The organism is Nonomuraea sp. NPDC052129, assembly GCF_040680095.1.
Classification (GTDB): domain Bacteria; phylum Actinomycetota; class Actinomycetes; order Streptosporangiales; family Streptosporangiaceae; genus Nonomuraea.
Genome location: NZ_JBFAVX010000008.1, coordinates 111,986 through 169,656, shown reverse-complemented (window position 1 = coordinate 169,656; position 57,671 = coordinate 111,986). Strand labels below are relative to the sequence as shown.

47 protein-coding genes and 1 pseudogene are annotated in these 57,671 nt (G+C 69.5%); 25 read left to right on the top strand and 23 right to left on the bottom strand.

Annotation, left to right across the window (positions count from 1 at the left end; translation table 11 throughout):
* Nucleotides 1–950: 950 nt before the first annotated feature.
* The 8 genes from AB0L53_RS20520 (at nucleotide 951) to AB0L53_RS20485 (ending at nucleotide 8,661) form a co-directional block, all read left to right on the top strand.
* Nucleotides 951–1,796 carry a fumarylacetoacetate hydrolase family protein gene (locus AB0L53_RS20520; RefSeq protein WP_363995874.1) on the top strand — a complete coding sequence of 282 codons (846 nt, stop codon included), beginning with the start codon at nucleotides 951–953 and terminating at the stop codon, nucleotides 1,794–1,796.
* Entirely contained in the window at nucleotides 1,793–3,103 is a 1,311-nt protein-coding gene (locus AB0L53_RS20515) for an L-fuconate dehydratase (protein ID WP_363995871.1), read from the top strand. Before AB0L53_RS20520 ends, AB0L53_RS20515 begins: the two co-directional genes overlap by 4 nt.
* Nucleotides 3,100–3,834: an SDR family oxidoreductase gene (locus AB0L53_RS20510; RefSeq protein WP_357949902.1), complete on the top strand. Its 735-nt coding sequence runs from the start codon at nucleotides 3,100–3,102 to the stop codon at nucleotides 3,832–3,834. Before AB0L53_RS20515 ends, AB0L53_RS20510 begins: the two co-directional genes overlap by 4 nt.
* Nucleotides 3,835–3,907: 73 nt before the next feature.
* Nucleotides 3,908–4,933 (top strand): sugar ABC transporter substrate-binding protein, encoded by a 1,026-nt coding sequence (locus tag AB0L53_RS20505; RefSeq protein ID WP_357949905.1) that lies wholly within the window; start codon nucleotides 3,908–3,910, stop codon nucleotides 4,931–4,933.
* Between the two features lie 29 nt (nucleotides 4,934–4,962).
* Complete coding sequence (locus AB0L53_RS20500) at nucleotides 4,963–6,414, top strand: sugar ABC transporter ATP-binding protein (RefSeq protein ID WP_363995867.1); 1,452 nt, start codon at nucleotides 4,963–4,965, stop codon at nucleotides 6,412–6,414.
* A complete protein-coding gene (locus AB0L53_RS20495; RefSeq protein WP_363995864.1) occupies nucleotides 6,411–7,403 on the top strand; it encodes an ABC transporter permease in 993 nt (330 codons plus the stop codon). Before AB0L53_RS20500 ends, AB0L53_RS20495 begins: the two co-directional genes overlap by 4 nt.
* Complete coding sequence (locus tag AB0L53_RS20490) at nucleotides 7,403–7,708, top strand: L-rhamnose mutarotase (RefSeq protein ID WP_357949913.1); 306 nt, start codon at nucleotides 7,403–7,405, stop codon at nucleotides 7,706–7,708. Before AB0L53_RS20495 ends, AB0L53_RS20490 begins: the two co-directional genes overlap by 1 nt.
* Nucleotides 7,705–8,661 carry an aldo/keto reductase gene (locus tag AB0L53_RS20485; RefSeq protein WP_363995861.1) on the top strand — a complete coding sequence of 319 codons (957 nt, stop codon included), beginning with the start codon at nucleotides 7,705–7,707 and terminating at the stop codon, nucleotides 8,659–8,661. Before AB0L53_RS20490 ends, AB0L53_RS20485 begins: the two co-directional genes overlap by 4 nt.
* A gap of 124 nt (nucleotides 8,662–8,785) precedes the next feature.
* Here the strand turns inward: AB0L53_RS20485 and AB0L53_RS20480 are convergent, their stop codons facing one another.
* The 6 genes and pseudogenes from AB0L53_RS20480 to AB0L53_RS20455 all read right to left on the bottom strand — a co-directional run bounded on the left by AB0L53_RS20480 (nucleotide 8,786) and on the right by AB0L53_RS20455 (nucleotide 12,795).
* On the bottom strand, nucleotides 8,786–9,205 hold the full coding sequence (locus AB0L53_RS20480; RefSeq protein ID WP_363995858.1) for a GNAT family N-acetyltransferase: 420 nt from the start codon (nucleotides 9,203–9,205) through the stop codon (nucleotides 8,786–8,788).
* Between the two features lie 50 nt (nucleotides 9,206–9,255).
* The gene (locus AB0L53_RS20475; protein WP_363996260.1) at nucleotides 9,256–10,128 is read right to left on the bottom strand and encodes a DUF4143 domain-containing protein; all 873 of its coding nucleotides are present in this window, start codon (nucleotides 10,126–10,128) and stop codon (nucleotides 9,256–9,258) included.
* An 18-nt stretch (nucleotides 10,129–10,146) separates the two neighbouring features.
* Nucleotides 10,147–10,383, bottom strand: a pseudogene (locus tag AB0L53_RS20470) (AAA family ATPase); the annotation flags it as partial.
* A gap of 432 nt (nucleotides 10,384–10,815) precedes the next feature.
* Nucleotides 10,816–11,229 (bottom strand): hypothetical protein, encoded by a 414-nt coding sequence (locus AB0L53_RS20465; RefSeq protein WP_363995856.1) that lies wholly within the window; start codon nucleotides 11,227–11,229, stop codon nucleotides 10,816–10,818.
* A 161-nt stretch (nucleotides 11,230–11,390) separates the two neighbouring features.
* A complete protein-coding gene (locus AB0L53_RS20460) occupies nucleotides 11,391–12,137 on the bottom strand; it encodes a hypothetical protein (protein ID WP_363995853.1) in 747 nt (248 codons plus the stop codon).
* Nucleotides 12,138–12,147: 10 nt separating this feature from the next.
* Complete coding sequence (locus tag AB0L53_RS20455; RefSeq protein ID WP_363995850.1) at nucleotides 12,148–12,795, bottom strand: hypothetical protein; 648 nt, start codon at nucleotides 12,793–12,795, stop codon at nucleotides 12,148–12,150.
* Between the two features lie 702 nt (nucleotides 12,796–13,497).
* Between AB0L53_RS20455 and AB0L53_RS20450 the strand changes: the two genes are divergently transcribed.
* A complete protein-coding gene (locus AB0L53_RS20450; protein WP_363995847.1) occupies nucleotides 13,498–14,673 on the top strand; it encodes a C45 family peptidase in 1,176 nt (391 codons plus the stop codon).
* Between the two features lie 4 nt (nucleotides 14,674–14,677).
* Here the strand turns inward: AB0L53_RS20450 and AB0L53_RS20445 are convergent, their stop codons facing one another.
* From AB0L53_RS20445 to AB0L53_RS20420, 6 genes are all read right to left on the bottom strand, one after another.
* Nucleotides 14,678–15,631 (bottom strand): DNA polymerase ligase N-terminal domain-containing protein, encoded by a 954-nt coding sequence (locus AB0L53_RS20445; protein WP_363995844.1) that lies wholly within the window; start codon nucleotides 15,629–15,631, stop codon nucleotides 14,678–14,680.
* A gap of 16 nt (nucleotides 15,632–15,647) precedes the next feature.
* Complete coding sequence (locus tag AB0L53_RS20440) at nucleotides 15,648–16,322, bottom strand: FadR/GntR family transcriptional regulator (RefSeq protein WP_363995841.1); 675 nt, start codon at nucleotides 16,320–16,322, stop codon at nucleotides 15,648–15,650.
* 25 nt (nucleotides 16,323–16,347) lie between these two features.
* Nucleotides 16,348–17,373, bottom strand: coding sequence for an MBL fold metallo-hydrolase (locus tag AB0L53_RS20435; protein ID WP_363995838.1), 1,026 nt, complete (start codon nucleotides 17,371–17,373; stop codon nucleotides 16,348–16,350).
* 145 nt (nucleotides 17,374–17,518) lie between these two features.
* Complete coding sequence (locus AB0L53_RS20430) at nucleotides 17,519–18,637, bottom strand: steroid 3-ketoacyl-CoA thiolase (protein WP_363995835.1); 1,119 nt, start codon at nucleotides 18,635–18,637, stop codon at nucleotides 17,519–17,521.
* 43 nt (nucleotides 18,638–18,680) lie between these two features.
* Nucleotides 18,681–19,673 carry a sigma-70 family RNA polymerase sigma factor gene (locus tag AB0L53_RS20425; protein ID WP_363995832.1) on the bottom strand — a complete coding sequence of 331 codons (993 nt, stop codon included), beginning with the start codon at nucleotides 19,671–19,673 and terminating at the stop codon, nucleotides 18,681–18,683.
* A 41-nt stretch (nucleotides 19,674–19,714) separates the two neighbouring features.
* Nucleotides 19,715–20,653 carry an NADP-dependent oxidoreductase gene (locus AB0L53_RS20420; RefSeq protein ID WP_363996257.1) on the bottom strand — a complete coding sequence of 313 codons (939 nt, stop codon included), beginning with the start codon at nucleotides 20,651–20,653 and terminating at the stop codon, nucleotides 19,715–19,717.
* Nucleotides 20,654–20,731: 78 nt separating this feature from the next.
* Here AB0L53_RS20420 and AB0L53_RS20415 point away from each other — a divergent pair, with 78 nt between their 5' ends.
* On the top strand, nucleotides 20,732–21,694 hold the full coding sequence (locus AB0L53_RS20415) for a helix-turn-helix domain-containing protein (RefSeq protein ID WP_363995829.1): 963 nt from the start codon (nucleotides 20,732–20,734) through the stop codon (nucleotides 21,692–21,694).
* A gap of 6 nt (nucleotides 21,695–21,700) precedes the next feature.
* Here AB0L53_RS20415 and AB0L53_RS20410 read toward each other — a convergent pair whose 3' ends face one another.
* The gene (locus AB0L53_RS20410; RefSeq protein WP_357644750.1) at nucleotides 21,701–22,294 is read right to left on the bottom strand and encodes a TetR family transcriptional regulator; all 594 of its coding nucleotides are present in this window, start codon (nucleotides 22,292–22,294) and stop codon (nucleotides 21,701–21,703) included.
* Nucleotides 22,295–22,536: 242 nt separating this feature from the next.
* On the opposite strand from AB0L53_RS20410, the gene AB0L53_RS20405 reads away from it, so the two are divergent.
* From AB0L53_RS20405 to AB0L53_RS20375, 7 genes are all read left to right on the top strand, one after another.
* Nucleotides 22,537–24,219, top strand: coding sequence for an AMP-binding protein (locus AB0L53_RS20405; RefSeq protein WP_363995826.1), 1,683 nt, complete (start codon nucleotides 22,537–22,539; stop codon nucleotides 24,217–24,219).
* Nucleotides 24,219–25,259 carry an acyl-CoA dehydrogenase family protein gene (locus AB0L53_RS20400; protein ID WP_363995823.1) on the top strand — a complete coding sequence of 347 codons (1,041 nt, stop codon included), beginning with the start codon at nucleotides 24,219–24,221 and terminating at the stop codon, nucleotides 25,257–25,259. Before AB0L53_RS20405 ends, AB0L53_RS20400 begins: the two co-directional genes overlap by 1 nt.
* Nucleotides 25,259–26,413 (top strand): acyl-CoA dehydrogenase family protein, encoded by a 1,155-nt coding sequence (locus AB0L53_RS20395; RefSeq protein WP_363995820.1) that lies wholly within the window; start codon nucleotides 25,259–25,261, stop codon nucleotides 26,411–26,413. Before AB0L53_RS20400 ends, AB0L53_RS20395 begins: the two co-directional genes overlap by 1 nt.
* Nucleotides 26,410–27,420 (top strand): bifunctional MaoC family dehydratase N-terminal/OB-fold nucleic acid binding domain-containing protein, encoded by a 1,011-nt coding sequence (locus tag AB0L53_RS20390; RefSeq protein ID WP_363995817.1) that lies wholly within the window; start codon nucleotides 26,410–26,412, stop codon nucleotides 27,418–27,420. Before AB0L53_RS20395 ends, AB0L53_RS20390 begins: the two co-directional genes overlap by 4 nt.
* Nucleotides 27,420–27,833, top strand: coding sequence for a MaoC/PaaZ C-terminal domain-containing protein (locus AB0L53_RS20385; RefSeq protein WP_363995814.1), 414 nt, complete (start codon nucleotides 27,420–27,422; stop codon nucleotides 27,831–27,833). Before AB0L53_RS20390 ends, AB0L53_RS20385 begins: the two co-directional genes overlap by 1 nt.
* 69 nt (nucleotides 27,834–27,902) lie before the next feature.
* Nucleotides 27,903–29,069, top strand: coding sequence for a lipid-transfer protein (locus AB0L53_RS20380; protein ID WP_363995811.1), 1,167 nt, complete (start codon nucleotides 27,903–27,905; stop codon nucleotides 29,067–29,069).
* Nucleotides 29,070–29,141: 72 nt separating this feature from the next.
* A complete protein-coding gene (locus AB0L53_RS20375) occupies nucleotides 29,142–29,273 on the top strand; it encodes a hypothetical protein (protein ID WP_363995808.1) in 132 nt (43 codons plus the stop codon).
* On the opposite strand, the gene AB0L53_RS20370 is transcribed toward AB0L53_RS20375, so the two are convergent.
* Nucleotides 29,270–30,850, bottom strand: coding sequence for a hypothetical protein (locus tag AB0L53_RS20370; protein WP_363995805.1), 1,581 nt, complete (start codon nucleotides 30,848–30,850; stop codon nucleotides 29,270–29,272). The genes AB0L53_RS20375 and AB0L53_RS20370 overlap by 4 nt on opposite strands.
* A gap of 265 nt (nucleotides 30,851–31,115) precedes the next feature.
* On the opposite strand from AB0L53_RS20370, the gene AB0L53_RS20365 reads away from it, so the two are divergent.
* From AB0L53_RS20365 to AB0L53_RS20345, 5 genes are read left to right on the top strand one after another with little or no spacing between them, the layout of a single operon-like run.
* Nucleotides 31,116–32,174: an ATP-binding cassette domain-containing protein gene (locus AB0L53_RS20365; protein ID WP_358539183.1), complete on the top strand. Its 1,059-nt coding sequence runs from the start codon at nucleotides 31,116–31,118 to the stop codon at nucleotides 32,172–32,174.
* Nucleotides 32,175–32,196: 22 nt separating this feature from the next.
* Nucleotides 32,197–32,871 carry an ABC transporter permease gene (locus tag AB0L53_RS20360; RefSeq protein WP_363995802.1) on the top strand — a complete coding sequence of 225 codons (675 nt, stop codon included), beginning with the start codon at nucleotides 32,197–32,199 and terminating at the stop codon, nucleotides 32,869–32,871.
* Nucleotides 32,868–33,539: an ABC transporter permease subunit gene (locus tag AB0L53_RS20355; RefSeq protein ID WP_363995799.1), complete on the top strand. Its 672-nt coding sequence runs from the start codon at nucleotides 32,868–32,870 to the stop codon at nucleotides 33,537–33,539. The genes AB0L53_RS20360 and AB0L53_RS20355 overlap by 4 nt, the downstream gene beginning before the upstream one ends.
* Nucleotides 33,540–33,575: 36 nt before the next feature.
* Nucleotides 33,576–34,505 carry an ABC transporter substrate-binding protein gene (locus AB0L53_RS20350; protein ID WP_358539189.1) on the top strand — a complete coding sequence of 310 codons (930 nt, stop codon included), beginning with the start codon at nucleotides 33,576–33,578 and terminating at the stop codon, nucleotides 34,503–34,505.
* Nucleotides 34,506–34,545: 40 nt separating this feature from the next.
* Nucleotides 34,546–35,031, top strand: coding sequence for a flavin reductase family protein (locus AB0L53_RS20345; RefSeq protein ID WP_363995796.1), 486 nt, complete (start codon nucleotides 34,546–34,548; stop codon nucleotides 35,029–35,031).
* Nucleotides 35,032–35,094: 63 nt separating this feature from the next.
* Here the strand turns inward: AB0L53_RS20345 and sppA are convergent, their stop codons facing one another.
* From sppA to AB0L53_RS20320, 5 genes are all read right to left on the bottom strand, one after another.
* Nucleotides 35,095–36,792, bottom strand: a complete 1,698-nt coding sequence (sppA, locus tag AB0L53_RS20340; protein ID WP_363995793.1) for a signal peptide peptidase SppA — start codon at nucleotides 36,790–36,792, stop codon at nucleotides 35,095–35,097.
* A gap of 81 nt (nucleotides 36,793–36,873) precedes the next feature.
* A complete protein-coding gene (locus tag AB0L53_RS20335; protein WP_363995790.1) occupies nucleotides 36,874–38,271 on the bottom strand; it encodes a S8 family serine peptidase in 1,398 nt (465 codons plus the stop codon).
* A gap of 110 nt (nucleotides 38,272–38,381) precedes the next feature.
* A complete protein-coding gene (locus AB0L53_RS20330; protein ID WP_363995787.1) occupies nucleotides 38,382–40,268 on the bottom strand; it encodes a S8 family serine peptidase in 1,887 nt (628 codons plus the stop codon).
* Nucleotides 40,269–40,333: 65 nt separating this feature from the next.
* The gene (gene glgB, locus AB0L53_RS20325; RefSeq protein WP_363996254.1) at nucleotides 40,334–42,493 is read right to left on the bottom strand and encodes a 1,4-alpha-glucan branching protein GlgB; all 2,160 of its coding nucleotides are present in this window, start codon (nucleotides 42,491–42,493) and stop codon (nucleotides 40,334–40,336) included.
* Between the two features lie 183 nt (nucleotides 42,494–42,676).
* Complete coding sequence (locus tag AB0L53_RS20320) at nucleotides 42,677–45,766, bottom strand: BTAD domain-containing putative transcriptional regulator (protein WP_363995784.1); 3,090 nt, start codon at nucleotides 45,764–45,766, stop codon at nucleotides 42,677–42,679.
* 82 nt (nucleotides 45,767–45,848) lie between these two features.
* Here AB0L53_RS20320 and AB0L53_RS20315 point away from each other — a divergent pair, with 82 nt between their 5' ends.
* Nucleotides 45,849–46,688, top strand: coding sequence for an NAD(P)-binding domain-containing protein (locus AB0L53_RS20315; protein ID WP_363995781.1), 840 nt, complete (start codon nucleotides 45,849–45,851; stop codon nucleotides 46,686–46,688).
* Between the two features lie 7 nt (nucleotides 46,689–46,695).
* On the opposite strand, the gene AB0L53_RS20310 is transcribed toward AB0L53_RS20315, so the two are convergent.
* The 3 genes from AB0L53_RS20310 to AB0L53_RS20300 all read right to left on the bottom strand — a co-directional run bounded on the left by AB0L53_RS20310 (nucleotide 46,696) and on the right by AB0L53_RS20300 (nucleotide 51,952).
* Nucleotides 46,696–48,060, bottom strand: coding sequence for an aminoglycoside phosphotransferase (locus AB0L53_RS20310; RefSeq protein ID WP_363995778.1), 1,365 nt, complete (start codon nucleotides 48,058–48,060; stop codon nucleotides 46,696–46,698).
* Between the two features lie 3 nt (nucleotides 48,061–48,063).
* Nucleotides 48,064–49,764 (bottom strand): maltose alpha-D-glucosyltransferase, encoded by a 1,701-nt coding sequence (gene treS / locus AB0L53_RS20305; protein ID WP_363995775.1) that lies wholly within the window; start codon nucleotides 49,762–49,764, stop codon nucleotides 48,064–48,066.
* A 70-nt stretch (nucleotides 49,765–49,834) separates the two neighbouring features.
* On the bottom strand, nucleotides 49,835–51,952 hold the full coding sequence (locus AB0L53_RS20300; protein ID WP_363995772.1) for an alpha-1,4-glucan--maltose-1-phosphate maltosyltransferase: 2,118 nt from the start codon (nucleotides 51,950–51,952) through the stop codon (nucleotides 49,835–49,837).
* Between the two features lie 238 nt (nucleotides 51,953–52,190).
* Between AB0L53_RS20300 and glgP the strand changes: the two genes are divergently transcribed.
* Nucleotides 52,191–54,773: an alpha-glucan family phosphorylase gene (glgP, locus tag AB0L53_RS20295; RefSeq protein WP_363995769.1), complete on the top strand. Its 2,583-nt coding sequence runs from the start codon at nucleotides 52,191–52,193 to the stop codon at nucleotides 54,771–54,773.
* A 93-nt stretch (nucleotides 54,774–54,866) separates the two neighbouring features.
* Nucleotides 54,867–55,763 (top strand): MurR/RpiR family transcriptional regulator, encoded by an 897-nt coding sequence (locus AB0L53_RS20290; RefSeq protein ID WP_225292140.1) that lies wholly within the window; start codon nucleotides 54,867–54,869, stop codon nucleotides 55,761–55,763.
* Here the strand turns inward: AB0L53_RS20290 and AB0L53_RS20285 are convergent.
* Nucleotides 55,726–57,654: an N-acetylmuramoyl-L-alanine amidase gene (locus AB0L53_RS20285; protein WP_363995766.1), complete on the bottom strand. Its 1,929-nt coding sequence runs from the start codon at nucleotides 57,652–57,654 to the stop codon at nucleotides 55,726–55,728. The genes AB0L53_RS20290 and AB0L53_RS20285 overlap by 38 nt on opposite strands.
* Nucleotides 57,655–57,671 lie beyond the last annotated feature (17 nt).

Genomic DNA, 57,671 nt, shown 5'->3' with positions numbered 1-57,671 from the left:
CCCACCCCGCCATCATCCCGATCCCCGCCATCTCGGCTCGCTGACCATCCCGGCCCACCGACGCCCGCAAGCTGGCCCTGCCATGCCTGAGGCGGACTCATCTTGTCTGCTCGTCCATGATCATGCCAACCGGTCCACCCATCCGTCCAGCGGCCCAGCCCTTGCCCTCTCAGCTCTCTCTCAGCTCCTTCAGTTCTCCCCCCAAGGGCTCTCCCCAAGAAGGCCGGAGGGATGTCCTCTCCGGGCTGGGGAAGGAGCCGGTCCGTGGTGGTCGGGGTCTCCACGGAGGTGTGCTGCCGCAGGGGGAGTGGAGGAGCGGAAGTCCGGCGAACGTTCGTGGACACCGCATTGAGGTTTCGGGCGGCCACATCGCCCATTCGCCCCCGCCGTCTACGACCTACAACGTGCGCTGACGTTCCAACCGCTTGCCGGACGGCCCTCCATGTTGGGGTTGGTGTGGTTGGTGGCGTCGTTGGGTTGGGATGGCGGGCGCGGGAGTGGCGGAGGTCGGTTGTGAGAGCGGCCAGAGGGAGGCAGGGCCATCCCGTACGTGCGAGGTTGAGTAGATTCATCGGGTGTTTGGGGGCATTTGGCGGAGGTTTACCCGTTAAGTGGGGCTTGTGGTGGAGGCGGATGGGGAAGGCTGCGGGGTGGGTGAGCCTGGGTTCTGCCCAGCGATTTATGCTAGACCTCCGAGGATCTACCCGTTGCGCAGGTGAAAGGAGTCCGCCATGTGGAAAGGGTGCCATCCGATGTATGTGACTACTGCATGGCGAACCTTCGCGCAAAGGATGGCCCTTACCAGTCACTGCAACCGTTTGTAATGCGACTTCAGCGGCCACTCTCGGCCTCAATGGATCCGATGTATCGCGCGTGAAGGCTTGACAGGCCCCACCGAGGCCGACCAGCATCATGCTAGATACATCCGATGTATAACTTAAGGATGCGGTGTGAAGCTGCTGCGAGTAGGACCTGTCGGCCAGGAGCGTCCGGTGGTGATGGACGGCGCCGGTAACCTGCGCGACATCGGAGAGCCCGAGATCGATGGGGCTTTCCTCGCTTCCGGGGGAGTGGCGCGCGTCCGCGACGCGCTCGAGCGCGACGCGCTGCCCGTGATCGCGGCCGAGGGGCTGCGCGTGGGCGCTCCGGTCGCGCGACCAGGCAAGATCGTCTGTATCGGGCTGAACTACAGCGACCACGCGGCCGAGTCCGGCGCGGAGGTTCCGGCGGAGCCGGTCGTGTTCATGAAGGCCGCCAACACCATGGTGGGCCCCTACGACGAGGTGCTCGTACCGCGGAACAGTCTGAAGACCGACTGGGAGGTGGAGCTGGCCGTCATCATCGGTAAGCGGGCCCGCTACCTGGGCAGCCGGGAGGAGGCGCTCGACGTCATCGCGGGGTACGCGGTGGCCAACGATGTCTCTGAGCGGGAGTTCCAGCTGGAGCGGGGTGGCCAGTGGGACAAGGGCAAGTCGTGCGAGACGTTCAATCCGCTCGGGCCTTGGCTGGTGACCGCCGATGAGGTGGCCGACCCGCAGAACCTGACCATGCGGCTGTCGGTGAACGGCGAGGTGCGCCAGGACGGCGTCACCAAGAACATGATCTTCGATGTGGCGGAGATCGTCCGGTACCTGAGCCAGTTCATGGTGCTCGATCCGGGTGATGTGATCAACACCGGCACTCCGGCCGGGGTCGCCATGGGGATGCCCGGCCAGCCGTACCTGCGCGCGGGTGATGTGATGGAGCTGGAGATCGAGGGACTCGGTCGCCAGCGCCAGACGGTGGGCCAGGCATGACGACTCCCGACGGACAGAAGAGCAGCTACCGGATCGTGGAGTTGGAGACGCACGACATCCGCTTCCCCACCTCCCGGGAGCTGGACGGCTCCGACGCCATGAACCCCGACCCCGACTACTCCGCCGCCTACGTGGTTCTCAAGACCGATGACGGCTACGCCGGGCACGGGTTCGCGTTCACCATCGGGCGCGGCAACGACGTGCAGACCGCGGCGATCAGCGCCCTCGAGTCGTACGTGATCGGCAGGGACGTCGAGGATCTGGGCGCCCTCTACAAGGAGATGGTCTACGACTCGCAGCTGCGCTGGCTGGGCCCCGAGAAGGGCGTCATGCACATGGCGATCTCCGCCGTGGTCAACGCGCTGTGGGATCTGAAGGCGAAGCGGGCGGGCAAGCCGCTCTGGTTGCTGCTGTCCGAGATGACTCCCGAGGAGATCGTCGATCTCATCGACTTCCGGTACCTGAGCGATGCCCTGACGCCCGAACAGGCCCTAGAAATCCTGAAAAAGGCGGAAAAGGGGAAGGCGCAGCGGGTCGAGGACATCAAGCGCGAGGGGTACCCCGCCTACACCACCTCCCCGGGCTGGCTCGGCTACGACGACGACAAGCTGCGCCGGCTGTGCAAGGAGGCCCTCGACGCGGGCTTCGGCCAGATCAAGCTCAAGGTGGGCGCCGACCTCGACGACGACATCCGACGTTTCCGGGTGGCCCGCGAGGTGTGCGGGGCCGACTTCCCCATCGCGATCGACGCCAACCAGCGCTGGGACGTGGGCGCGGCCATCGACTGGGTGAACGCTCTCCAGCAGTTCAACCCGCACTGGGTGGAGGAGCCGACCAGCCCCGACGACGTGCTCGGCCACGCCGCCATCGCCGCGGGCATCAAGCCCATCCCGGTGGCCACCGGCGAGCACGTGCAGAACCGGATCGTGTTCAAGCAACTCCTGCAAGCGGGCGCGATCTCGTACCTGCAACTGGACTCTGCTCGGGTCGGTGGTGTTAACGAGAACATCGCGATCCTGCTGCTCGCGGCCAGGTTCGGCATCCCCGTCTGCCCGCACGCCGGCGGCGTGGGGCTGTGCGAGCTGGTACAGCACCTGTCGATGTTCGACTACGTGGCCGTGACCGGCACGATGGAGAACCGGGTGATCGAGTACGTCGATCACCTGCACGAGCATTTCGTCGACCCCGTGGTCATCGAAGGCGGCCGGTACGCCGCCCCCAGCGCGCCGGGCTTCAGCGCGGCGATGCACCCCGAATCGATCGCCGCCCACACTTTCCCCGGCGGCGAGGTCTGGAGGGACGCATGAGTCTTAAAGCGATTGTCACGGGCGGCGGAGCCGGTATCGGCCTCGCCACGGCCACGTTGCTCGCCGAGCGCGGCATGAAGGTCGCCTGTTTCGACATCAACCCGCCCGGTGATCCGTTCATCGGCATCAAGGTGGACGTCACGGACGACGCCGGCGTACGCGCGGCCGTGGCCGAGGCGGCCGAGCGGCTCGGCGGCATCGACATCGTGGTCAACAACGCGGGCATCGGGGCACAGGGTACGGTCGCCGACAACCCCGACAGCGAGTGGCAGAAGGCGTTCGACGTCAACGTGTTCGGCATGGTCCGGGTGACCCGGGCGGCGTTGCCGTACCTCAGGCAGTCGGAGCACGCGGCGGTGGTCAACACGTGCTCGATCGCGGCCACCGCGGGCCTGCCGAACCGGGCGCTGTACAGCGCGACCAAGGGTGCGGTCCTGTCGCTCACGCTGGCGATGGCGGCGGATCACGTACGGGAGGGCATCAGGGTCAACTGCGTCAATCCCGGCACAGCGGACACCCCGTGGGTGGGAAGGCTGCTCGACGCGGCCGACGACCCGGTGGCGGAGCGGCAGGCGCTGAACGCCAGGCAGCCCATGGGTCGCCTGGTCAGCGCGCAGGAGGTGGCCGCGGCGATCGCCTACCTGGCCGGGCCCGAGGCCGGCGCGACGACCGGCACCTCGCTCGCGGTCGACGGCGGCATGCAGGGACTACGGCTCCGGCCAGTCAACTGAACGAGTCGACGGACAGCCAAGCCCAGTCGAGGGCCGGTCAAGCAGAGGCATTCGAGGAAGGTAACCCCCCACCATGAAGTTCGGTCCTTTAGCCGCAGGTGCGGCCCTCCTCGCGGTCATCACCGCGTGCGGCTCCGGAGGTCAGACAGCAGCCGGAGGAGGCGGCGGCGGGAAGGTCGGCATCGACCACCCGCGCGCCGACTCCGACTTCTGGAACTCCTACATCAAGTACGTCCCGCAGATGGCCGGCGAGCTCAAGGTCGACCTGATGCCCGCGACGAACTCGCAGAACGACGTGACCAAGCTGGTCAACAACGTTCAGGCGTTGATCGGCCAAGGGGCCAAGGCGATCGTGATGGCTCCCCAGGACACCGGCGCGATCGCCACGACCCTCCAGACGCTGGCGAACAAGAAGATCCCCGTCGTGACCGTCGACACCCGGCCGGACAAGGGTCAGGTCTACATGGTCGTACGCGCTGACAACCGGGCGTACGGGACGAAAGCCTGCGAGTTCTTGGGCGAGAAGCTGGGCGGCAAGGGCAAGGTCGTCCAGCTGATGGGCTCCCTGAGCTCGATCAACGGGCGCGACCGGGCCGAGGCGTTCCGGGAGTGCATGAAGACGAAGTTCCCCGGGATCACGGTCTTCGAGGAGCCGACCGAGTGGGAGGGCAGCAAGGCCGCGTCCATGCTGCAGACCAGGCTGGAGCAGAACCCGGATATCAAGGGCATCTATATGCATGCCGGTGGCGTGCACCTGGCCCCGACACTGCAGGTGCTGAAGCAGAAGGGTCTGCTCGTCCCTCCGACCGATCCCAAGCACGTGTTCGTGGTGTCGAACGACGGCATCCCGCAGGAGTTCGAGGCGATCCGCAAGGGCGACATCGACGCCACGGTGTCGCAGCCCGCTGACCTGTACGCGAAGTACGCCCTCTTCTACGCCAAGGCGGCGATCGACGGCAAGACCTTCAAGCCAGGGCCGACCGACCACGACAGCACGATCATCCAGCTGCCGAACGGTCTGGAGGACCAGCTTCCCGCCCCGCTCGTCACCAAGGACAATGTGGACGACAAGAACCTCTGGGGCAACCAGGTCAAGTAATGAAAAATCATGTTGAAGCCCGAAATGTCGTGAAGCGCTTTGGCCCCACCACGGCGCTGAACGGCGCGGGCATCGCGATCGCCGAGGGGGAGACCCACGCGCTCGTCGGCAGGAACGGCGCGGGAAAGTCCACCCTGGTGTCGATTCTCACCGGGCTTCAGCGGCCGGACGAGGGCGAGGTGCGGTTCTCGGGAGAGGCGGCGCCCGCCCTCGCGGACCGCGACGCCTGGCGGCAGCGGGTCGCCTGCGTGTACCAGAAGTCGACGATCATCCCGGCGCTGACCGTCGCCGAGAACCTGTTCCTCAACCGCCAGACCACCGGCGGAATGATCAGCTGGCGGACACTCCGGGCGAAGGCCCGCGAACTGCTGGCCACGTACGAGGTGGAGGTGGACGCGGAGGCACTCGCCGGCGACCTGAACGTCGAACAGCGGCAGCTCGTGGAGATCGCCCGCGCGCTGTCGTTCGGCGCGCGGTTCATCATCCTCGACGAGCCGACCGCCCGGCTGGACGGCCCGGCCATCGAGCGGCTGTTCACCCGCATGCGGGCGCTGCGCGAGCAGGGCGTGACGATGATGTACATCTCCCACCATCTCGATGAGGTGTACGAGATCTGCCAGAGCGTCACCGTCTTCCGCGACGCCCGGCATGTCATGACCAGACCGGTCGCCGAGCTGCCGCACGACGAGCTGGTGGCGGCGATGACGGGCGAGGCCACGGCGGCGTACGAGGCCAGGACCCGCGGCGCCGCGAACGGCGACGTGGTCCTGTCGGCCGAGAGGCTGTCGCTGGCCGGCCGCTTCCAGGCCGTCGACCTGGCCGTCAGGAGCGGCGAGGTGGTCGGCCTGGCCGGATCCGGCAGCAGCGGCAAGGTCGGCCTGGCCGAGACCCTGGTCGGCCTGCGCAAACCCGACTCGGGCACGGTCACGGTCAACGGCACCCAGGTCAGGCCGGGCGACGTACCGGCCGCCCTGGGGGCGGGCCTCGGCTTCGTGCCGGAGGACCGCAACCGCGAGGGCTTCGTCCCGCTGCTCTCGGTGGGGGAGAACGGCACGCTGCCGATCGTCCGCAAGCTCGGCAGGTACGGCCTCATCTCACCGACGAGACGCCGGAACAAGGCCTTGCGACTGATCGAGGACCTGGACATCAAGACCGAAGGGCCCGACCAGCCCGTCGGTGACCTGTCTGGAGGAAACGCACAGAAGGTGGTGTTCGCGCGGGCGCTGGTCGACGACCCGTCCGCGTTGGTGGTGATCAACCCAACCGCCGGCGTCGACGTCAAGGCCAAACAGGCTCTGCTCGGCGCCGTCGAGGACGCGGTCGAGCGGGGAGCGGGGGCCGTACTGGTCTCCGACGAGCTCGACGACCTGCGCATCTGCGACCGGGTGCTGGTGATGTTCCACGGCAGGGTCGTGAAGGACGTGCCGCGTGGGTGGACCGACCATGAGCTCGTAGCCGTGATGGAAGGCATTGAAGAGTGACAACCACACTGTCTGCGCCGGCCCCCCGGGTGCGGCTCGCCAGGTTCCGGGACCTCACGCTGGTGCCGGTGATCCTGATCCTGCTCATCGTGGGCGCGTTCCTGGACCCGGTCTTCCTGACGGGTGGCAATTTGACCAACGTGCTCCAGCAGCAGGCGTCGATCTCGCTGCTGGTGCTGGCCGAGGCGATGATCCTGATCGCCGGCAAGTTCGACCTGTCGCTGGAGTCGACGGTCGGCATGGCCCCGGCGATCGCGGTGATGCTGGTGATCCCGGCGTCGGCCGGCGGGTTCGGGCTTGGCTTACCCGGGCCGCTGGTGATCCCGCTCTGCCTGCTGATCGGGGCGGCGATCGGGGCGTTCAACGGGTTCCTGATCATCAAGTTTCAGCTGTCGGCGTTCATCGTCACGCTGGCCATGCTGATCATCGTGCACGGCCTGCAGCTGGGCCCGACCGAGGGCAAGACGCTGTTCGAGCTGCCCGACTCCATCCTCTACCTGGGCAGCGCCATCTGGCTCGGCCTGCCGGCGGCGATCTGGATCGCGGCCGTACTGTTCGCGGCGGGCATCGTCGGACTCGGCTACTTCCGGCTCGGGCGCTCGCTCTACGCGATCGGCGGCAACGCCGACGCGGCGCGGGCGGCGGGCATCCGGGTGGACCGGGTGCTGTGGGGCGTGTTCATCCTCGGCGGTACGCTCGCGGCGCTCGCCGGCGTCCTGGAGACCGGGCGGCTCGGCGCCATCGGCTCCAACCAGGGCGTGGGCTGGATCTTCATGGTGTTCGCCGCGGCCGTCATCGGTGGCGTCAGCATGGACGGCGGCAAGGGCACGATCCTCGGCGCGCTCACCGGCGTGCTGGTGATCGGCCTGGTCCAGAACATCCTCACTCTCAAGGGCGTCTCCGGTTTCTGGCAGCCGGTCGTCTATGGGTGCATCATCCTGATCGCACTCATCATCAGCCGGATCGCCGGCGGAAAGGCCCAGGACTGATGGAACGCATCGCACTGCGTACCAGGCTCAAACCCGGTTACGAGGAGACCTACGACCGGGAGCACGCGAGCATCCCCGCCGAACTGGAGGCGGTCATGCGGGCCAACGGCGTGCACTCCTGGCGCATCTTCCGCGACGGACTCGACCTGTTCCACTTCGTCGAGGTCGACGACTACGCCGCGCTGCAAGCGGCGCTCAAGGATGATCCCGCCGACCAGGCGTGGCAGGTCCAGATGAACCGGCTGCTCGACGGCGACTTCGACAAGGGCGCCGGCGGGCTCGCGCTGGTCTGGGAAATGACGTGACGAATGCTGACCTGGAGAACGACATGATCGAACTGCCCCGCCACGGCTTCGGAGCGGCGCCGATCGCCGGCCTCTACGAGGCGGTCAGCGACGAGCAGGCGCGCGCGACCGTGGACGCCGCCTGGTCTCATGGCGTGCGGCTGTTCGACACGGCCCCGCACTACGGAGTCGGCCTGTCCGAACGCCGCCTCGGCGCCGCGCTCGCCGGCCGCGAGGGCTACGTGCTCTCGACCAAGGTCGGCCGCCTGCTGGTCCCCTCCGCCACGGGCGGTCGTGATGAGCAGGGCTTCGACGTACCGGCCGCTTTCGAGCGCGTCTGGGACTTCTCTGGCGACGGCGTACGGAGATCTCTGGAGGAGTCCCTGGCCCGGCTCGGCCTGGACCGCGTCGACATCGCCCTGATCCACGACCCGGACGCCCACGCCGACCAGGCCATCAGCGAGGCGTACCCGGCGCTGGCCGAGCTCCGCTCGCAGGGCGTGATCGGCGCGATCGGCGTCGGCATGAACCAGTGGCAGGTGCCGCTGCGGTTCGTCCAGGAGACCGACATCGACGTGGTCATGCTGGCCGGCCGCTACACGCTGATCGACCAGTCGGGGCTCCCGCTGCTCGACGCCTGCGCGGACAAGGGCGTACGGGTGCTCGCGGCGGGCGTCTTCAACAGCGGCCTGCTGGCCACCTCCACCCCGGGGGGCACGTACAACTACGAGCCCGCTCCCGCCGAGGTGCTCGACCGCGCCAGACGGATCGCCAAGGTCTGCGAGAGGTACGACGTGCCGCTCCCGCAGGCGGCCATGGCCTTTCCGCTCCGGCACCCGGCGGTGGCCTCCATCGTCATCGGGGCCCGGTCGCCGGAGGAGGTGGCGACCAACGCGGCGCTCTGGGAGCGTCCGGTCCCCGACAACCTGTGGTCGGAACTGGCGGCCGAGGGCCTCCTGCCGCGACCGGCTTAGCTCTCGCGACCGGCTTCACGTGGATCGCTGAACGTCCCGGCCACGTCGCTGGCAACCGCGGCAGGCGTGGCCGGCTCAGCCGGCCTGGCGGTAGCTGGTTCGGTCGCCGCGGGCGGTAGTTGGTTCAGCCGCCGTAGGCGTAGTTGGCGATCCACAGCCCCGGGATCACTTCCACCTCGTCGAGCCCCTCGAACCCCAGCCGCTCGTACAGCTTCCTGGCCGGTGCGTTGGCCCGGCCGGTGGACACCACGATCCTGCGGCTGCCCGCCCGGCTCATGACCTCCTCGACCAGCGTCCGCCCCACCCCTCGCCGGTGCGCCGCGGGATCGACCACCAGCCGGTCGATGTCCACCTCATCCACCGTCTCGCTCCACGCGACGGCCCCCACCAACAACTCGTCCTCGTCGAAGGCCCCCACCCACCGCAACGGCCGCGCCCGCAGCTCATCGAGCGTCTCACTCAACGGGGGAATCCGGTCATCCTCGATGATCTTCGCCTCGACCGCGTACGCGGCCTGCTGAACCGCCAGCAACCGAGGCCCCACCGACTCACTATCAGGCGATATTTCGGAAATCTGCATCCCCCGAGTATCTCCTAGCCGATCTCCCACAACGCGCTCACCGGCATCGCCCGCATCCGATCACCGAACGAGTAGGTCTGGTCGCCGGTATAGAGCACGAGACCCGCGACGAAGTCGTCCCCGAGCCGGTCGGCCAGATGCCTCAACCCCTTGAAATCCTCACTCCGTACGGTGGACGCGGCCTTCACCTCGATCGCGACCACCCGGCCCTGCCTGTTTTCGAGAACCGCGTCGACCTCGGTCTTGTCTTTGGTCCTGAAGTGGAACAGCTCCACTCTCTCCGCGGACCACGTCAATTGGCGAGCGAGCTCCATGAGGACGAACCCCTCCAACAAGGGTCCGAACAGGCTGCCCGGCCGGACCAGACTGCGCGCGTCGGCACCGACCAGGTTCGCGGCTATGCCGGAGTCGACACAGGCGACTTTGGGCGTTCCGACGGCCCGGTTGCTGATGTTCCTCGACCATGCGGGGATGCGTTTGATCAGGAACACCTCTTCCAACAGGGCCAGGTGGCGGCGGACCGTGTTGGCCGAGATGCCGAGCTCATTGCTCAGACCGGTGCCGACGAGGAGTTGTCCGGAACGGGCCGCGACCAGGCGAATCAGGGCCCGCATTTCGTCAGTCCGCTCAATCTCGGCCAGTTGGCTCACGTCGCGGGCGATCAGGTCGCCCACGTATGAGTCGAAGAAGTGTTGTCTACGCTTGGCAGTCGGCCGAGCGACAGCCTCGGGGAAACCGCCCCTGACAAGTCGTTCGGCGTAGTCACCTCGCGAGACCTTCGATGTGTGATGTAGCCCGGCGCCCTCGGCGAAAATGGCGTCCACGAAACCGTCCGGCGTGCCGTCGATCTCTCCCTGAGAGAAAGGCCAGAGCTCGATGGTCTCCATCCGTCCGGGAAGCGTGTCAGGCAGTCCTCGGAGACCGAGCACACGGGACGAGCCGGTCAAGAGATAGCGGCCCGGCCGTGGATCCCGGTCGACTTGGGACTTGATGGCGAGCAGCAGGTCGGGGACTCGCTGGATCTCGTCGATGACCATCAGGTCCGGGAACGCCACGAATCCTTCGGGATCGGTGGTGGCCGCCTGCCGGTTGATCACGGTGTCGAGGTCGCGCCATTCGGCGGTTCTGTCTTTGGCGACCACGCGTACCAACGTGGTCTTGCCGGACTGACGAGCTCCGTTGAGGAGGACAACTCGAGTGTCCGCCAGAGCCTCGGTCACAGCACGTTCGGCATGACGTGGAACAACCCTGTTCAATGCATTGCTGACCACGGCTTAAGCATCTCACCTACACCAGCTCATGGCGCTGTGGTCGCCATGATCGTGGCGTTTTGGTCGCGGAACTCATGGCGTTCTGGTCGTGACGATGGTGGCCTTGCCGTCCATGGCCAGGCCGGTGAGCTCGCTCCGGCCTGTGGGTGAAATGTTCGTGGTGGTGGGCGGTGAGCGCGGCTAGATAGCCGCACGGCGAGCAGGGGTAACGCCGGCAGCGGACCGGGCCGGTAGCGGTGTCCTCGGCGGCTGCGCGGATCGGGCAGCGCATCCAGGATCTCGGCCAGGGTGGGGTCGCGTTCGTCATTCGTGCCCGGGGGGGTGCCTCTCAACCGCCCGGCCGCGCCATGCGTCCACCAGCCGAGAACGCTTCGGCCCTGCCGCGCTCCCTTCGAACACCGGCGACGAGTCGTAGTGGAAGGCCAGATCTGTGGGACGGTATTCTCCGTCAATGGCGGCGTTGACCATCGACCGGTCCTCCGACTCCAGCTTGTATTCACCGCTGCTGTCCATGTAGAAATAGACCTCGCGATTGTCGGTCTGGCATGGCGAATTGCCCATGCCGGTCAGGCAGCTACTGCCGGTGCTTTCGGTCGGGAACATGTTGTCGGTGACGGCGGCCCAGGCCACCCCGACCGCCACCATCAACGGCACGAGAGCCATCGCGACCACACCGGTAACCCGTCGTCGAACGGGCACGCGACTGAATACTGACACTCTTCTCCTTCGGAAGTCATGAAACACGTACGGCGCCGCACAATGGGCGGCACCGTACGACTCAGGGGCCAGTCTTTATCGGCCTCGCCGATGGCCTGTTCCAACTGGTCCTCGGGGGAGGACTCTTTCCACAAGCCCTCGAGCAGAGGGCAACCCGATGCTCAGCCGCAGGTGGCCGTCGGAGGCGGTCCGAACTGCTGTCTTTCCCCAGGCTGGGTCGCCTTCAGTTTGGCGGCGAGGGCGTCCGCGCTGTTGCCTGCCATTTCCTCTTCCAGTCCGGTGTCCGGACCGGCGTCGGCCGCTAGTGTGCGTGCTTCGGCGGCGCTCTGCGCGTGGCCTTCCATCTCACCCTGGCCGATGGTGTCGCCGTCGAAGGGTAGCTCCGAACCTTCGCCGAGCCCCATCCACTTTGCGGGCTCCGGGGTGTCGCCCTCGGCACAGTGCCGCCCTTCCCAGGTGATGGCCAGGATGTACTGGTGCCCGGGTTCGATGCGCGGCCGATCGTATATGGCCGTCGCGGTCGGACTGTTCAGGTTTCCCTCGGTGAAGGTCCAACCGGACGCGTTGTACTCCCACTCCTTCGGGGCCGGTTGGGCCGCGTCCTCCCGCGACCACAGCACTTTCTTGACCTCCAGTTTCACCTTCCGCCCGATCAATCCTTCCCCTCGCTCGATCTCGATCTGGGCGGGCGGGATCGTCTCCTCGGAGGTGGCGCTGACGACGACCACATGGTCGGCGTACGTCACCCAGTCCGTCGCTGTGATGCTGGGCAGGCGGTCGTCTCCGTCGGCCATCACGACCCGGCGCGGCGCGGGCGCGCCGTCGGCGGCATTCACAGTGGCGAATCCCGCGACAGCGAGAGCCGCGGCGAGCCCGATACCGGTTGCGATATACGTGAGACGCTTCACCGCGGCCCTCCTAATAAGTGCCATCGATGTTCTCCCGGTTATTGTCGCCAAGATCGTTATGGCCTGTGGAAGGGGTCACCAGACAGCCGAGGCGGGAATCGGTCTTGCTGAGCATGGGTATGGCGTAGTCGCCGTGCTGCAGGCCGACAGCGTGTCCGGTCTCATGGCAAACTCTCGCGTAGGTGTAATCTCCGTTGCCTCGGATGCGAATGTACTGCTGGTCGCAGTTGTAAAGCGCGCCGCCGCGCGCATTGCACCACGCCCTACCGGCCACACTGTCCGGGAGGCCGGTCGAGCCCTCCTGGTAGATGATGTCGGTCTCCGCGCTCCCCTCGAACACCGGCGACGAGTCGTAGTGGAAGGCCAAATCCGTGGGACGGTACTCTCTGTCAATGGCGGCGTTTACCATCGACCGGTCCTCCGACTCCAGCTTGTATTCACCGCTGCTGTCCATGTAGAAATAGACCTCGCGATTGTCGGTCTGGCATGGCGAATTGCCCATGCCGGTCAGGCAGCTACTGCCGGTGCTTTCGGTCGGGAACATGTTGTCGGTGACGGCGGCCCAGGCCACCCCGACCGCCACCATCAACGGCACGAGAGCCATCGCGACCACACCGGTAACCCGTCGTCGAACGGGCACGCGACTGAATACTGACACTCTTCTCCTTCACAAAGTCATGGGCACTTGATGTACCGATTGATACATGTGCCACCTGGAACATGGGGATGAAACACGTACAGCGCCGCACTGATATCGTTCGCACACGCCGACGACCTGATGTTTCACATGCTTCAACTCATTGCGCAGAAGACATGGCTACGGTCCGGACAGAAGGACGCTATGACGCCGTTCTTCCATTCCGCTTCCGTTCCTCTTCCGTTGTAACGGCGCCGGCCGCGGCGTGTGATACAGGTAGAAAGCCAGGTCGCGGGGGTTGCCGAGCGAGCGGCGGATGAGCAGGCGGTGCGCGGGTCACATGGCTCCAAACGGTGTTGTCGAGCGCACAGTCGACCAACCCTGCCGTCTCGGGCTAAATGGGATGAAGTGCGCGTGCCCAGCAGGTCTTGTCGCGCAGCATCAGGCCGCAGGGCGCACGAGCAGCACAGGCGCAGGCGCACGCGACGGCCTGCTCGCCCTGGCTTACCCAGAGCCTGGGCGCCCGCATCGGTCGCCCGCTCATTGACCCCGCCAAGATCTCGACGGACGCTGCACAAGGCTCCGCTCCCTTCGGTGCGGTGCTTGTCCCGCTAAAGCGCAAACGGTTGCCGGCCGTATCTCCGTTATGGGCCGACCGGTAATGGGGCCGCTCAACCAGGGCAGCTTCTAGGTGCGCAGCGTTCTTCGACGACTGGAGGAAACATGATCGAGTACGGTCAACCCAACCCGGCGGCCGGCCCGCCGCTCGTCGCCGTCGAGGGGACGCCTCGTGAGATGGGGGCCGAGATCGGCCGCAGGACCAGTGAACTCGTCGAGCGGAGCCTGGAGACGTACCTGCGCAGGTTCCATGACGACGTGGGCCTGTCGGACGCCGACGTGCTGCGCTGGGGCGCCACCTATCTCGCCGTGGCCCGGGGTTACGACCGTACGATCGCGGAGATGCTGGAGGGCCTGGCCGAGGGCGCGGGCCGGCGGGTCGAGCACATCACGGCGCTCAACGCGCGTACCGAACTGCTCTACGGGACCGGCTACCACGACGAGGGCTGCACCTCGGTGGCGGTGTTGCCGCAGTACACGCGCGACGGCCACACCCTGCTCGCGCAGAACTGGGACTGGAACCCCGAGCAGGGACCCGTCACGTTCCTGCTGGCGACCCGCGACACCGAGGGCTTCTCGGTGCTCACGCTGGCCGAGGCGGGCATGCTGGCCAAGAGCGGGTTGAACTCCGCGGGCCTCGGGGTCTGCGCCAACCTGCTCGTCTCCGACCTGGACACCGGCGGCGAGGGCGTGCCTTACCACTATCTGCTGCGCGGGGTGCTGAACTCGCCGAGGATGAGCACCGCGTTGCGCAGGACGCTCAACGTGCCCCGCGTCTCCTCGGGGAACGTGCTCATCGCCGACGCCGGAGGTGAGGCGATCGACCTTGAGGTGGCGCCCGGTGTGTTCGGGCACCTGCTGCCGGAGGACGGCTTGCTGGCTCACTCCAACCACTTCCAGTGCCCGCTCCCGCTGCATGATGAGAAGGTGGCGGCCTCGGCTCTGACGCTGCTGCGGCCCGCGCGGATGCGGCATCTGCTGGAGGACGCGGCGCGCGTACGAGCGGTGACCGTCGAGGACATCGTGGCGGCGCTGCGCGACCACTTCTCCTTCCCTGACGGCATCTGCCGCCACCGCGATCCGGACGTCGCGGAGGCCGATCTGTCCACGACGGTGTACTCGATCGTGATGGATCTTGATGAGCGTGTGCTGTCCATCGCGAGCGGGCCGCCCTGCGAGAACCAGTACGCGCGCTGGCGCCTGGACGACGTCTTCACTCAGGGCGCCGTGCCCGCCTTGCACGCGATGCCGGAAGAGTCGGTCGGCGCTAGACGGGGATGAGGCGCTAGGCGGGGATGAAGAGCCAGGACTTCGACACGCCCGGCTCGTAGAGGGAGCCGAGGCGCTTGGCGACCACGCCGGGCAGCCCCTGCTCGCGGGCCGCCTGCCGTACCGGCTTGGCCTGCCCCGGCCACGCGGGGGCGGTCTGCCAGCGGGCGGAGGTTAGCTTGAGCGCTTCCAGGGCCGCGCGGCGGGCCGTGTACGGCAGCGCGACCAGGGAGTGGCCGTCGTCGTAAAGGAGGTCATAGCAGACCAGGACCTCCGTGCCCGCCATCGTGACCACCTCGCCGTCCAGCACCGCCGTGCGGCTGCCGAACGAGGCCGCGAGCGGGCGCAGCCAGGGATAGCGCCGCGCCGCCTCCGTACGCCCGCCGTCGATCGCCACCAGTACGCGCTCCCCGCCCCACGCGAACTCGAACGCGTAGTCGGCCACGTCGCGTGGCAGCCGGGTCCGTTCGACCGGGAGCATCGGGTCGAGCGGGGGCAGGGGGTCGCGGGAGGGTGGGTCCATGCGGTGGATCATCCAGTTCTTGCCGTTCGTCGGGAACAGCACGAACCGTCCTGCGGCTCGCGAGCCGTGCAGCACGACCTTGACCTCGCGGTCGGACCACTTCTCGGTCTCGTACGTGCCGTGGTCCCAGACCGTCATCGTGCCGCCGCCGTACTCGCCCTTGGGGATCTCGCCGTGGAAGTCGAGGTATTCCATCGGGTGGTCCTCGGTACGTACGGCCAGGTGATTGACGCGTGGGTCGGCGGGCAGGCCCTTGGGGATCGCCCAGGAGGCGAGCACACCGTCGCGCTCCAGCCGCAGGTCCCAGTGCAGGGCGCGGGCGTGATGCTCCTGGATCACGAACGCGGCGCCGTCGCCCTGCTCGGGTGACGGCGCCGCCTCGGGGACGGGCTCGGGGGTACGGCTGGCGTCGCGTTTACTGCGATATTTCTCCAGTTTGTCGGCCACGCCGGGGTATCTACCCTCAGTCGAGGGCCTTGCGCAGCCAGGATTCCACTCCCGCGATGTGCACCGTGGCCCACGAGCGGGCCACGTCGGGCTGACGGGTCGCGATGGCCTCGTAGATCGCGGTGTGCTGCTCCCGCGTCTTCTCCATCGCGCCCTCCTGGGTCAGCCCGCGCCAGATCCGCGCCCGGGTCGTCGGCCCGGACAGGCTCTCGATGAACGAGCAGAGCACGCTGTTGCCCGAACCCCGCGCGATCCGGTGGTGGAAGTCCAGGTCGTTGGCCACCAACTCCTCCACCGTGGGCGAGTTGGGCAGCGACTCCAGGATCACCCGGAGCTCGTCGATCTCCCCGTCGGTCATCTGCTCGGTCGCCATCGCCGTCGCCGCGGGCTCCAGGATGCGGCGTACCTCGAAGAACTGGATCACCGTGTCGTCGCGATGCAGGTCGAGCACGAACGACATGGTGTCGAGCAGCAGGCGCGGCTCCAGGCTGGTGACGTAGGTGCCGTCTCCCTGGCGTACGTCGAGGACGTTGATCAGCGCCAGCGCTCGTACGGCCTCGCGGAGCGAGTTGCGCGACAGGCCGAGGCGCTCGGCCAGGTCGGCCTCCTTCGGCAGCCTGTCCCCGGGCGTGAGCTCGCCCGAGAGGATCATCTGCTTGATTTTGTCGATGGCTGCGTCGGTGACCGCCACACTTTTCTCCCTAGACATCGGATGTCTAGGATTCTAGGGCCTGGAAGCGCACCGTATCGACTCCGGAGACGCGGCGAATCACGCCCCGCGCCTCCAGCGTGCGCAGATGCGCGGCCGCCTCTCCCGCGGCCATGCCGCGCAGGACGGGGGACAGGTCGTCCCAGGGCCGGTTCCAGGTCATCATCGCGGCGGTCTCCCAGATGGTCAGCGGTTGCGCGCGCTCGGCCAGGAGGGCGCCGAGTCGCTGGAGTTTCTCCTCGTGATGGTGGCGGATCTCGGCGGCGCGCGCGGCTACATCCGGAAATATCCATTCATGGGCGGGAAGCGCGTCCAAGGGGCCCAGCTCGCCGACGCGGTCCAGCGACTCCAGAAAATCCCCCAACGGATCAACATCGTCCCGGTCGTAGGGATAAATCCCGACGTGGGGGGTGATGTCGGGGAGGACATGGTCGCCGGTGAACAGGCGGTCGGCGTCCTCCAGATGCAGGCAGATGTGGCCGGGGGTGTGGCCTGGCGTGTGCACGGCCCGCAGCTTGCGGCCCGGCAGGTCCACCAGGTCGCCGTCACGCAGCTCGCGGTCGGGCAGAGCGGGCGTGTCCGGGCGGCCGGCGGTCGCGACCGCCACGTCCTCGTGCCCGGCCCCCGCCCGCCTGAGCATGTCGGCCTGGAAGTCGCGGTGTTCGCCGTCGGCGAGGCCGTGCATGAGCCTGACCAGCGCGGCGTCCGATTCGTGCATCGCGATCCAGGCGCCGGACTCCGCCCTGACCTGACCGGCCAGCCCGGCGTGGTCGGGGTGGAAGTGGGTGACGACCACACCTCTGACGGTGGTCACGTCAAGGCCGAGGGTCCGCAGGCCGCCGCTGAGGGCCGCCCAGGCGTCAGGGTGATTCCAGCCGGCGTCCACCAGCACGGGGCCCTTGGGGGAGTCGACGGCGTAGACGAGCGTGTAGCCGAGCGGGTTGCCGGGGATCGGCACGGGCACGCTCCACACCCCACCGCCGAGATCCTGCGGGCGCTGCTCGGTGTACGGCCTGCGCCGGGTCGTCTTCATGCCTGGGGCCCCCGTTGAGCGTGCTTGTACATGGTCGAGTGTGCGGGACGGAAACGTGAGATCGGTACGGGATTTTCCCGGACGCGGTCGCGCGGCGGGCCCGTGTGGTGTCGGACGTGATCGTGGGACGGCCGTCCCCTGTATGTCACGTGATGCGTTCGATGATCGTGGCCGTCGCCAGCGCCCCGCCCGCGCACATCGTGACCAGCGCGGTCGCCGAGTCGGAGCGCTCCAGCTCGTGCAGCGCCGTCGTGAGCAGCCGCGCCCCCGTGGCACCGACGGGGTGGCCGAGCGCGATCGCGCCGCCGTTGACGTTGACGCGGTCGAAGTCGGGCTCATGCACGCTCGCCCATGACAGCACGACCGACGCGAACGCCTCGTTCACCTCGAACCTGTCGATGTCGCCGATCGTCATCCCGGCCGTCGCGAGCACCTTCGCCGTCGCGTCCACCGGCCCGTCCAGGTGGTAGTAGGGCTCCGCGCCGACGAGGGCCTGGGCCAGGATCCGCGCCCGGGGCCGCAGGCCGTGCCGCAGGGCCGTCTCCTCGCTCATCACCAGCACCGCGGCGGCGCCGTCGGAGATCTGCGACGAGGTGCCCGCGGTGTGCCGGCCGCCCTCGCCCATCATCGGCTTGAGCGCGGCCAGCCCGTCGACGGTGGTCTCGCGTAAGCCCTGGTCCCTGCGTACCTGCCCGACGGGCACGATCTCCCGCTCGAACCGCCCGTCGGCCCACGCCTTGGCGGCCAGCTGCTGCGACCGCGCCCCGAACCAGTCGAGCCGCTCGCGGGTCAGCCCGCGGCGCTCCGCGATCCGCTCGGCCGCGGTGAACTGGTCGGGTAGGTCGATGTTCCAGTCGTCGGGCTTCGGCTTGGCCGGCAGGACGTTGCTGCCGAGCGGCGCCCGGCTCATCACCTCGACCCCGCACCCGACGCCCACGTCGATCACGCCGGCCCGGATCATCGCCGCCGCCAGGTGTACGGCCTGCTGCGACGATCCGCACTGTGCGTCGATCGTGGTCACTCCCGTTTGGTACGGCAGCCCCGCGTACAGCCAGGAGTGCCGCCCCACATGCCCGCCCTGCTCGCCCGCCTGGGTCACGCACCCGGCGAAGACCTGGCCGACGATCGCCGGGTCGATCCCGGAGCGCTCGATCAGGCCGTTGAGCGCGGTGGCCAGCACCTGCTGCGGTTTGAGCTCGGCCAGCCAGCCGCCACGCTTGCCGATGGGGGTGCGGACGGCCTCGACGATCACCGGTGTGCCCACAGTAGCCTCCAGAATGATGCTCTGGACGTGACTGTAACGGGTTCTAGTTTCCGGTGGAAGCCCCGCTCAGCGTGCGAGGCAACCCGAAGGTGTCGAAGAGGCCCAGGTCGAAGAACATCGCGACATGGCTGACCCGCGAGCCGGTGAACGTGAGCACCGGCAGCCCGAACGCGTCATAGACATCCCCGTGCCGCAGATACATCCCGAACGCCGGCTGCCCGTTCGCCTCGACCGGCACCAGCCGCAGGTCGCCGGGCTTCTTCGCCGGGCAGTTGGTCGCGATGAGCCGGCCGATCTCCTCGGCGCCCTGATACCAGCCGGTGAACGGCGGCATCTCCCAGACCGCGTCCTTCGTGAACAACTCCACGATGCCCGCCACGTCGTAATTCTCGAACGCCGCCACGTAGCGGTCGAGCTGCGCCCGCTGCTCGGCCGTCAGCGGCTCGATCGGGTCGTCGAGGCTCGGCGCCACCTCGTCGAGCTGGGCATGGGCGCGCTGCAGCGCGCTGTTGACCGCGACGGTCGTGGTGTCGAGCACCTCGGCCACCTCGGCGGCCCGCCACTTGAGCACGTCGCGCAGGATCAGCACCGCCCGCTGCCTGGGCGGCAGGTGCTGCAGCGCGGCGATGAGCGCGAGCCGGATGCTGTCGCGCGAGGTGACGATGGCGGCGGGGTCGTCGGCCCCGGCGCCGACCATCCCGGTGGGCACGGGCTCCAGCCACGGCACCTCGTTGCCCTCGACCAGAGGGCCGGTCGCCTCGGACGCGGGCGCGCCGAGCCCGGTCGGCAGTGGCCGCCGGCCCCGGCTGTCGAGCGCCGTCAGGCAGGCCGTCGTGGCGATGCGGTAGAGCCAGGTGCGCAGGGACGAACGCCCCTCGAACCCGTCATAGGCGCGCCACGCGCGCAGATAGGTCTCCTGGACGAGATCCTCGGCGTCGTGCACCGAACCCAGCATGCGGTAGCAGTGCGCCAGCAACTCGCGCCGCATCAGGTCGGTCTGCCGCAGGAACTCCTCGTTCGACGGCCGCTCAGTCATGCCTCCCTGTATAGCCCCCGCCACCGACAAATCGACGAGTCTCAGGGACGTACAGAGAGGACGATCTTCCCCGTCGTACGGCCGGACTCGCCGAGCTCGTGTGCCTTGGCCGCGTCCGCCAGCGGCAGCACGGCGGCCAGCTCGGCCCGCAGTTTCCCGGCCTTCGCCAGCGCGGCCAGCGCCCTCATCGCGGCGTGGTCGGGCTCGACGAGCATGGCCGCCGACCGGATGCCGCGCTCGGCGGCCCGCGCGTGCAGGCCCTCGTCCAGGAGGGAGAGGGCCAGCGAGACGATCGTGCCGCCCTCGCGCAGGGTGCGCAGCGAGCGCGGGCCGTAGTCGCCGCCCATGGTCTCGATCACCACGTCGACGTCGCGGACGACCTCGGCGAAATCCTGGTCGCGGTAGTCGACCAGTTCGTCGGCGCCGAGGTCGCGGAGCAGGTCGTGCTTGGCGGCGCTGGCCGTGCCGATCACGTGCGCGCCGCGTGCCTTGGCGATCTGCACGGCGAAGTGCCCCACGCCGCCCGCCGCGGCGTGCACGAGCACCCGCTGTCCCGCCGTCAGCCCGGCGGTGTCCACCAGCGCCTGCCAGGCGGTCAGCGCGGCGAGGGGGATCGCGGCCGCCTGGTTGTGGTCGAGGTTCGCGGGCTTGGGGGCGAAGTGGCGGGCCGGGGCGCTCACGTACTCGGCGTAGGCGCCGTGGCCGTACGGAAAGCGGAGCATGCCGAAGACCTCGTCACCGGGCCGGTAAATGGTCGTGCCCAGGCCCACCTGCTCGACGACGCCGGAGACGTCCCAGCCGAGCACGAACGGCGGCGTCCCCAGCTGACCGCCACTGGCTCGGGTCTTCCAGTCCGCGGGGTTGACCCCGGCCGCGTGCACCCGCACGAGCACCTCGGTCGGCCCCGGCGTGGGCCTGTCCATCTCGATCGTCTTCAGCACTTCTGGTCCGCCCAGGGCGTCCTGGCTGATCGCGCGCATCTTCATGCGGTCAAGCCTGCTGTGTCGGGGTATCGGGCGGCGAGTGGCCCGGAGGCCAAGATGTGTAAAGATCGGGCCATGCATCGTGTGGTCGTACTGGCGCTGCCGAACGTCATCCCGTTCGAGCTGAGCGTGCCGTCAAGGATCTTCTGCACGGCACGTGATCCGGGAGGCGAGCCGCTCTACGAGGTGATCACCTGCACGCTCGACGGTGGCCCCGTCGCCACGGCCGCCGACTACACGATCGCCGTCGAACACGACGCGGGCGCGCTGGCGAGCGCCGACACCGTCGTCATCCCCGCCGCCGCCGGCTTCGCGGACATCACCGGCGCGGAGTCGCTGCCTCCCGAGCTCTTCGACGCCCTCTCCCTGATACGGCCGGGCACCCGCGTCGTCTCGATCTGCATCGCCACCTTCGTCCTCGCGGCCGCGGGCCTCCTCGACGGCCGCCCGGCCACCACCCACTGGCGGCACGCCGAGCGCTTCGCCCGCCTCTTCCCCGACGTGCGGATGGACTCGGACGTGCTGTTCGTGGACGACGGGGACGTGCTCACCTCGGCGGGCGCGTCAGCGGGTGTGGACCTCTGCCTGCACCTGGTGCGGCGCGACCACGGCAGCGAGATCGCCAACCAGGTGGCCCGCCACTGCATCGTCCCCCCGTGGCGGGATGGCGGCCAAGCCCAGTACGTCGAACGCCCGGTCCCCGAACCGTCGGCCTCCGGCACCGCCCCCACCCGGGCCTGGGCCCTCCAGCACTTGTCCACCCCTCTCCAGCTGGCCGACCTGGCCGAACACGCGGGCATGAGCCGACGCACCTTCACCCGGCACTTCCGCCACGAGGTAGGCCAGAGCCCCGGCCAATGGCTGCTCCAGCAACGCGTGGAGCTGGCCAGACACCTCCTGGAGACCACGGACCTGCCGGTGGACCGGGTGGCGGAGCAGGCGGGGTTCGGCACGGCGGCCTCCATGAGGCAGCACCTGCACGCGTCACTGGGGGTGTCCCCGCACGCGTATCGCCGCACCTTCAGGGCCGTCGGCTGACGACGACTAGAGGTCGTTGACCAGCCGTGCGGCGGCGATCTCGATGCGGCGCTGGATCTGCTCATAGGTGCGGCGCCCGCGCAGCATCTCCAGCAGCTCCTGCACCCACACGCTGGACAGCGACCCCGCCAGGTCGAGCTGCACCTCGCTGGCCCGATCCCGCGTGAGGTCGGCCGACACGCGCAGCAGCAGCCCCGTCATCCGGTCGCCGAACGGCGTCTCCACCTCGGCCATGATCAGCGACCGGATCAGGGCGTCGGCCAGCTCCGGCTCACGCATGAGGCCGCGTGTGGCGCGCATCAGGACGTCGACCGCGCGGCCCGCCGGGGTGGAGGCGCTCGGCGGACGGCGCTGGATGCTGCTCTCCAGCAGGTCGATCTCCTCGCCGACGACCGCCACGACCAGGTCCATCTTCGACGGGAAGTAGCGGTAGAGGGTGCCGAGCGCGACTCCGGCCCGCTCGGCGACCGTACGCATCTGCATGGCCTCGACGCCGCCGCGCGAGGCCAGGGCGGCGGCGGCCTGGACGATGCGCTTGCGGCGCTGGTGCTGGCTACGCGTACGGACGCTGTGACCGCCGGACGTGGAATGGCTCTCCATGATCCCCTCGGTGTCGCTGGGGGGCGCGGCGGTGGTCGCCTGCGGGGTACGCATGAGAACACGTTATCTGATTTCTCGATAACTCGGCTTGTTACTCGCGAGTCACAAAGAGCCTGCATAGACGCATGTCTGCGGCGCTACAGGCATATATCCAGACTTGTTGTGATGTGTCGTGGCTGGACAGATATTAGAATCTGTTCTAGTTTGCGGAACTGTTGACCGAGCGCTTGCTGGGAGGGTCGATGGCCGCGGACACACTCGCCGCCCTGCTACTGGCCCGGGCCGATGATGACCGTCCGGGGCTGGTGTTCGAGGATCGCGTGTGGTCGTGGCGCTCGGTCGTGGCCGCCTGCCGTACCGCCGCCGCCTGGCTGAACGCCCGCTCCTTCGACGGGCCGCCGCACGTGGGAGTGCTCTGCGACAACGTTCCGGAGATGGTGTTCCTGCTGGGTGGGGCCGCGCTCTCCGGGCGGGTGCTGGTGGCGCTGAACCCGACCCGATCGGTGGCGGAGCTGACCCGCGACGCCCAGGCCACCGACGTCGGCCTCCTGCTGTGGGACGCGCCTTACGAGACGGTGGCGCGGTCCGTCGCCGAAGCCTCGGGTACGGTCTCGACGCCCGTCCCGGACTGGGGCTCGGGGGACACGCCGGACCTGCCTCTTCCGGGGCCGGACGCGAGCCCTGATCCCGACGCGCGCCTTGAGCCGGACGCGAGCCCTGATCCGGGCACGAGTCCGGCTGATCCGGGCGCGTTGGTCATGCTGATCTTCACTTCCGGGACGTCCGGACGGCCGAGGGCAGTGCGGATCACGCAGCGGAAGATCGCCGTCCCCGGCGTCTCGCTGGCCGCGATGCTGACCCCCGCCGACGCCGTCTACTGCGCGATGCCGCTCTTCCACTCCGGCGCCGTCATGGCCGCCTACGCCCCCGCCGTGGCGTCAGGGGCGGCGCTGGTGCTGCGCCGGAGGTTCTCCGCGTCGGGCCTGCTGCCGGACATCAGGCGATACGGCTGTACGTACCTCCACTACGTCGGCAAAGTGCTCTCCTATGTTCTGGCCACCCCGCGGCAGCCCGACGACGCCGACAACCCCCTGAGGCTCGCCTTCGGCAACGAGGGGAGTGCTACGGCGACCAGACGGTTCGGGGAGCGGTACGGCTGTCACGTGATCGACGCGTTCGGGTCGACAGAGACGGCCATCTCGCTCACCCCGGACCCCACGGGACCGCCCGGCTGCCTCGGCAGGCTGCCGGCGGGCATCGAGATCCGCAGCTGGCTGACCGGCCTGCCGTGCCCACCGGGCCGCGTCGAGGACGGGCGGCTGCTCAACCCCGATGAGGCGATCGGCGAGCTGGTGAACATCGGTGGCCTCGGCCTGTTCGACGGCTACTACAACGACCCGGAGGCCGACGCCGAGCGGATGCGGGAGGGCGCGTTCTGGTCGGGCGATCTGGCGTACGCGGACGCCGACGGCTACGTGTTCTTCGCCGGGCGAGGCACCGAGCGGCTCCGCGTGGACGGCGAGAACCTGGCGGTGGCCCCCATCGAGGCGGTCCTGCGGGAGTTCCCTGGCGTGATCGAGGCGGCCGCCTACCCGGTGCCGGACGCGGCGGCCGGAGACCAGGTCATGGCGGCGCTGGTCATGGAGGCGGCGTTCGACCCCGTCGCGTTCGCCGGGTTCCTCGCCGGGCGCCGCGATCTGGGTGCCAAGTCGTTCCCCCGGTACGTACGCATCTCCGACGGCCTGCCCCAGACCCCCTCGCACAAGGTCGTCAAGCGTGTCCTGGTGCAGGAGGGCTGGCGGACGGCCGACCCCGTCTGGTGGCGTCCTGCGGGCGCGGAGATCCGATTACTGGGCGGCGCGGACGTCGCGGCGATCGAGCGGGAGTTCGCCCGGCACGGCCGGCAACACCTTTTGGAGAAATAGTGGATTTCAACCTGGATGAGACCCAGCAGGACCTGCGTACCCTGACCGCCGACCTCCTGGCGAAGGAGGCGACCCCGGAGCGGCTGGAGGCGCACGAGAAGAGCGGCCGGCCGTATGACGAACGGCTCTGGCAGGCGCTGTGCCAGGCGGAGTTGATGAGCGTGTGCGTACCGGAGGACGCGGGTGGCGCCGGGCTCGGGTCCGTCGAGCTGGCCGTGGTGCTCCGCGAGTTCGGCGCGCGGGCCGCACCGGCGCCCGCGCTGGCGACGCTGGTGAGCACGCTCGCGCTGGCCCGCTACGGCACACCCGCGCAGCAGCGCCCGCCGGCCGACGGCGTCGGCACTGTGGCGCTGCGGGAGCCGGGCTGGGCGCCGGCGGCCCCGCCCGTGACCGCCGCTGAGAGGAATAGCGACGGGTGGGTGCTGACAGGCCGCAAGGTCGGGGTCCCGTACGGGGGCGAGGCGGCGTACATGCTGGTCACGGCCGCCGAGGGGGTGTTCCTGGTCGCCGGCGGATGGACGGCGCACCCGGAGTTCGCCGCCAACGGCGAGTCGCTGGCCACCATCGTGCTCGACCGGACCCCGGCCGAGCGGCTGGCCGGTCCGGAAGCGGTCTCCAGTCTGCGGCAGATCTTCACGGCGGCCGTCGCGGCCCAGGCGAGCGGCGTGCTGGCCGGAGCTCTCAAATTGACCACCGAGTACATCAAGAACAGGAAGCAGTTCGGCCGGGCCCTGGCCGAGTTCCAGGCGGTCACCGTACAGATCGCCGACGTCTACATCGCCACGCGGGCGCTCGACGTGGCCGTGTGGTCGGGCGCCTGGCTCCTGGCCAACGACCTCCCGGCGGAGGAGGACCTGGCCGTGGCCGCCTTCCACGTCAGTGAGGCGTACAAGGCGCTCTTCACCTGCCAGCACCTGCACGGCGGTCTGGGCCTCGACGTGACGTACCCGCTGCACCGCTACTTCGCGCACGCCAAGCACCTGACGCACCTGCTCGGCGGCGCCGACGTCCAGCTCGACCTGATCGGAGCGCTCGTCTGATGCTGATCGACCTGACCCCCGACCAGCGCAGGCTCCGCGACGAGCTGCGCGAGTACTTCCAGAACTGCCTCACCGACGAGGACCGCCGCAAGATCTCCCAGGATCCCTTCGGCACCGCCTACATGGAGCACTGCCGCAGGCTCGGCCGCGACCGCAAGCTCGGCCTGGGCTGGCCGAAGGAGTACGGCGGCGCCGGCTACGGCCCCCTCGAACAGCAGATCTTCGCCAACGAGATCGCCCGCGCCGGCGTGCCGTACCCGATCATCACGCTGCAGACGGTCGGGCCCACCCTGATGCAGTACGGGACGCAGGAGCAGAAGGAGATGTTCCTGCCGAGCATCCTGGCCGGCGAGTGCCACTTCGCGATCGGCTACAGCGAGCCCGAGGCCGGTACGGACCTGGCCTCGCTGCGGACCACGGCGGTGCTCGACGGCGACCACTACGTCGTCAACGGCCAGAAGATCTTCACCAGCGGCGCCCACTACGCCCAGTACATCTGGCTCGCCACCCGCACCAACCCCGACGCCAAGAAGCACAAGGGCATCACGATGATGATCGCCTCGACCGACGATCCCGGCTTCTCCTGGACCCCGATCATCACCATGGACGGCCGTCACCACACGAACGCCACCTACTACGCCGACGTCCGCGTCCCGGCGAGCATGGTCGTCGGCGAGGTGGACAAGGGCTGGGACCTGATCGTCAACCAGCTCAACCACGAACGCGTCACGCTCGGTCCCGCCGGGAACCTCGGCCAGACCCACGACCGCTTCCTGGCCTGGGCGCGGCGTACCGGGCTGGTGGAGAATCCGGACGTACGACGGGCGCTCGGCAGGGTGCGGGCGTACTTCCGGACGAACGAGCTGCTCAACTGGCAGGTCGCGGCGAACATGGACCTCGGCTGGCTGGGCGCGCCCGACGCGTCGGCCACCAAGATCTACGCCTCGGAGCGAGTGCAGGAGGTCGGCCGGCTCATCGGCGACATCCTGGCCCGCTACGGCGACCCGTCGGACCCGGAGACGGCCGAGCTCCTGGAGCGCACCGATCACGGGGTGAAGGGCGCGGTGGTGCTGACGTTCGGCGGCGGGGTGAACGAGGTGCAGCGCGAGCTGATCGCGATGCTCGGCCTGAGCCTCCCGAGGCCGCCCCGATGACCGACCCCTCGATGACCGACTCCGCGAGCGTGGACAGGGAGCTGCGGGAGCTGGCGGACAAGCAGGTCGCCCTCGGGGGGATGCGCGGCACCCCCGCGGCCGATCCGGTGAACGTGCCCATGATCAGGCACTGGCTGACCGCCCTCGGCGACGCGAACCCGGCCTACCTCGACCAAGGGGTCGCCCCGCCCGCGATGATCCAGGTCTGGACCATGCAGGGCCTCCGCCAGGACGCCAAGGACCGCTCGCCGGTCGACGACATGCTCGCCGCGCTGCAGGCGCACGGCTACACGGGCGTGGTGGCGACGAACTGCGAGCAGACCTATCACCGGTACGTACGGCTCGGCGAGCGCCTGACCCCGTCGACCCGCTTCACGAGCCTCGTGGGCCCGAAGCGGACGGCGCTCGGCGAGGGCTACTTCGCCACCTGGAACGTCACCTGGTACGACGAGGCGGACGAACCAGTGGCCGAGATGATGTTCCGAATCCTGAAATTTCGCCCACGCATCGGCAGGCGCTCCAGCTCCACGGCCGCACCATCTACGGCCACGCCATCCGAGACCGCAGCATCCGCGACCGCGAAACCCCCGGAGACCGGCCGCCGCGAGCCGTACCCGTTGCGCCCCGCCGTCAACGCCGACACGGCCTTCTTCTGGGAAGGCGTCCAGCAGGGCGAGCTGCGCATCCAGCGCTGCGCCGACTGCGGCGAGCTGCGCCACCCGCCCGGCCCGATATGTCCCGCCTGCCGCTCCACCAACCGCACCCACACCGTGGCGAGCGGCCACGGCACCGTCTACAGCTACGTCGTCCACCACCACCCCCCGGTGCCGGGACGCGAGACGCCCTTCGTGGTGGCAGTGGTGGAGCTGCCGGAAGGGGTGAGGATCGTGGGAAACATCGTGGACTGTCCGACCGACGCCGTCAGTATCGGCATGTCGTTGCGCGTGACGTATCGCGCGCTGGACGACGAACTAGTCCTGCCCATGTGGGCGCCAGGGGAGTCGTGATGACGACGTTGACCGAAGACCAGGTCGAGATCGGTTCGGTGCTTCCCGAGCTGTCGATCGACCTCACGCCCACGGTGGTCGTCTCCACGGCCCTCGCCACCATGGACTTCACCCCGGTGCACCACGACGTCGAGCGCGCCCGCGCGCAGGGCTCCAAGGACATCTTCCTCAACATCCTGACCACGATGGGGCTGGTGGAGCGGTACGTCACGGACTGGGCGGGTCCAGCGGCCATCATCAGGCGCATCAACGTCAAGCTCGGCGTCCCGGCGTACGCGGGCGATCGGCTGAGCTTCACGGGCACGGTCGTCTCGCAGGCGGCGGGGGAGCTCACGGTCGAGGTACGCGGCAAGGTCAGCCTCGGCGACCACGCCACCGGCACGATCACCCTCACCCTCCCCACAGCCCCCTGACCCGAACGGCCCCCACCCGAACAACCCCGACCCGTACAGAGCCCCCTGACCCGAAGGAGTGGCACGTCAGTGCTCAAGTCACGAGCCGCCATCGCCGGCATCGGCGCCACCGAGTTCAGCAAGCGATCCGGCCGGTCGGAGCTGCGGCTGGCGGCCGAGGCCGTGTTCGCCGCGCTCGACGATGCCGGGGTGGCGCCGGGTGACGTGGACGGGATGGTGACCTTCACCCAGGACACCAACCAGGAGATCGCCGTGGCCCGCGAGATCGGCGCCGGCGAGCTCACGTACTTCTCCAGGGTCGAGTACGGGGGCGGCGCGGCGTGCGGCACGGTGGCGCAGGCCGCCATGGCCGTCGCGACCGGCATGGCCACCACCGTCGTCTGCTATCGGGCGTTCAACGAGCGGTCCGGCCGGAGGTTCGGGCAGCCGGACGCCCGCCTGGGCGGCCAGCCGACCTCGCAGGGGCTGGAGATGAGCTGGCACGTACCGTTCGGGCTGATGACGCCCGCCGGGTGGGTGGCCATGTTCGCCCAGCGGTACATGCACACCTACGGCGCCACCTCAGAGGACTTCGGCCGGGTGGCCGTCGCCATGCGCAGGCACGCCTCCACGAACCCCGCCGCCTGGTTCCACGGCCGTCCCATCACTCTGGCGGAGCACCAGGAGTCCAAGTGGATCGTGGAGCCGCTGCACCTGCTCGACTGCTGCCAGGAGAGCGACGGGGCCGTGGCCCTGGTGGTCACGACCACCGAACGGGCCCGTGACCTGCGCCGCTCCCCGGCCGTGATCACCGCCGCCGCCCAAGGGTCGGGCGCGGGGCAGATGATGATGACCAGCTACTACCGCGATGACATGAGCGGTCTGCCGGAGATGGGAGTCGTCGGCCGACGTCTATGGGAAATGTCCGGCCTGACCCCGCAGGACATCCAGACGGCCATCCTGTACGACCACTTCACCCCGTTCGTCCTGGCCCAACTGGAGGAGCTGGGCTTCTGCGGCCGGGGAGAGGCCCCCGACTACCTCCAGGACGGCGGCATCGAGTTGGGCGGCCGCCTGCCCGTCAACCCGAACGGCGGCCAGCTGGGCGAGGCCTACATCCACGGCATGAACGGCATCGCCGAGGCCGTCCGCCAGCTGAGAGGCACCTCCGCCAACCAAGTGAGCGGCGTCCGCAACGTCCTGGTCACGGCGGGCACCGGTGTTCCGACCAGCGGGCTGATCCTGTCGGCCGGCTGACGGCGCCTTGGGCGGCTCCGGCCGTCGGCGGGGAAATCCCGGGCGGTTCGTGACGCGACCGTCTCGATCTCTGTGACGGTCCGTGGTGGCATCCACCGGACGACGCTGGTCGAACAGGCCGGGCGGATGGTGTTGTCGGCGGTGCCGGTGGAGCAGCGGGAGCGGCCGGCAGTGAGTGATCTGCGGTCAGTGCTGGGCAGCTAGCCGATGATGAGCGGGACCGCGAAGAAGACGATCATCGCGATGGCGACGCAGACCAGGAACCCGACCAGTTCCCACGCCCAGTCGTGGTGCCTGTCCTTGCCAGGACGTACCCGGGCTCGCGGTACCTCCGGTACGTCCGGGAGATCCTCGGGCAGGTCGTCCACGATGGGCAGGTCGTCCACCGTCGGCGGGAACGGCAGTGGGGCCGGCAGGCGGTAGATGGGCTCCCTGGCGGCGGTCCTGGGGACGAAGAAGGCGCCCGGCTCCCTGGCCTCGCCCTTGTGTACGAGGATGTCGCCGATGGCGGGCAGTTCCTCGGTGATCGGCTCGTCGTCCAGCACGTCTCCCGGAATGGACGCCGAGAGAGTGAACGGCCGCTTCGGCAAGGGCTCGTCGGCCGGCTGGGCAGGCGCGGGCTTCTCGGAAGCGGGCTGCGGCAAGCGGAACAGCCCATCACGCACCGGCCGCGCGCCGGGGAGGGCTTCGCCGGACGGCCGAGCGCCAAAGAGCGCGTCGTCGGACGGTCGTCTGCCGGAGAGCGCGTCCCCAGATGGTCGCGCGCCGAACAGCGGGTCCCCAGATGGCCGCGTGCCGGAGAGCAGGTCTCCGGGCGGTCGCGCGCTGGGTGACCGAGGCGTGAAGAACCGCTGTCCGTCAGGAGCCGGACCCTCGGAAGTCAGGCCGGCAGGAGCGGGGCCCTCAAGGGCGGGGCCGGGTCCGAACGGGTCGCGGAGTTTGGGCATCGGTGCCGTGGGTGCCTCGTGCTCCGGCACGCGGGACGGTGACGGCGGCGTCAGTAGCTCCGTCGGGAAGATCCCGGTGCTGGTCGCCGCGTCGGCCACAGCCAACGGCTGCGGCCACGTGGGCGGGCCCGGCCAGAGCGGCCTGACGAACATCGGCGCCGCCATACGGCCGGGCGGGACCTGAGGAGCGAAGTGCGAGTGGAGAGAGGCGGGTGGCGGTGGCCAGGGCAGCCGCCCCAGTACGTCGCGCAACGGCGCCACACCCAGCGCCCCGTAGACGTCGGCCACCGGCTTGGTCACGCGGGTTTCTGTGCAGGCCAGGGTGGTGTCGAGCGCCTGCCGGTAGCGGTGCGTGGCGCTGGTGGCCAGCTCGTCCGCCGTGTCGGGCGCCACATCCAGCACCCAGGCCAGCTCGGCGCGGTCCAGCCCGCACACCTCGCACAGCACGAGCACCTCGCGCTGGTGCGGGCGCAGCTCCCGCAGGACCCGCTCCACCAGCGCGGACGCCGGGTCGATCAGCGGGTCGACCACCGGCGGCGCGTAGACGACATCGCGGCGCTGGATCTCGCGGCGGGCGAACGCGAATAAGGCGGCGCGGGCAGGCGGCGCCGCCTGCCCGCCGGCGCGGGCGGACATCGAGGCGGCGGCCCCGGAACCGCGGGCGGACGCCCAGGCGTCGGCGGCGGAGCCGAGGACGGACACCAGGGCGTCGGCGGCGGAACCGTGGTCTCCGAGCTGGTCAGCGCAGTACGCGAACAGCCCGGCGGCGTAACGGTCGTAGAGCTCCGCGATCAGTTCCGCCCGGGAGGGGTGATCGGTGAGCAAGTCTGTCACGGGGCCGGATCCTCTTGCTGAAATACGGACGCTTGAGGTGGGGGGTGCGGCGTCTGAGTTTGTGGTGTCAATCATGCCAACTTACCCAGGTACCGCGCACTATCAGAACGGCATTTCCCATGAATCTTGCAGCTAGCTGAAGCGTTTCACAGAGGCCCGAGGGGACAGAGTGCGCTGGATCGCCGTAGTCTGGTCGTCCTGAGAGATCATGCGGCGGCCGTAGCAGGGGGGCTGCGGCCCCCGCCACGAACGCGAGAGGTCGCGCGTGATCACATTTGACGACGTCACCAAACGCTATCCGGACGGCACGGTCGCAGTCGATCACCTGAGCCTTGAGGCGCCGACAGGTGAGATCACTGTGTTCGTCGGCCCCTCCGGTTGCGGGAAGACGACGTCCCTCCGAATGATCAACCGGATGATCGACGCCTCAGAGGGGCGGATCCTCCTTGACGGTGAGCCCGTACAGGGCATCGATCCGCCGACGTTGCGGCGCGGCATTGGCTATGTCATCCAGCAGGCCGGGCTCTTCCCGCACCGGAAGATCGTTGACAACATCGCCACCGTCCCCTATTTGCTCGGCTGGGATCGCAAGAAGGCCCGTGATCGCGCCATGGAGCTGCTCGAACGCGTGGGGCTCGACTCGGCCATGGGCGAGCGTTACCCGTTCCAGCTGTCCGGCGGGCAGCAGCAGCGGGTCGGTGTGGCCAGGGCGCTCGCGGCGGACCCGCCGGTGCTGCTCATGGACGAGCCGTTCAGCGCGGTCGACCCGATCGTCCGCACCAGCCTGCAGGAAGAGCTGCTCAGGCTGCAGGCGGAGCTGAACAAGACCATCGTCTTCGTCACCCACGACATCGACGAGGCCATCAAGCTCGGCGACCGGGTGGCCGTCCTGCGGGTGGGCGGCAAGCTGGCGCAGCTGGCCGACCCCAAGACGCTGTTGTCGGAGCCGGCCGACGACTTCGTCCGCGAGTTCCTCGGTCATGACCGGGGCATCAGGCGCCTGCAGTTCATCTCGACGGAGGGTCTGCGCCTGCGCGACGACCTGACCGTGCCCGAGGGCTTCGAGGGGCCCACGGACGAGCCGTGGCTGCTCGTCGTCACCGGGGACGACCGGCCGGTCGGCTGGATCTCGCGCGAGCGGCCCGCCGAGCTGGAGCCGTACGGGACGTTCGTGCTCGGCCGCGACTCGATGCGCTCGGCCCTCGACGCGGCGCTGCTGTCGCCGTCGGGCTGCGCGGTGGCCGTCGACGGGGACGGCAAGGTCGTCGGCGCCGCCACCCGGGAGGCGCTCGACGAGGCACTGGCGGAGGCGGCCGATGGCTGACGGACCTCCCTCCCTATGGGCGATGGCCGATGGACCTCCCTCCATATGGGAGTGGATCGCGCGCAACTGGGACACCGGCCGGGTCGACAGCATCAAGAACCTGCTCGGCGACCACCTGATCATGTCGCTGGTGCCGATCGTCGTCGCGCTGATCGTGGCGCTGCCGCTGGGGCTGGCCAGCGTGCGCTGGCGCTGGCTCTACCAGCCGACCACGGGCGTGTTCAACGTCATCTACGCGCTGCCGTCGTTGCCGGTCTTCATGCTGCTCATCCAGTTCACCGGCCTGTCGAAGACGACCGTGATCGTGCCGCTGACCTTCTACGCCTGCGCCGTGCTCATCCCGTCGGTCGTCGACGGGCTCGGCGCGGTGCCCGAGCACGTGCGGCAGTCGGCCGTCGCGATGGGGTTCACGCCGCTGCGCCGCCTGGTGCAGGTGGAGCTGCCGATCGCCACGCCCGTCGTGATCGCCGGGCTCCGGGTGGTCGCCGTCTCCAGCATCAGCCTCGTGAGCGTCGGCGCGCTGATCGGGCAGGGCGGCCTGGGCATGCTGTTCACCAGGGCCTACCAGAACCCGTTCGTGCCGCCCGCGCTGGTCGGCATCGTGCTGATCGTGCTGCTGGCCCTCATCGCCGACGGCCTCCTGGTGCTCGCCCAGCGGCTGCTCACGCCCTGGGTCCGGGCTAGGAGGTCCGCGTGAACTGGCTGCTGGAGTTCTTCGGCAAGGCCGACAACTGGTCGGGCCCGGCGGGCATCCCCGCGCGGCTGCTCGAACACCTGGAGTTCTCGGTCATGGCGCTGGCCCTGGCCGTGCTGATCGCGATCCCGCTCGGCCTGCTCATCGGGCACACCGGCAAGGGCGGAGTCGGCGTGGTGGTCACGGCCAACCTGGCCAGGGCGCTGCCGACGCTGGGGTTGCTGGTGCTGTTCGTGCTGCTGCTGGGCACCGCGTCCATCCTGCCGGTGATCATTCCGCTGGTGCTCCTGGCCATACCGCCGATCCTGGTCAACACCTTCGAGGGCATCAGGGGCGTGGACCCGGAGCTGCGTGACGCCGCCTACGGGATGGGCCTGCGGAGCGGGCAGGTGCTCGGGCGGGTGCTGGTGCCTGTGGCGCTGCCGCTGATCCTTCTGGGGCTCCGGCTGTCGGCCATTCAGGTGGTCGCCACCACCACGATCGCGGCCTACACCGGATTGGGCGGGCTGGGGCGATTCGTCATCGACGGCTTCTCGACTCAGGATTACGCCAGTGTCGTCGGGGGTTCAGTACTGATTGTGTTGTTCGCGCTCGTCGTGCAGGTGCTGTTCACCCTCGTTCGGAGGGTGACGGTCTCCCCAGGGGTGAGTCAGCGGGTCAAGGTCCGCTAATCTCTCCAATACCTGCCGCTAAGGAAGGAAATAACGATGAAACGCATGTTCGGCACCGCGGCGGTGCTGCTGACGGCATCGCTCGCGTTGGCCGCTTGTGGGGGTGGCGGCAGTGGTGGAGGTAACCCGCTCGACACCACGAGCGCCGCGCCCAGCGGCTCGGCCTCCGCGAGTGGTGGTGGCAAGGTCATCATCGGCTCCGCCAACTTCGATGAGAACACCCTGCTGGCCTCGATCTACGCCCAGGCGCTCCAGTCCAAGGGCGTGCAGGTGGAGGAGAAGCCCAACATCGGCACCCGCGAGGTCATCTACGACCAGGTCAAGAGCGGCGGCCTGACCGTCGTGCCCGAGTACAACGGCAACTTGCTGGCCTTCGTCGACAAGGAGACCAAGGCGAAGACCACCGACGAGGTCAACGCCGGGCTCAAGGAGAAACTGCCGCCCGAGCTCGAGGTCCTCGACTCCTCTCCCGCCGAGGACAAGGACACCCTGACGATCAGCAAGGACACGCAGGCCAAGCAGTCCCTCAACACCATGGACGACCTGGCCAAGGTGTCCAAGACCATGGTCATCGGAGCTCCGGCCGAGTTCAAGAAGCGCTGGGAGGCGGAGCTCAAGTCGGTCTACGGGATCGAGTTCAAGGACTGGAAGGCCACCGGCGCGACGACCGCCGACGCCATCAAGGACGGCACGGTCCAGGTCGGCAACGTGTTCAGCACCGACCCGAAGATCGCCGCCAACAACCTCGTCTCGCTCCAGGACACGAAGAACCTCTTCGCCGCCCAGAACGTGACGCCGCTGGTCAACAAGGCGGCTGTGAATGACACGGTCAAGACCACGCTCAACGCGATCTCGGCCAAGCTCACCACGCAGTCGCTGCTCGACATGATGCAGAAGATCGCCGTCAACAAGGACGAGCCCGCCACGGTGGCCAAGGAATGGCTGACCTCCAACGGTCTCGGCTGACCCGCCCGGCGAGGGTCCCCGCACTCCGGGGGCTCTCGTCGTGAGCGAGTTCACCGAGGCGATGGCGCAGCTCGCGGCGGGCGTGGCGGTGGTCACCGTACGCGACGGCCGCGACGATCTGGGCACCACGGTCTCGGCGCTGATGTCGGTCTCGCTGGAGCCGCCGCTGATCCTGGTGAGTCTGGGCAGCGGCGGCTACCTCTGCGAGGTGCTGCTGCGCCAGGACCGCTGGGCGGCCTCGCTCCTGTCGGCCGGCCAGGCCGCGATCGCCAGCCGCTTCGCCACCGTCGGCCGGCCCAGCGCCCGGCACCTGGTGGCGGGCATCGCGCACCACCGCGGCACTCACTCGGACGCGCTCGTCGTCGAGGGCGGCGTCGCGGCCCTGGAGGCGGAGACCACCCAGGTGGTCCCCGCCGGGGATCACACGCTGTTCGTCGCGCGTGTGCTCGCGGTGCCGTACATCACGGCGTCGCTCCAGCCGCTGGTCCGGCTCCGCACCCGCTACCGCCCGATGGGCGGCTCCTGACAGCAGGGCGTACGAAAGGCGCTTACGTACGCAAGCGCCAAGCGCACATCACGTACGGCGCTCTCAGCGGATCGCGTACCAGCTCGGGAGGGTCAGCGGCCCGGCGGCCGGGAGGCCCAGCTCGGCGGAGAGCCGGGCGAGCGGCCCCCAGGCTTCCAGGCGGACCCGGGCCAGCGCGGCGGCCTTGTCCTCACTCGACTCCGGGCCCAGCAGCCGCTCCAGCGGGTTGAGCCGCGGATAGACCCGCACGGGCGCCTCCGTGCCCAGGCCCGCGCGCTTCCTGGCCATGCCGAGCGCGTCCTCGAGCCCGCCCAGCTCGTCGACCAGGCCGCAGGATCGGGCGTCGGAGCCGGTCCAGACGCGGCCGCGGGCCAGCTCGTGGGCGCGCTCCCGGGTCAGGCCGCGACCCTCGGCGACCTTGCCCACGAAGTCATCGTAGATACGGTCGAGCCAGGCGTTGACCCGCTCCCACTGCTCGGGGGAGAAGGCGCGCGTCGCGGAGAACATGCCCGCGTTGGCGCCCCCGGCCACCAGCTCGGAGTTGACACCGACCTTCTCCAGCAGCTCCCGCATCACCGGCTTGCCGGCGAACACGCCGATGGAGCCGGTCAGCGTGCCGGGCTGGGCGACGATCACGTCGGCGGCCATCGAGACGAAGTAGCCGCCGGAGGCGGCCACGTCGCCCATCGACACGATCACCGGCTTGACCTTGCGGGCCAGCACGACCTCACGCCAGACCGTGTCCGAGGCGACGTACGAGCCGCCGGGGCTGTCCACCCGGAACACGATCGCCTTGACCTGCTCGTCGCGCCGGGCGGCCCGCAGCGCGGCGCTCACCGTGTCGGAGCCCATCGCGCCGCCGCCGCCGAGCGGGCTGCGTCCGCTGCGGCCGGACCTGATCTGCCCGTTGCCGTGGACGAGCGCGATGCCGTCGGCCGTCGGGTGCGGCAGCTTGCGTACGGCCGCGGCCTTGGCGTAGCGGGAGACGTACTGCAGATGCGGCTCACCGCCCGCGGCCCGCTTGACCTCGTCGTAGACCTCGTCGCGGTAGGCCAGCCCGTCGACCAGGCCGGCCTCCAGCGCCTCGGCGCCGATGAAGGGCCCCTGGTCGATCAGCTCGCGCACCTTGGCCGGGTCGAGCCGGCGGCCCTCGGCGATGCCCGCGCCGACCTGCTCGATGACCGACTCGACGATGCGGGTCATCGACTCGCGGTGCGGCTCGGTCATGTGGTCCTGGGTGAACATGTTGGCCGCGGTCTTGTACTCGTGCCGCTGGCCGATCTCGTAGTCGACGCCCAGCTTGGCCAGCGTGCCCTTGACGAACCGCTGCTCCAGCGCCACGCCCGTCAGCCCCACGTCGCCGCTGGGCTGCAGGTAGATCCGCTCGAACGCGGTGGCCAGGTAGTAGGGCACGGTGGCGTTGCCGAACTCGCCGAACGTCTCGGCGAAGGCGACCGTCAGCTTGCCCGAGTCCCGGAACTGGGTCACTGCCTGGCGCAGCTCCTGCACCATCGCCAGACCGAGCGGGTTGCCGCCCATCTTCACGATCAGTGCCTTGACCCGGGAGTCCTGCCTGGCCCGCTTGAGGCCCGAGAGCACATCGGCCAGCCGCGTCTTGCGCATGGACAGCACAGCGGAGAGCGGGTCCGCCGGTGGCCCTTCGGTGAGCCCTTCGGTCAGATCGAGCTCGAGTACCAGCGGGGCGGTGCGCCGCTGGCGAAACCTGTCAACGGTATCCAAGATCGCCTTGCCTGCGTCCATAAAAGCCACCCTAAGCGGCAGGAGTCGGTCATGGGTTGACCAAACTCCTGCCGAGGGCAGGACGGCAGGCCGGGCGAGGGTTTAGAGGGCGGACCGGGCCGGCAGGATCGCCCTGGCGAGGTTGATCCGTTCGGTGCTCACCTCGGTGAACTCGCTGCTGTAGGAGATGTCCATGCCGGTGTTCTGCAGCTTCGCCATGACCTGGGCGACGCTCAGGCCGGGAAAGGCCTGCTTCATCACCGCGAACCCGCCGGTCACGTGCGGCGCGGCCATCGAGGTGCCGCTCAGCTCCGCGAAGGTGCCACCGGGCACCGACGAGTTGATCTTGACGCCGGGCGCGAACACGTCCAGCATCGCGCCGCGGTTGGAGAATGAGGCGATCTGGTCACTGTCGTCCGTGGCGCCCACCGCGATGGCGCTGGAGACGCAGGCCGGAGAGGCGACGCCGTCGTTGCCGGAGTTGCCCGCCGCGACCACGGGTGCCACGCCGAGCGACCGCAGGGCGTCGAACTGCGCCTTGTGCGTGCCGGCCCGCGGGTCGTTGTCGCACGGCTCGGTCCACATGCGGCCGCCGCCGAGGCTCATGTTCACCGCGGCGATGTGCCGCGCCTTGGCCGCCTTCGCGACGTACTCCAGCGCGAGCTTCTGGTCGGAGGTGTAGCTCAGGAAGCACGGGGTCGCGGGGGCTCCCGCCGCGCCGCAGGCCGTGGCGCTGTTGATGCGGGTGAAGACCTGGATGGGCAGGATGGCCGCGGCCGGGGCCACGCCGTTGGACGGAGCGCCCCGCACCATCGCGCCCGCCGCTATGCCCGCCACGTGCGAGCCGTGGCGGCATTGGTTGACGCCGTTCGCGATGCACAGCGGAGTCTTGGCGTTCGCCGCGCCGAGGCCGGTCTGGCTGGGCTGCCCGTTCGGGCAGAGCGAGACGGCCTCGACGCTCGGGTTCGCGGAGGAGAAGCAGGCTTCGTCCGTGATCCGGCCGGCGAAGAACGGATGGTCCTCGTCGATGCCGGTGTCGAGGATGGCGACCGTGGCGCCCTTGCCGGTCCAGCCCGCCGCGTTGGCCCGATCGGAGCCGATCACCTTGGTGCTCACGTCCAGGAGTTTGGAGTTGTCGTCCATGAAGGCCGAGCTCAGCTCATCCTGGTAGACGGACTTGACGCGGAGGTCGTCCCTGAGCGCGTCCAGGCACGCGTCGTCGAGTTCGGCCACGAAGAAGTTCGGCGACTTCGCCGTCTCGACGATCCGCGCGGCCGCGGAGGCCGCCATGATGTCCCTGGCGACGGCTTCGCCGTCCTGGCCCGGATGGAGCTCGACGATCGAGCGGACGCGCTGCGTCCTCTGCATCTCAGCGATGAGCGCCGGGCTGATGAGCGGGCCGCCGGCGCGGCTGTCCGCGCTGCCGGCCGGGGCCGCGACGAGCGCGGCCGAGACCGTGGCGAGCGCGACCATGCCGGTCAGCAGCGGTCGTAGCTTCACTGGTTCCTCCGTGGTGGGGAAAGGCATATTGCCTGCACAATCCCCACCCACGAGAAGGGTGATGTCGCTGTTTCCCAAGTGACGCATCTACGCCAGAGAAACCTTTGCCGCTACTTCGGCAGGACGCTCTTCGCCGCCTTCTTCAGTGCGGCACTTGTGGCCTTGGTGGTGAGTCGCACCTTTTCGGCGGACTTCAAGGTGGTTGTCCCGTTGGCTCCGTGGGCCCAGTTCAGCCAGCCCGTCAGCAGGGCGGCGTCCAGCTTCGCGCGGTTGGTCTTGTTGGCCTTCAGCACCCTGTACGCGGTGCCCAAGGTCGATGCCTTGGTCAGCTCGGGGAAGACCGTACTGGCCTTCTGCGCCAGGCTCAGGTAGCAGGTGAGCGTGGCGTCAGGCAGCTTGCCGGTGCTCCGGTGCAGCTCCACGGCCCATTTCTTGGCCGTCAGGCGGGTGCCGGTCGTACCGCGCGTACACACCGTGGCGGGAGCCTTGGGGGTGACCGTGACCGTCACCGTCACGGTGAGGGTCGGCAGCGGGACAGGCGTCGGGTTCGTCTCCGACGGCTCGGGCGTCGGCGTGGGGCCACTGCTGTCCGACGGGTCGGGCTCGGGGTCCGGGTCGGACGGGTCGGGGTCGTCGGGGGCCGGCGCCGGGGTCTGGGTGATGGGCGGCTGCGGCGCGCTGCCGGTCAGCGCGGCGAGCACGTCCAGGCGCGGCGTGGTGACCTGGGTGCCGTCGGCGACCTGATAGACGTACGGGCGGCCGGTCGACTTGAGCTTGTCGATCAGCTCGGTCATCGGGGACTGCGGGGACTGCGCCTTCAGCAGCGCCAGCGCGCCCGCCACGTGCGGAGTCGCCATCGAGGTGCCGCTGTAGACGGCCGTCTTGTTGTCGGGGACCGACGAGTCGATGTCCACACCCGGCGCGAACAGGTCCACCCCGGCGCCCCGGTTGGAGAAGTCGGCGATCGCGTCGCTGTCGTCGTTCGCGCCCACGGCCACCGCGGAGGTGATGCAGGCGGGGAACGAGGCGCCCTCGGAGTACTCGTTGCCAGCCGCGACGACGGTCGCGATGCCCTTGGCCAACAGGGCGTCGATCTTCGGCTTGAAGATCGCGCCCTCCTCGCTGTCGTCGCACGAGGTCTCGGGCAGCCCGCCGCCCAGGCTGAGGTTCACCGCGGCGATCGGCTGCGCCGAGGCGGCCACGTAGTCCATGGCCAGCCGCAGCGACGACTCGTACGCCAGCAGGCACGACGGCTCGCCGTAGCAGACCGACTCGTCGTTGACCCGGCTGAACACCTGCACCGCGACGATCCCCGCGCCGGGCGCGACGCCGCCGTTGCCCGCCGCGATGCCCGCGACGTGGGAGCCGTGCTCGCACAGGTTCTCCCCGTTGGCCAGGCACTTGTCCGTCATGGCGTCGGCCGCGCCCTTGCCGGTCTGCGTGGTCTGGTGGTTCGGACAAAGCGACTCCACGCCCGAGTCCTCGTCCACCGCGGAGAAGCACGCCTCGTCCACGATCCGGCCGCCGAAGTTCGGGTGGTCCTCGTCGATGCCGGTGTCGAGCACGGCCACCGCCTGGCCGGTGCCGACGAAGCCCTGGGCGTGCGCCTGATCGGCGCCGATCTGGGTGAGGTTGTTCGCCGCCGTCGGGGGATAGGCGCGATCGCGGTGGATCGAGGTGACGCGCGAGTCCGCGGCGAGCGCGGCCAGCTCCTCGGCGGTGCCCTGGACCACCATGAACGGCTGGCTCTCCGGCCGCAGCACGACGTCCACGCTGTCGGCCGCCGCCTGCTTGGCCACGGGCGCGTTCTGCGCCGGGTCGGTCAGCTCGACGATGGCGCGTACGGTGCCGCCGGTGAGCGCCAGGCCGTCTTCGAGCTTCTCCTGGGTCGCGCTCGGCGAAGGTGTCGGGGTAGACGTGGGGTCGTCGGCGAAGGCCGGAGCGGCCGGCACTAAGGCCAGCAGGATCGCGCACACGATCAAGGAGCGAAGTCGCACGATCCCGGAGTTTAAGGGGATTTATCCGGCGCGCACAGGGGTGGAGGGCCCCTCTCAGCGAACTCTCACTCACTTCCCAGCGCGTCGTGACGCAGCCACACGGCGCCCAGCGGCGGAATCCGCAGCGTGGCGGAGTGCGGCAGGCCGTGCCAGGGCTCCTCGACGGCTTGGACCTCGCCCATGTTGCCGACCCCGCTGCCCCAGTAGTCGTAGGCGTCGGTGTTGACGATCTCCGTCCACTGCCCGCCGTACGGCAGGCCGAGCCGGTAGTTCTCGTAGGGCCCGCCGCTGAAGTTGGCCACGCACGCCACCGCCGACCCGTCGGCCGCGTAGCGGACGAACGAGAAGGTGTTACCCCGCGCGTCGTCGGCGTCGATCCAGCGGAAGCCCTCGGGCGCCGCGTCCTGCTCCCACAGGGCCGGGGTCTCGCGGTAGAGCCGGTTGAGGTCGCGCACCAGCCGTTGTACGCCGGCGTGCCCGTCGAACTCCAGCACCCACCAGTCGAGCCCGCGTTCCTCCGACCACTCCGAACCCTGGCCGAACTCGCCGCCCATGAACAGCAGCTGCTTGCCCGGATGCGCCCACATGAACGCCAGCAGGGCCCTGAGCTGGGCGAAGCGCTGCCATTCGTCGCCCGGCATCTTGCCCAGCAGCGAGCCCTTGCCGTGTACGACCTCGTCGTGGGACAGCGGCAGCACGAAGTTCTCGGAGTAGGCGTACATGAGCGAAAAAGTCATCTGATGGTGGTGGTACTGCCGAAATATCGGCTCATGTCGTAGATAGCTGAGCGTGTCGTGCATCCAGCCCATGTTCCACTTGAACCCGAACCCGAGCCCGCCCAGGTGCACGGGCCGCGACACGCCCGGCCACGCCGTCGACTCCTCCGCCACGGTCGTGATGCCCGGCGCCTCCCGATAGCAGACGGAGTTCATCTCCTTGAGGAACTCCACCGCGTCGAGGTTCTCCCGGCCGCCGTAGATGTTCGGCGTCCACTCACCCTCGCGCCGCGAGTAGTCGAGATAGAGCATCGAGGCGACCGCGTCGACCCGCAGCCCGTCGATGTGGAACTCCTTCATCCAGTACAGCGCGTTGGCGACCAGGAAGTTGCGCACCTCCCGGCGGCCGAAGTCGAAGACGTAGGTCCCCCAGTCGGGGTGCTCGCCACGGGCGGGGTCGGCGTGCTCGTACAGCGGCGTGCCGTCGAAGCGCGCCAGCGCCCAGTCGTCCATCGGGAAGTGCGCGGGCACCCAGTCGAGCAGCACCCCGATCCCGGCCTGGTGCATCCGGTCCACCACGTGGCGGAACTCGTCGGGCGTCCCGAACCGGGCCGTCGGCGCGTAGTAGGAGGTCACCTGGTAGCCCCACGACCCGCCGAACGGGTGCTCGGCCACCGGCAGCAGCTCCACATGCGTGAAGCCCATGTCCTGGACGTAGTCGACGAGCTGCTCGGCCAGCTCCAGATAGGACAGACCGGGCCGCCACGACCCCAGGTGCACCTCGTAGACGCTCGCCGGACCCCGCTGCGCGTTCTTCTCGGCGCGCTCGGTCATCCACGAGTCGTCTTCCCAGATGTAGGCCGACTGCTCGACCACGGAGGCGGTCTGCGGCGGCACCTCGGTCCGCCTGGCCATCGGGTCGGCCTTGTCCCGCCACACGCCGTCGGCGCCGAGGATGTGGAACTTGTACCGCTCGCCCCGCCCGAGCTCCGGAATGAACAGCTCCCACACGCCGGAACGGCCCAGCGAACGCATCGGGTAGGCGGTGCCGTCCCAGTGGTTGAAGTCGCCGACGACCCGGACGCCGCGCGCGTTCGGCGCCCAGACGGCGAACGCGGTGCCGTCGACGTCCTCGTGCCGCATCACCCGCGCGCCGAGCACCTCCCACAGCCGCTCGTGGCGTCCCTCGCCGATGAGGTGCAGGTCCACCTCGCCCAGCGTGGGCCAATGCCGGTAGGGATCACGGGCCTGGTACGGCTCGGCGCCCGCGTACTGGACGCTGAAGGAGTAGGAGGGCACCTTGTCGAGCCCCTTGACCGTGGCCTCGAAGACCCCGTGGGCCTGGTGCTTGAGATCGTGGGCCGTCCCGTCGTCCAGCACCACGCGGACCCGTTCGGCCAGCGGGCGCAGCGTACGGAAGGTGACACCGCCCTCGACGGGATGTGCTCCCAGCACGGAATGCGGATCGTGGTGTGCTCCGCCCGCGAGTCGGTCGAGCTCTGTCCTCATCGGCATGCTCCCACCCTGCCCTACGTCAGACCTACAACCCAGGCACTGCCCGCATTCAGGCAGACAATCACCGAAAGTGCGAAATCTTGGGTTTATCGCGAGCCAGCGACGGGAGTAAATGCCCGCTTTGCGATGGGTTCTGGGTGATCTGCGGGGGTGACACCTCTGCGACCGGCGCCGGTGTCAGGGGCGGTCGGTCACGGTGGTCTGCCGCCGGTCGAGCGCCGTCCGGACCGAGGCCGCGATTCGGTCGACATCGCCGCGTTCCGCCTCGGGCAGCGGGGCGCCCACCGACGCCCTGAGCGCGCCGGCCGTGTCCAGCAGCTCGGCCGCCTCTTCGTGATGGCCGCCGAGCGCGCGGGCGCCCGCCAGGCCCTCCAGGGCGAGCGCGATCGCGCGCGGATCGCCCACCCGCCGCGCCACCGCCAGCCCTTCTCGCTGCCACTCCAGCGCGGCCACCGCGTCCCCGCGCTGCTCGGCGACGAACCCCAGCTCGGCCAGGATCAGCGCCGCCCCCGGCTCGCCCGCCACCTCACGCACCCAGCGCAACCAGCGGCGCAGCAGCCGTTCGGCCTCATCGAGCCGCCCCTGCCGCCGGGCGACCAGGGCCAGCCCGACCTCGGCGAACTCCTCCAACGGCACATCCGATCGCGCGACGGCCAGTCGCCGGGCCCGCTCGTGCAGCTCCCGCGCCCCGTCGAGGTCTCCGGTCAGCAGCGCCACCCGGCCCAGCCTGGACAGCGCGCCGGACACCTCGCTCTGCAGCCCGAGCTCCTCGGCGCCGCGCAGCCCATCGCGCCGCAGGTCGGCGGCCCGCACGTAGTCGCCGGTGATCTCGGCCAGCGTGCCGAGGTTCTCGGCGGCCCGAAGCTCACCCCACCGGTCGCCCACCTCCCGGAACAGCTCCAGCCCTCGCTCCCCGTCCTTCCGCAGCGCCGCCAGATCGCCGCGCAGCAGCGCCCGTCTGGCCCGCAGGCTCAGCGCCGCTGCCGTGCCCCACCGGTCGTCCAGGGCGAGGAAGGACTCCAGCGCGCCGTCCAGCAACGCGTCGGTGACCACCGGGTCGTCGTAGCCGTACAGCGTGAAGGCCATGAACCACTGCGCCCTGGCCCGGCGCGCCGGATCCGCGATCCCGGCGGGCAGCCGCTCCACGCCGGGGGGCCGCCCCTGCCCGGACAGCATCCGCAGCCCGGCCAGCCAGACACGGGCCTGCGCGTCGTCGGCGACGGCCAGCACCGCCTCCAGGGCCCGCTGCCCCTCGCCGAGCCTGCCGCGCAGCACCCAGTACCAGGCCAGCGCGTTCACCAGCCGAACCGCCTCGTCTGTGGCGCCGAGCCGGAGTGAGGTCTCGATCGCGGCGCGGAGGTTGGCCGCGTCGGCGTCGAGGAGCGCGAGCCAGTGCCGCTGCTCGGGTCCGCGCAGGCCCGGCTCGGCGCGTTCGGCGAGGTCGGCGTGGTGGTGGGCGTGCCGCAGCCGGACCGCCTCCGTCTCACCCGCTTCGGACAGCCGTTCCAGGCAGTACGCGGCCACCGACTCCAGCAGCCGGTACCTGCCGCCGGAGGTCCGTACCACCAGAGACCTGTCAACCAGCCTGGCCAGCAGGTCGAGCGCGTCCAGGCCCGGTTCGGCGCAGATCGCCTCGGCGGCTTCGAGCGTGCAGCCGTCGGCGTGCACGGCCAGGCGCCGCAGCACGACCCGCTCGGCGTCGGTCAGCAGCTCCCAGCTCCAGTCGATCATGGCCCGCAGCGTCCGCTGCCGCGCGGGAGCGGCCCGATGCCCCGTCGCGAGCACCCGGAACCGGTCGTCGAGCCGGGCGGCCAGCCGACGCGGAGTGAGCGCCCGCAGCCGGGTGGCGGCCAGCTCCAGCGCCAGCGGGATCCCGTCGAGCCGCGCGCAGATCTCCGCCACGCCGTCGTCGTCCGGCCCGATGCCCGCCCTGGCGGCGAGCAGTCGCGCGGCGGCCTCCGGCCCGAGTGGCGGCACGCTCCACAGGAGCTCGCCTGGTACGCGCAGCGACTCCTGGCTGGTCGCCAGCACGCGCAGCTCGGGCGCGGCCCGCAGCAGCCGCTCGGCCAGCTCGGCGACCTGTTCGATCACGTGCTCGCAGTTGTCGAGGACGAGCAGGGTCGCGCTGGTACGCAGCGCGGCGGCGAGCCGGTCGACCACGGACCCGGGCAGATCGTCCCTGACCCCCAGCACCGTCGCCACCACCTCGGCCACCACGCCCTCAGTGGGTGATGTGGCCGAGGCCAGCTCGACCAGCCACACCCCGCCGGGGAACGGCCGGCCGGGCTCGGCCGCCGCCTCCAGCGCGAGCCGGGTCTTACCGACCCCGCCCGGCCCGGTCAGCGTGACGAGCCGCCCGGCCCGCAGCAGCGACCGCACCTCGGCCACCTCCGCGTCCCGGCCGATCAGCTCGGTGAGCGACGCGGGCAGGTTCGTCGCGGGCGGCCCGGCGAGCGATCCGGCCGGACCGGAGCCCTGCGGCGCTCCAAGAGGCGCGGGCGGATGGGAGTGCGTCGGGTCCATGGGCAGTGCGGGTGGGTCGAGGGTCGGGTCCTGGCGGAGGATCGCGGCGTGCAGCGCCGTCAGTTCGGGTGCCGGGTCGATGCCCAGCTCCTCCGCCAGCAGCTCGCGCAGCCGCGCATAACCGGCCAGCGCTTCGCTCTGCCGCCCTGCCCGGTACAGCGCCCGTAGGTGCGCGGCCCGCAGCCGCTCCCGCAGCGGATGCGCGGCCACCAGCTCGGCCAGCTCGGCCGCCAGCGCCCCGTGGTCGCCCAGCTCCAGCCGCGTCTCGGCCAGCTCCTCCAGCGCGACCAGCCGCTGCTCCTCCAGCCGGTCGACGGCCGCCCTGGCGAAGTCGCCGAACTCGGCGTACGGAGCCCCCCGCCACAGGCCGAGCGCCTCGGTCAGCAGCGCCTGCCGTACCCGCGCGTCGTCGCTCCGCCCGGCACGGGTGAGCAGGGACTCGAACAGGCCCGCGTCCACTTCCTCCGCGTCCACCGCGAGCAGGTACCCCGGCGGCCGGAAGGCCACCAGTGCGCGGTCGCCGAGCGCACGGCGCAGTTGGGAGACCTTGACCCGGAGCGCGGCCGGCGCGTCGGCGGGCGGGTGGTCGCCCCACAGGTCCTCGATGAGCCGGTCGGTGGAGACCGGCCGCCCCCGGTGCGCCAGCAGGTCGGCGAGCAACGCGCGGACCTTGGCCTCGGGCACCTGGACCGGCTGCCCGTCCGGCGTCCACACCGAGAGGGGGCCCAGCACCCCGAATCTCATCAGCCCCCCATAACAAACTCCGAACCCGACCATAACCCCCGGCCAGCAATGTGGAAGCCGTCAACGGAAAGGACTGCTCAGCATGCGTATCTCTATCCTCGGCCTGGGCCTCATGGGCCAGGCCCTGGCCCGGACCCTCGTCGGGGCCGGTCATAGCGTCACCGTGTGGAACCGTACGGAAGGCAAGGCAGACGGCCTGGGCGCCACCGCCGTGGCGACCGCGGCGGAGGCGGTCGCGGCCAGCCCGCTGGTGATCGTCTGCGTGCTCGACTACGCGGCCGTGCGGGAGCTCCTCGGCTCGGTACGGCTGGACGACCGGGTCCTGCTGAACCTCACCAACGGCAGGCCCGCGGAGGCCCGCGACATGGCGGATTGGGTGGCCGCGCGCGGCGGCGACTACCTGGACGGCGGCATCATGGCCGTCCCCCAGATGATCGGCACGCCCGGCGCGCTGATCCTCTACAGCGGCTCGCCGGCCGCCTTCGAGCGCTACGAGGAGGCGTTGAGCGCGCTGGCCGGGTCCCGCTACCTGGGGACGGACGCGGGGCTGGCGCCGCTGTACGACCTGGCCATGCTAACCGGCATGTACGGCCAGATCGCCGGGTTCCTGGAGGCGGCGGCGCTGATCGCCTCGGAGAAGCGGCCGGTGGCGGAGTTCACCACGGAGCTGCTGGTGCCATGGCTGAACGCGATGGCCGGGCAGCAGCCCCGGATGGCGGCGGACATCGAGGCGGGCGCCTACGTGACCGACGTCTCCAACCTGGAGATCAACCAGGTGGGCATGGTCAACCTGATCCGCGCCTTCGAGGAGCAGGGGGTGAAGCCGGACCTGCTGCTGCCTATGAGGGAGGTCCTCGACCGGCGGGTGGCGGCCGGCCACGGCGCCCAGGGCCTGTCGAGCCTGATCGAAGAGCTGCGTTAGCGGGACGTCAGCGGCGGAAGGCGGCCAGCGGGATGCGGATCCATGAGGGGCGGTTGCGGGCCTCGTAGACCACCTCGTACACCGCCTTCGACAGCTCGAACGCGCGCAGCAGGGCCGCGTCCGCCGAGGTGATCACCCCGCCGCCCTCGGTGTAGCCCTCCAGGAAGGCGGCCCTGTTGCGGTCGGCCCACTCGGCGGCCCGCTCCTCCAGGGACTCGGGCTGCGAGTGGTCGGCCAGCAGGTGCCTGGCCGCGTAGTCGAACGAGCGGAGCATCCCGGCCACGTCGCGCAGCGGGGACGACAGGGCCCGGCGTTCGGCCAGGGGCTGGCCCGGCTCGCCCTCGAAGTCGAGCACCACCCAGCCGGTCGGGATACGCATCACCTGGCCCAGGTGGTAGTCGCCGTGCACCCGCTGTACGGGCACCTCGACGGTCAGGTCCTCCACCGCGTGGTAGGCGGTCTCCAGCGCGTCGACGTGCTCGCGCAGCTCCGGCACCTCACCCACGGCCCGGCCCAGCCGCCGCCGGAAGCCTTCGGCCATCCGCTTGACCTCGTGCACCTCGATCAGGTCCGTGGGGAAGGCGGTGGCCAGCTCATGATGGACGTGGGCGGTGGCCACGCCGAGCCGGTGCGCCTCGGCGGCGAAGTCGCCCCCGACCTCGCCCGCCGACAGCTCGGGCATCGAGCCGTACAGATCGCGCACGCTGGCCAGGGCCAGGTCCCAGCCGTCGTTGGCGGTGGACAGGTATTCCTGCATGATGGCCAGCGTCGTGGCGGTGCCGTCGAGGTCGGTCTCGATCCAGCCGTACGGCTTGGCGATGTGCTCGGACTCCAAGGCGTCCAGCGCGGTGACGATCTCCAGCTCCGGGTTCACACCGGGGATCAGGCGGCGGAAGAACTTGCAGATGTAGGCGTCCCCGTACACCAGGGAGGTGTTGGACTGCTCGGCGCCGAGCACCAGGCTGCGCGGTGAGGTGTCGATGGTGACGCCGGGCAGGTGGCGGAAGCGGACGGTGTCCCAGCCGCAGCCCTCGGCCATGCATTCCAGGACCCAGTGGGTCAGTGCTTGGTCGTGGACGGCGTCGTAGACGTACCACTCGGGATGGTCGGGGCCGCCTTCGAAGGCGTAGGGGCCGTGCGTGCCGATCAGCGCGTGTTTCAGGCGGTCGGGCAGCTCGCTCCGCATGCCGAGCAGGATCTGGTAGCGGTCTCTCGACGCTCCCTGCCAGACGGACACGATCAGGTGGCGGAGGCCGGGGTCGTCGGCGTCGATCACGACGTCCGACTCGATCGACAGGGAGTCGATCGCGCGCCCCTTGCCGCCGAACCATCGTTGGCGACTGATCCATGCGGCAAGGAGCTCGTCAAGCACGTCTTACTCCTCCTGGGTGATGGCCGGTGGGAGTGTGAACCAATAGAACCCATGCCCGGGAAGCGTCAAAAGATACGGAAGTTCGCCAATTGCCGGGAATGGAACTCCACCCATCGTCTCAACGGGCGAGACGCCGACGAATCTGCGCAGGTCAAGCTCGACCGGCTGGGGGAAGCGCGAGAGGTTGTTGACGCACAACATCCGGTCGTCGCCCAGCTCGCGGACGAACGCCAGCACGCTCGGGTTGGAGGAGTTGAGCTCGGTGAACTCACCCAGGCCGAACACCGGGTGCCGCTTGCGGATCTCGATCATGCGCTTGGTCCAGTGGAGCAGTGAGCCGCCGTTCTTCTGGTGCGCCTCGACGTTGAGCCCCTGGTAGCCGTAGATCGGGTCCATGATGACCGGCAGGTAGAGCCGCCCCGGGTCGCAGTCGGAGAACCCGGCGTTGCGGTCAGGGTCCCACTGCATGGGCGTGCGTACGCCGTCGCGGTCGCCGAGCCAGATGTTGTCGCCCATGCCGATCTCGTCGCCGTAGTAGAGCACCGGCGAGCCGGGCAGTGACAGGAGCAGCGCGGTGAACAGTTCGATCTGGTTACGGTCGTTCTCCAGCAGGGGCGCCAGGCGCCGCCGGATGCCGACGTTGGCCCGCATGCGCGGGTCCTTGGCGTACTCGGTGTACATGTAGTCGCGTTCCTCGTCCGTGACCATCTCGAGCGTCAGCTCATCGTGGTTGCGGAGGAAGATCCCCCACTGGCAATGTTCCGGAATCTTCGGGGTTTGGGCCAAGATTTCGGAAATGGGGTAGCGCGACTCCCTGCGTACGGCCATGAAGATGCGCGGCATCAGCGGGAAGTGGAACGCCATATGGCACTCGTCGCCCCCGCCCACCGGGTCGCCGAAGTACTCGACCACGTCGGAGGGCCACTGGTTGGCCTCGGCGAGCAGCACCCGGTCGTTGTAGAGCCGGTCGACCTCCTTGCGGATCCGCTTGAGGTAGTCGTGCGTGCGCGGCAGGTTCTCGCAGTTGGTGCCCTCCTCCTCGAAGAGGTACGGCACGGCGTCGAGGCGGAACCCGTCGATGCCCAGGTCGAGCCAGAAGCGCAGCACCTCCAGCATCGCGTCCTGCACGGCCGGGTTCTCGTAGTTGAGGTCCGGCTGGTGGTGGAAGAAGCGATGCCAGTAGTACTGGCCGCGGACCTGGTCATAGGTCCAGTTGGACGTCTCGGTGTCGATGAAGATGATCCGGGCGTCGGGATAGGAGCTGTCGTTGTCCGACCAGACGTAGAAGTCGCCGAACGGCCCCTCCGGGTCGTGGCGCGCGGCCTGGAACCAGGGGTGGGCGTCGCTCGTGTGGTTCATCACCAGGTCGGCGATGACCCGCATGCCGCGTTTGTGGGCCTCGTCGACGAGCTTCACGAAGTCTCCGAGATCGCCGAACTCCGGCAGGATCTTCATGAAGTCGGCGATGTCGTAGCCGCCGTCGCGCAGCGGTGACTCGTACAGCGGCAACAGCCACAGGCAGTCCACGCCGAGCCACTGGAGATAGTCGAGCTTGCCTATCAGGCCCTTGATGTCACCGGTGCCGTCGCCGTTGGAATCGGCGAAGCCCCTGATCAGAACCTCGTAGAAGACCGCGCGCTTGTACCAGTAGGGGTCGCGCGGCTTCTCCTCGTCGAAGGGGTTGGGAATGGGTGTGGAGCTCATGAGCACTCCCTTGGGCTCATGAAGGAGGCGCTTTCACACACGTTGAAGACTCCCCGCTGAATTCTGTGTTCTACCGTGGCGCGGCTCGTACGGTGAAGATGTGGGCTGGCTGGATGTGGGGATCGAGGCGAACGTAGTTGTTCTGCCGCCAACGGTACGACTCGCCCGACAGTTCGTCATCGACGACGAACTCGGCATTCCAGTCGAGACCGAGGGCCGGCATGTCCAGCTCGACCGCCGCCTCGTGGGTGTGGTGTGGGTCGAGATTGACAACCGCCAGGACGACATCGCCCAGCCCGTGCCGTCGTGTGGCGGGGTCATAGGCGCCCGGCAGGCGCTTGGAGAAGCACACCATGTCCGGTTGGTCAACCCGGTGGAACCGTAGATTACGCAACTCCTGCAGCGCTGGATGTGCTCTTCGGAACAAATTCAGGTGGGTGATGAACGGCGCCAGGCTCCACCCTGCCCGCTCTGCCTCCACCCAGTCTCGCGGTTTGTACTGATATTTCTCACTATCTAGATATTCCTCACTACCCGGGCGGACAGGGACATTTTCCCCAAGCTCGTACCCGGAATAGACACCCCAGGTGGGTGAGGCGAGCGCGGCGAGCACGGCACGGATCCGGAAAGCAGGATTTCCGCCGTGTTGCAGGTATTCGTGAAGAATATCCGGTGTGTTAACGAACACATTCGGCCGCAGGAAGTACGACGTCTCCCGGGCCAGCTCGGAGAGGTAGGCCTCCACGTCGTGCTTGGAGTTCTTCCACGTGAAGTACGTGTAGGACTGGTGGAAGCCCACCTTGGCCAGCGTCTGCAGCATCGCCGGCCGGGTGAACGCCTCGGCCAGGAAGATCACGTCCGGGTCGGTCGCGTGGATGTCGGCCAGCAGCCGCTCCCAGAACCCCACCGGCTTGGTGTGCGGGTTGTCCACCCGGAAGATCCGTACGCCGTGGTCCATCCAGTGCCGCAGGACCCGCCTCACCTCGGTGTAGATGCCCTCGGGGTCCTTGTCGAAGTTGACCGGATAGATGTCCTGGTACTTCTTCGGCGGGTTCTCGGCGTAGGCGATCGTGCCGTCGGCCCTGATCGTGAACCACTCCGGGTGCTCCTTGACCCACGGATGGTCGGGGGAGCACTGCAGCGCGAAGTCGAGCGCGACCTCCATGCCCAGCTCGCGGGTCCGGCTGACGAACTCGGCGAAGTCCTCGATCGTCCCCAGGTCGGAGTGGATCGTGTCGTGGCCGCCGTCGTCGGAGCCGATCGCCCAGGGCGATCCCGGCTCGTCGGGCTCGGGGCTCAAGGTGTTGTTGCGCCCCTTGCGGAACGTGAGGCCGATGGGGTGGATCGGCGGCAGGTAGACGACGTCGAAGCCCATCTTGGCGATCGCGGGCAGACGCTTGGCCGCAGTCTGGAAATTTCCGGACTTGGAGACGCCGGACTCGTTGACGACCGCGCCCTCTGACCTGGGGAAGAACTCGTACCACGAGCCGTACAGGGCCCGGCGCCGGTCCACCCGGATCGTCCGCGGCCGGGCCCTGGTCACCAGGGCGCGCAGCGGGTGCGCCGCCAGCAGCGCCGCCGTCTCCGGCAGTTGCGCGATGGACAGCCGGGCCCGGGGGTCCAGTTGCTCGTCGCGGAGCGTGGCGGCGACGGCCAGCAGCGCGGCGCGGTGGCCGCATGTGCTGTCGCCGTTGCCGTTGACCTTGGTGGATGGCTTGGTGTCGGTGGCCCGGCCGGTCCTGGTGTGGGCCGCGGGATGCCCGTTCCCGTTGCCGGGGGCGGGACAGTCCGCCTGCCGTACGGCCTTGGCGGCGCGCTCGAACAGCCGGGCGCCTTCCTCGCACATGAGGTCGCTGTCCATGCCCCGCGGGATCTTGATCTCCGCGTCGTGCAGCCAGGTAGCGATGGGGTCGCTCCACGCCTCCACCCTGAACAGCCAGTCACCCTCGGCCGGCAGGCACACGTCCAGGCCCCACCTGTCGGTGCCCGGCGCGAGCTCGCGCATCGGTCTCAGGCGGCCTCGCTGTCCATCGGGCGCGGTGAGCACAACGCCCGCGGCCACGGCGTCGTGGCCCTCTCTGAACACGGTCGCCGAGACCTGAAAGGTCTCGCCGGCGACCGCCTTGGCGGGCCACTGCCCGCAGTCGACGACGGGGGAGATGTCCGTGATGGGAATTCGTCCGATCATCGCATTTCAAGGTTGCGACGGCACGCTCGGTACCGCCGGAGGCTTCCGTGGTAGGAACGATCCTTGCATGTAAATTGTGGGCAGCAGTGGAGGACCTCCCGAGTGTCCCCAGGAGAACCAACATTGGTGGAAGTTGCCCCAATATTTCCTCTTCATGCTTCTTCTCGGAAGGGGTTTGAACGGCCTTGCCGAAGGTGAGGGACTGAGAGGTCCCTCCTAGCCCATAGGGTTCGAAAACGTGAGAGCAATCCGCCGGTTCACCGTCCGCACTGTCCTGCCCGCGGAGTTGGCCGCCCTCGGCGAGCTCGTGCACAACTTGCGCTGGTCATGGCACCCGGAGACGACCGACCTCTTCGCCGAGGTCGACCCGCGTCTCTGGGAGCAGGTAGGGCACGACCCCGTCGCCCTCCTGGGCGCCGTCGACCACGCCAGGCTGGCCGAGCTGGCCGCCGACCGCCGATTCCTGCGCCGTCTCGCCGATGCCGCCGACGACCTGCGCGAATACATCACCGCGCCGCGTTGGTACCAGACGCTGCCCGACGCCGCGAGCGCCATCGCCTACTTCTCCCCCGAGTACGGCATCGCCGCCGCACTCCCTCAATACTCCGGCGGCCTGGGCATCCTGGCCGGCGACCACCTCAAGACCGCCAGCGACCTCGGGGTGCCGATCCTCGCGGTCGGCCTGCTCTATCGCCACGGCTACTTCACCCAGTCGCTCTCGCCAGAGGGCTGGCAGCTGGAGCACTACCCGTCACTCGACGCGGGCGGTCTGCCGCTGACCCTCCTGAAGGAGGAGGACGGCACCCCCGTCAAGATCCGCATCTCCCTGCCCGGTGAGCGGGTGCTGCACGCGCAGATCTGGGTGGCGCAAGTCGGCCGGGTGCCGCTGCTGCTCCTCGACTCCGACGTGGCCGACAACGACGCCGCTGCCCGCGACGTCACCGACCGCCTCTACGGCGGCGGCACCGACCACCGGCTGCTGCAGGAGCTGCTCCTGGGCGTCGGCGGCGTACGGGCGATCCGCGCCTACTGCCGCATCACCGGGCACGCCGAGCCCGAGGTGTTCCACACCAACGAGGGCCACGCCGGCTTCCTCGGCCTCGAACGCATCCGCGAGCTGACCGAGTCCCGCCTCTCCTTCGACGAGGCGCTGGAGGCCGTACGCGCGGGCACGGTCTTCACCACGCACACGCCGGTGCCCGCGGGCATCGACAGGTTCCCCGTCGACATGATCGAGCGCCAGTTCGGCGGCGACAACGCCTGGCCGACCGTGCCCGTCGAACGCATCCTGGCGCTCGGCGCCGAGGACCAGCCCGGCCGGTTCAACATGGCGATCATGGGCATGCGGCTGGCCCAGCGGGTCAACGGCGTCTCCGTGCTGCACGGCGCGGTCAGCCGCGAGATGTTCAAGAGCCTGTGGCCCGGCTTCGACGTCGACGAGGTGCCGATCGGCTCGATCACCAACGGCGTCCACGCGCCCACCTGGGTCGGCCGCGAGCTCATGGAGCTGGCCGGCCGCGAGCTGCCCTCGCTCATCGAGCGGGCACGCGGCTGGGAGGGCGTCCAGAAGGTCCCCGACTCGGACCTCTGGGACATCAGGGGCACGCTCCGGCGGCGGCTCGTCGAGGGGGCCAGGGTCAGGCTGCGCAAGGCATGGCGCGACCGCGGCGCCTCCGACGCCGAGCTCGGCTGGATCGACGACGTGCTCGACCCCGACGTGCTGACGATCGGGTTCGCCCGGCGCGTGCCGTCCTACAAGCGGCTCACGCTCATGCTGCGCGACGCCAAGCGCCTTTCGGACCTGCTGCTCGACGCCGACAAGCCGGTTCAGATCGTGATCGCGGGCAAAGCCCACCCCGCCGACGAGGGCGGCAAGAAGCTGATCCAGCAGATCGTCAAGTTCGCCGATCGGCCCGACGTGCGGCACCGCATCGTGTTCCTGCCCGACTACGACATGGCGCTCGGCCAGCTGCTCGTCCAGGGCTGCGACGTGTGGCTGAACAACCCGCTCCGGCCGCTGGAGGCGTCCGGCACCTCGGGCATGAAGTCGGCGCTGAACGGCGGGCTCAACCTGTCGATCCGCGACGGCTGGTGGGACGAGTGGTACGACGGCACCAACGGCTGGGCCATCCCCACGGCCGACGGGGTGACCGATCCCGACCGGCGCGACGAACTGGAGGCCGTCGCCCTCTACGACCTGATCGAGAACGAGGTGGCCGACCGCTTCTACGACCGGGCCGGTGACGGGCTGCCGCGCCGCTGGCTGGAGATGGTCAAGCACACGCTCACCTCGCTCGGCCCCAAGGTGCTCGCGGGCCGGATGCTGCGCGACTACGTGGTCGGCCTCTACCTGCCCGCCGCTCGGTCCGCCCGCGCCCTGTCAGCCGACTCCTCCGCCGCGGCCAAGGCGTTCGCGGCCTGGCGCGTACGCGTCACGCGGGCCTGGCCGGGCGTCCGGGTCGAGCACGTGGAGTCGTCGGGCGTCGGAGACGCGCCCGAGGTCGGCGCGGCGCTCGAAATACGCGCCACGGTCGCGCTCGGCGACCTGGAGCCGGGTGACATCCTGGTCGAGGCCGCCTACGGCCGGGTCGGGCCGCACGACGAGCTGATCCACCCGGCCTACGTCGAGCTGCGGACCGAGGGCGCCGACGACGACGGCCGGGCCCACTACGTGGGTGAGGTGCCGCTGGACCGTACCGGCGCGTTCGGCTACACGGTCCGGGCGGTCCCGCACCACCCGCTGGCGGCCTCCCGCGCCGAGCTCGGCCTCATCGCCGTTCCCGAGGAGCCCGCGGGGATGACGAACGGCATGCTCCGCTGAACGTAGTAACGAACGGGCGGGGTGGGTCGTGGTGAGCGGGCCGGGTGGGCCGCGCAATAGGGAAAACGCTGGAGGAGCGTCATAATCGAGACCGTGGACGACAGCGCGAACGGCCTGCGGGCAGACACTCTGGTGGCGACGGTCCGCGGCGTGCTTCCGTCCCTGACTCCGGCCGCGCAGACCGTCGCCCGGCTCATCCTGGAAGACCCGGCGACGGTGGCCCGGAGCACGATCACCGAGCTGTCCGCCGCCTCGGGCACCAGCGAGGCGACGATCGTACGCACGGCCAGGCTCCTGGGCTTCGCCGGCTACCCGCAGCTGCGCCTCGCCCTGGCCGCGGCGGCCGCCCAGCCGGACCGGCTGGTGCCGGGCGACCTGGCGCCCGACGATCCGCTGTCGGAGGTCATCCAGAAGGTGGCCAGGGCCGAGTCGGAGGCGATCAACGACACGGTCGCCCAGCTCACCTCGGAGCGCCTCGGCCTGGTCGTCGACGCGATCGTCGGCGCCCGGCGGGTGGACGCCTACGGCGTGGGCGCCTCGGGTCTGGTCGCCGAGGACGTGGCGCAGAAGCTGCTGCGCATCGGCCTGTCCAGCCACGCCTTCCAGGACGCCCACCTGGCGCTGACCAGCGCCGTGCTGCTCAAGCCCGGCGACGTGGCGATCGGCATCAGCACGTCGGGCGAGACGCCCGACGTGCTCGAACCGCTGTCGAGGGCGGGGGAGGCCGGCGCGACGACCGTCGCCATCACCAACAACCCCCGCTCGTCGATCGCGGAGCTGGCCGAACACGTGCTGATCTCGGCCGGGCGCGAGACGGAGTTCCGTCCCGGCGCCCTGGCCAGCCGGATCAGCCAACTCCTCGTCGTCGACTGCGTGTTCGTCGGCGTCGCCCAGCGCACCTTCGACTCCTCTCAGGAGGCGTTGCAGAGCACCAGGCGCGCCGTCAAGGAGTTCACCAGGCGAGCGACACCCGCACGTCGTCAGCCTTGACGAACATCACCCGGTGCCCGAACTGGATCTGCAGGTACTTCGTCTTGCCCTTGACCACCTTGTGGCTGGCCTCGTCGAAGGTGACCGCCCGGTAATACTCGGTGGCCGCCTTCCCGGCCAGGGTGTACTTCTCACCAGCCGAGAACGTGTACTGCAGCGGGGTCACCGCCTGGTACGGGATGTCGGCCGGGTAGGCCTCCTGCTCCGGGTACGCCCTGCCGTACACCGGGACGGTCGCCAGACCCGGCTTGGGCGTGACCACCAGGCCCGCGGACGGGACGGCGGTCGGCGCGGAGCGCGGGTTGTAGAACCAGCTCTTCTGGCCGAGGTACCAGATCGCGGTCCAGTCGCCCTGCCGGTCGGCGACGGCGAACCGCTGGCCGGTGCTCGCTCTGGCGCTGTGGTCGTACACGCTGTAGAGCGAGTCGTTGGTGCCCGTCGGGTGCTTGCCGATGTCCTTGATCAGCGGCGCGTCGTCACGCGGCTCGGTGCGCAGCCACACGGTCCCGGCGGGGAGCGGCGGGCAGGCGGCCTCCGGGTTCTTGCGGTCGCAGCCGTAGAAGTACGGCTTGTTGGTGGCGAAATCAGGCCTGATCATGATGGAGTCGGCCTTGGGGCCGCCGAAACCATGCAGTGGCGCGCCGATCAGGTCGAAGTAGTGCTTCCAATCCCAGAACGGGCCCGGGTCCTCGTGCATGCCCCGCACCGTGGTCGGCAGCGTGCCCGGCACGTTGTCGTGGCCCAGGATGTGCGCCCGGTCCAGCGGCACGTCGTACCTGGCCGCCAGGTAGCGCACGAGCTTGGCGGACGAGCGGTACATCGCCTCGGTGTACCAGGTGCCGCCCTCGGCCAGGAAGCCCTCGTGCTCGATGCCGATCGACTTGGCGTTGATGTACCAGTTGCCGGCCTGCCAGGCGACGTCCTTGCCCTTGACGTGCTGGGCGATGTGGCCGTCGGTGGAGCGCACCGAGTACTGCCAGCTCGCGCCGTAGTTGACGTCCTGGTTCAGCTTGATCGACGGGAGGAAGTAGCCCTCCATGTCATGGATGACGATGTACTGGATCTTCTGGCTGTCGGGCCGGTTGGCCAGGTCGTAGTGGCCGTAGTCGCCGTTCGGCTTCTGCGCGTAGGCCGACGGGATCCACTCGCAGGAGATCGACCTCGGGCACTCGACGCCGTCGCGGCGCGGCGGCCGCAGGCCGAGCTTCTCCAGCCACTTCTCGATCCGCTCCAAGCCGGGGATCGGGGTGAGCTTGACCTGCTGCCCGTCGTCGGTGACCCGCTCGGCGCCGTCCTCGATCGTCCTGTAGACCTCGTCGGCGAAGACCTTGGCCGCCTCGGACTCGTCGGCGCCCGAGTATTTGGCGACCGCCCCGTACCACTGGGCCGGGTCCGGGCTCAGCGGCGCGCCGATCGACTTCTGGTAGTCGGCCAGCAGCGCCGCGCCGCCCCTGATGTTCGTGGCGGCGTCGGACCGGAGCGCCTCGTGGCTGGCGCCGGTCAGCTGGGCGGCCTTCTCCATGGTCTTGAGCGAGGCCGGGATCTCGGTGGGCGCGACCGTTGTCGCAACCGGGGCCAACGGCCTGCTCTCGTCGCCGCGCGCGTCCTCCTCACCCTCGCCGTGGTGGTTGGACCCGGTGAAGGCGGCGGCGTCGGTCAGGTGCATGGGGCCGAATCCGGCGTCGTTGCTGGGCTGCCCGGCGTGGGCGTCCCAGCGCGACTCCAGATAGGAGACACCGAGCAGGACGCTCTCCGGAACCTGGAACTCCTTGGCGGCCGCGGCGAACGCCGCCTGCCGATCCGGGGGTTGCTCGGCAGTGGTGCCGGCCGCGGCCGTCATGTTGACTAATGGCAGCAAGGCGACCACCGCGATCGCCAGTGCTCTGCGCATCTACTGCTCCTCGACTG

Coding starts and splice junctions, on each gene's coding strand:
- AB0L53_RS20515 (WP_363995871.1), top strand. CDS start 1,793: ATGACGACTCCCGACGGACAGAAGAGCAGCTACCGGATCGTGGAGTTG.
- AB0L53_RS20510 (WP_357949902.1), top strand. CDS start 3,100: ATGAGTCTTAAAGCGATTGTCACGGGCGGCGGAGCCGGTATCGGCCTC.
- AB0L53_RS20505 (WP_357949905.1), top strand. CDS start 3,908: ATGAAGTTCGGTCCTTTAGCCGCAGGTGCGGCCCTCCTCGCGGTCATC.
- AB0L53_RS20490 (WP_357949913.1), top strand. CDS start 7,403: ATGGAACGCATCGCACTGCGTACCAGGCTCAAACCCGGTTACGAGGAG.
- AB0L53_RS20475 (WP_363996260.1), bottom strand. CDS start 10,128: ATGGAGACCATCGAGCTCTGGCCTTTCTCTCAGGGAGAGATCGACGGC.
- AB0L53_RS20450 (WP_363995847.1), top strand. CDS start 13,498: ATGATCGAGTACGGTCAACCCAACCCGGCGGCCGGCCCGCCGCTCGTC.
- AB0L53_RS20435 (WP_363995838.1), bottom strand. CDS start 17,373: ATGAAGACGACCCGGCGCAGGCCGTACACCGAGCAGCGCCCGCAGGAT.
- AB0L53_RS20425 (WP_363995832.1), bottom strand. CDS start 19,673: ATGACTGAGCGGCCGTCGAACGAGGAGTTCCTGCGGCAGACCGACCTG.
- AB0L53_RS20420 (WP_363996257.1), bottom strand. CDS start 20,653: ATGCGCGCGATCAGCCAGGACGCCCTGGGCGGACCAGAAGTGCTGAAG.
- AB0L53_RS20415 (WP_363995829.1), top strand. CDS start 20,732: ATGCATCGTGTGGTCGTACTGGCGCTGCCGAACGTCATCCCGTTCGAG.
- AB0L53_RS20410 (WP_357644750.1), bottom strand. CDS start 22,294: ATGGAGAGCCATTCCACGTCCGGCGGTCACAGCGTCCGTACGCGTAGC.
- AB0L53_RS20405 (WP_363995826.1), top strand. CDS start 22,537: ATGGCCGCGGACACACTCGCCGCCCTGCTACTGGCCCGGGCCGATGAT.
- AB0L53_RS20395 (WP_363995820.1), top strand. CDS start 25,259: ATGCTGATCGACCTGACCCCCGACCAGCGCAGGCTCCGCGACGAGCTG.
- AB0L53_RS20390 (WP_363995817.1), top strand. CDS start 26,410: ATGACCGACCCCTCGATGACCGACTCCGCGAGCGTGGACAGGGAGCTG.
- AB0L53_RS20385 (WP_363995814.1), top strand. CDS start 27,420: ATGACGACGTTGACCGAAGACCAGGTCGAGATCGGTTCGGTGCTTCCC.
- AB0L53_RS20360 (WP_363995802.1), top strand. CDS start 32,197: ATGGCCGATGGACCTCCCTCCATATGGGAGTGGATCGCGCGCAACTGG.
- AB0L53_RS20350 (WP_358539189.1), top strand. CDS start 33,576: ATGAAACGCATGTTCGGCACCGCGGCGGTGCTGCTGACGGCATCGCTC.
- sppA (WP_363995793.1), bottom strand. CDS start 36,792: ATGGACGCAGGCAAGGCGATCTTGGATACCGTTGACAGGTTTCGCCAG.
- glgB (WP_363996254.1), bottom strand. CDS start 42,493: ATGAGGACAGAGCTCGACCGACTCGCGGGCGGAGCACACCACGATCCG.
- AB0L53_RS20320 (WP_363995784.1), bottom strand. CDS start 45,766: ATGAGATTCGGGGTGCTGGGCCCCCTCTCGGTGTGGACGCCGGACGGG.
- AB0L53_RS20315 (WP_363995781.1), top strand. CDS start 45,849: ATGCGTATCTCTATCCTCGGCCTGGGCCTCATGGGCCAGGCCCTGGCC.
- treS (WP_363995775.1), bottom strand. CDS start 49,764: ATGAGCTCCACACCCATTCCCAACCCCTTCGACGAGGAGAAGCCGCGC.
- AB0L53_RS20300 (WP_363995772.1), bottom strand. CDS start 51,952: ATGATCGGACGAATTCCCATCACGGACATCTCCCCCGTCGTCGACTGC.
- AB0L53_RS20285 (WP_363995766.1), bottom strand. CDS start 57,654: ATGCGCAGAGCACTGGCGATCGCGGTGGTCGCCTTGCTGCCATTAGTC.